The organism is Streptomyces sp. SID12501, assembly GCF_010550245.1.
Classification (GTDB): domain Bacteria; phylum Actinomycetota; class Actinomycetes; order Streptomycetales; family Streptomycetaceae; genus Streptomyces.
This window is the reverse complement of record NZ_JAAGLU010000002.1, coordinates 1-56,745: the sequence shown is the minus strand read 5'-3', so window position 1 is coordinate 56,745 and position 56,745 is coordinate 1. Positions and strand designations below refer to the sequence as shown.

49 protein-coding genes and 1 tRNA gene (1 of these 50 only partly in view) are annotated in these 56,745 nt (G+C 70.5%); 21 read left to right on the top strand and 29 right to left on the bottom strand.

All coding sequences use genetic code 11. The features are described 5' to 3' along the window. Nucleotides 1-1,215: the 5' portion of an aspartate--tRNA ligase gene (gene aspS / locus G3I71_RS01940; protein ID WP_164312122.1), read on the bottom strand. It extends 549 nt beyond the left edge of the window; only the first 1,215 of its 1,764 coding nucleotides appear in the window; the start codon lies at nt 1,213-1,215; its stop codon lies off the left edge, out of view. Between the two features lie 237 nt (nt 1,216-1,452). Here aspS and G3I71_RS01935 point away from each other — a divergent pair, with 237 nt between their 5' ends. The 3 genes from G3I71_RS01935 to G3I71_RS01925 all read left to right on the top strand — a co-directional run bounded on the left by G3I71_RS01935 (nt 1,453) and on the right by G3I71_RS01925 (nt 6,129). Next, nucleotides 1,453-3,660, top strand: coding sequence for a SpoIIE family protein phosphatase (locus tag G3I71_RS01935; protein WP_164312121.1), 2,208 nt, complete (start codon nt 1,453-1,455; stop codon nt 3,658-3,660). 45 nt (nt 3,661-3,705) lie between these two features. Further along, the gene (locus G3I71_RS01930; protein ID WP_164312120.1) at nt 3,706-5,124 is read left to right on the top strand and encodes a cytochrome P450; all 1,419 of its coding nucleotides are present in this window, start codon (nt 3,706-3,708) and stop codon (nt 5,122-5,124) included. A gap of 111 nt (nt 5,125-5,235) precedes the next feature. Further along, on the top strand, nt 5,236-6,129 hold the full coding sequence (locus G3I71_RS01925) for a Bro-N domain-containing protein (protein ID WP_164312119.1): 894 nt from the start codon (nt 5,236-5,238) through the stop codon (nt 6,127-6,129). 88 nt (nt 6,130-6,217) lie between these two features. Here the strand turns inward: G3I71_RS01925 and G3I71_RS01920 are convergent, their stop codons facing one another. The 3 genes from G3I71_RS01920 to G3I71_RS01910 form a co-directional block, all read right to left on the bottom strand. Beyond that, nucleotides 6,218-7,189, bottom strand: coding sequence for a pirin family protein (locus tag G3I71_RS01920; RefSeq protein WP_164312118.1), 972 nt, complete (start codon nt 7,187-7,189; stop codon nt 6,218-6,220). 136 nt (nt 7,190-7,325) lie between these two features. Then, nucleotides 7,326-9,278, bottom strand: a complete 1,953-nt coding sequence (locus tag G3I71_RS01915; protein WP_164312117.1) for an Ig-like domain repeat protein — start codon at nt 9,276-9,278, stop codon at nt 7,326-7,328. A gap of 235 nt (nt 9,279-9,513) precedes the next feature. Continuing rightward, nucleotides 9,514-9,987 carry an SseB family protein gene (locus G3I71_RS01910; protein ID WP_164312116.1) on the bottom strand — a complete coding sequence of 158 codons (474 nt, stop codon included), beginning with the start codon at nt 9,985-9,987 and terminating at the stop codon, nt 9,514-9,516. 208 nt (nt 9,988-10,195) lie between these two features. On the opposite strand from G3I71_RS01910, the gene G3I71_RS01905 reads away from it, so the two are divergent. The 4 genes from G3I71_RS01905 to G3I71_RS01890 all read left to right on the top strand — a co-directional run bounded on the left by G3I71_RS01905 (nt 10,196) and on the right by G3I71_RS01890 (nt 14,951). After that, nucleotides 10,196-11,059 (top strand): intradiol ring-cleavage dioxygenase, encoded by an 864-nt coding sequence (locus tag G3I71_RS01905; RefSeq protein WP_164312115.1) that lies wholly within the window; start codon nt 10,196-10,198, stop codon nt 11,057-11,059. Between the two features lie 161 nt (nt 11,060-11,220). Further along, nucleotides 11,221-13,047: an acyl-CoA dehydrogenase gene (locus G3I71_RS01900; RefSeq protein ID WP_164312114.1), complete on the top strand. Its 1,827-nt coding sequence runs from the start codon at nt 11,221-11,223 to the stop codon at nt 13,045-13,047. A 229-nt stretch (nt 13,048-13,276) separates the two neighbouring features. Further along, on the top strand, nt 13,277-14,611 hold the full coding sequence (locus G3I71_RS01895) for a M18 family aminopeptidase (protein WP_164312113.1): 1,335 nt from the start codon (nt 13,277-13,279) through the stop codon (nt 14,609-14,611). A 121-nt stretch (nt 14,612-14,732) separates the two neighbouring features. Further along, nucleotides 14,733-14,951, top strand: a complete 219-nt coding sequence (locus G3I71_RS01890) for a DUF6458 family protein (protein WP_164312112.1) — start codon at nt 14,733-14,735, stop codon at nt 14,949-14,951. A 39-nt stretch (nt 14,952-14,990) separates the two neighbouring features. Here G3I71_RS01890 and G3I71_RS01885 read toward each other — a convergent pair whose 3' ends face one another. Beyond that, the gene (locus tag G3I71_RS01885; RefSeq protein ID WP_164312111.1) at nt 14,991-15,464 is read right to left on the bottom strand and encodes a cupin domain-containing protein; all 474 of its coding nucleotides are present in this window, start codon (nt 15,462-15,464) and stop codon (nt 14,991-14,993) included. A 52-nt stretch (nt 15,465-15,516) separates the two neighbouring features. Between G3I71_RS01885 and G3I71_RS01880 the strand changes: the two genes are divergently transcribed. Then, complete coding sequence (locus G3I71_RS01880) at nt 15,517-16,524, top strand: helix-turn-helix domain-containing protein (protein ID WP_164312110.1); 1,008 nt, start codon at nt 15,517-15,519, stop codon at nt 16,522-16,524. Then, nucleotides 16,521-17,015, top strand: a complete 495-nt coding sequence (locus G3I71_RS01875) for an LURP-one-related/scramblase family protein (RefSeq protein WP_164312109.1) — start codon at nt 16,521-16,523, stop codon at nt 17,013-17,015. Before G3I71_RS01880 ends, G3I71_RS01875 begins: the two co-directional genes overlap by 4 nt. Nucleotides 17,016-17,127: 112 nt before the next feature. On the opposite strand, the gene G3I71_RS01870 is transcribed toward G3I71_RS01875, so the two are convergent. Further along, nucleotides 17,128-17,925, bottom strand: a complete 798-nt coding sequence (locus tag G3I71_RS01870; protein WP_164312108.1) for a carbon-nitrogen family hydrolase — start codon at nt 17,923-17,925, stop codon at nt 17,128-17,130. A 274-nt stretch (nt 17,926-18,199) separates the two neighbouring features. Between G3I71_RS01870 and G3I71_RS01865 the strand changes: the two genes are divergently transcribed. Further along, nucleotides 18,200-19,024, top strand: a complete 825-nt coding sequence (locus G3I71_RS01865; RefSeq protein ID WP_164312107.1) for a maleylpyruvate isomerase family mycothiol-dependent enzyme — start codon at nt 18,200-18,202, stop codon at nt 19,022-19,024. Between the two features lie 167 nt (nt 19,025-19,191). Here the strand turns inward: G3I71_RS01865 and G3I71_RS01860 are convergent, their stop codons facing one another. After that, complete coding sequence (locus G3I71_RS01860; protein ID WP_164312106.1) at nt 19,192-20,538, bottom strand: nitrate/nitrite transporter; 1,347 nt, start codon at nt 20,536-20,538, stop codon at nt 19,192-19,194. Nucleotides 20,539-20,549: 11 nt separating this feature from the next. After that, nucleotides 20,550-21,212, bottom strand: a complete 663-nt coding sequence (locus tag G3I71_RS01855; protein WP_164312105.1) for a GntR family transcriptional regulator — start codon at nt 21,210-21,212, stop codon at nt 20,550-20,552. A gap of 310 nt (nt 21,213-21,522) precedes the next feature. Between G3I71_RS01855 and G3I71_RS01850 the strand changes: the two genes are divergently transcribed. Beyond that, a complete protein-coding gene (locus G3I71_RS01850; RefSeq protein WP_164312366.1) occupies nt 21,523-22,428 on the top strand; it encodes a D-alanyl-D-alanine carboxypeptidase family protein in 906 nt (301 codons plus the stop codon). 192 nt (nt 22,429-22,620) lie between these two features. After that, nucleotides 22,621-23,625: a Bro-N domain-containing protein gene (locus G3I71_RS01845; protein WP_164312104.1), complete on the top strand. Its 1,005-nt coding sequence runs from the start codon at nt 22,621-22,623 to the stop codon at nt 23,623-23,625. A gap of 146 nt (nt 23,626-23,771) precedes the next feature. On the opposite strand, the gene G3I71_RS01840 is transcribed toward G3I71_RS01845, so the two are convergent. The 3 genes from G3I71_RS01840 to pdhA (G3I71_RS01830) form a co-directional block, all read right to left on the bottom strand. Beyond that, on the bottom strand, nt 23,772-25,232 hold the full coding sequence (locus tag G3I71_RS01840) for a dihydrolipoamide acetyltransferase family protein (protein ID WP_164312103.1): 1,461 nt from the start codon (nt 25,230-25,232) through the stop codon (nt 23,772-23,774). Nucleotides 25,233-25,242: 10 nt separating this feature from the next. Continuing rightward, nucleotides 25,243-26,208, bottom strand: coding sequence for an alpha-ketoacid dehydrogenase subunit beta (locus G3I71_RS01835; protein WP_164312365.1), 966 nt, complete (start codon nt 26,206-26,208; stop codon nt 25,243-25,245). A gap of 62 nt (nt 26,209-26,270) precedes the next feature. Then, nucleotides 26,271-27,557: a pyruvate dehydrogenase (acetyl-transferring) E1 component subunit alpha gene (gene pdhA, locus G3I71_RS01830; protein ID WP_164312102.1), complete on the bottom strand. Its 1,287-nt coding sequence runs from the start codon at nt 27,555-27,557 to the stop codon at nt 26,271-26,273. 321 nt (nt 27,558-27,878) lie between these two features. Here pdhA (G3I71_RS01830) and G3I71_RS01825 point away from each other — a divergent pair, with 321 nt between their 5' ends. The 3 genes from G3I71_RS01825 to G3I71_RS01815 all read left to right on the top strand — a co-directional run bounded on the left by G3I71_RS01825 (nt 27,879) and on the right by G3I71_RS01815 (nt 30,489). Then, nucleotides 27,879-28,589, top strand: a complete 711-nt coding sequence (locus G3I71_RS01825; protein WP_164312101.1) for a response regulator transcription factor — start codon at nt 27,879-27,881, stop codon at nt 28,587-28,589. A gap of 87 nt (nt 28,590-28,676) precedes the next feature. After that, nucleotides 28,677-29,072, top strand: coding sequence for a pyridoxamine 5'-phosphate oxidase family protein (locus G3I71_RS01820; protein ID WP_164312100.1), 396 nt, complete (start codon nt 28,677-28,679; stop codon nt 29,070-29,072). Nucleotides 29,073-29,148: 76 nt separating this feature from the next. Continuing rightward, nucleotides 29,149-30,489, top strand: a complete 1,341-nt coding sequence (locus G3I71_RS01815) for a phosphotransferase (protein ID WP_343242808.1) — start codon at nt 29,149-29,151, stop codon at nt 30,487-30,489. Nucleotides 30,490-30,622: 133 nt separating this feature from the next. Here the strand turns inward: G3I71_RS01815 and G3I71_RS01810 are convergent, their stop codons facing one another. Then, entirely contained in the window at nt 30,623-32,197 is a 1,575-nt protein-coding gene (locus G3I71_RS01810; protein ID WP_203729165.1) for a protein kinase, read from the bottom strand. 347 nt (nt 32,198-32,544) lie between these two features. Between G3I71_RS01810 and G3I71_RS01805 the strand changes: the two genes are divergently transcribed. Continuing rightward, complete coding sequence (locus G3I71_RS01805) at nt 32,545-34,245, top strand: protein kinase (RefSeq protein WP_164312099.1); 1,701 nt, start codon at nt 32,545-32,547, stop codon at nt 34,243-34,245. Nucleotides 34,246-34,344: 99 nt separating this feature from the next. On the opposite strand, the gene G3I71_RS01800 is transcribed toward G3I71_RS01805, so the two are convergent. Then, the gene (locus tag G3I71_RS01800) at nt 34,345-34,887 is read right to left on the bottom strand and encodes a bacterial proteasome activator family protein (RefSeq protein ID WP_164312098.1); all 543 of its coding nucleotides are present in this window, start codon (nt 34,885-34,887) and stop codon (nt 34,345-34,347) included. A 163-nt stretch (nt 34,888-35,050) separates the two neighbouring features. On the opposite strand from G3I71_RS01800, the gene G3I71_RS01795 reads away from it, so the two are divergent. Then, the gene (locus tag G3I71_RS01795; RefSeq protein ID WP_164312097.1) at nt 35,051-35,455 is read left to right on the top strand and encodes a hypothetical protein; all 405 of its coding nucleotides are present in this window, start codon (nt 35,051-35,053) and stop codon (nt 35,453-35,455) included. 16 nt (nt 35,456-35,471) lie between these two features. On the opposite strand, the gene G3I71_RS01790 is transcribed toward G3I71_RS01795, so the two are convergent. The 7 genes from G3I71_RS01790 to pdhA (G3I71_RS01760) all read right to left on the bottom strand — a co-directional run bounded on the left by G3I71_RS01790 (nt 35,472) and on the right by pdhA (G3I71_RS01760) (nt 43,638). Beyond that, complete coding sequence (locus G3I71_RS01790) at nt 35,472-36,452, bottom strand: NAD(P)H-quinone oxidoreductase (RefSeq protein ID WP_164312096.1); 981 nt, start codon at nt 36,450-36,452, stop codon at nt 35,472-35,474. A 173-nt stretch (nt 36,453-36,625) separates the two neighbouring features. Further along, entirely contained in the window at nt 36,626-37,732 is a 1,107-nt protein-coding gene (locus tag G3I71_RS01785) for a TrkA family potassium uptake protein (protein ID WP_203729099.1), read from the bottom strand. Nucleotides 37,733-37,775: 43 nt separating this feature from the next. After that, nucleotides 37,776-39,206 carry a molybdopterin molybdotransferase MoeA gene (locus tag G3I71_RS01780; protein WP_164312094.1) on the bottom strand — a complete coding sequence of 477 codons (1,431 nt, stop codon included), beginning with the start codon at nt 39,204-39,206 and terminating at the stop codon, nt 37,776-37,778. Continuing rightward, nucleotides 39,203-40,129, bottom strand: a complete 927-nt coding sequence (locus G3I71_RS01775) for a molybdenum cofactor guanylyltransferase (protein WP_164312093.1) — start codon at nt 40,127-40,129, stop codon at nt 39,203-39,205. Before G3I71_RS01775 ends, G3I71_RS01780 begins: the two co-directional genes overlap by 4 nt. A gap of 55 nt (nt 40,130-40,184) precedes the next feature. Further along, nucleotides 40,185-41,501, bottom strand: a complete 1,317-nt coding sequence (locus G3I71_RS01770) for a dihydrolipoamide acetyltransferase family protein (RefSeq protein ID WP_164312092.1) — start codon at nt 41,499-41,501, stop codon at nt 40,185-40,187. Beyond that, entirely contained in the window at nt 41,501-42,505 is a 1,005-nt protein-coding gene (locus G3I71_RS01765; RefSeq protein ID WP_164312091.1) for an alpha-ketoacid dehydrogenase subunit beta, read from the bottom strand. Before G3I71_RS01765 ends, G3I71_RS01770 begins: the two co-directional genes overlap by 1 nt. Next, on the bottom strand, nt 42,505-43,638 hold the full coding sequence (gene pdhA, locus G3I71_RS01760) for a pyruvate dehydrogenase (acetyl-transferring) E1 component subunit alpha (protein ID WP_164312090.1): 1,134 nt from the start codon (nt 43,636-43,638) through the stop codon (nt 42,505-42,507). Before pdhA (G3I71_RS01760) ends, G3I71_RS01765 begins: the two co-directional genes overlap by 1 nt. Nucleotides 43,639-43,828: 190 nt before the next feature. Here pdhA (G3I71_RS01760) and G3I71_RS01755 point away from each other — a divergent pair, with 190 nt between their 5' ends. Next, nucleotides 43,829-44,314, top strand: coding sequence for an Lrp/AsnC family transcriptional regulator (locus G3I71_RS01755; protein ID WP_164312362.1), 486 nt, complete (start codon nt 43,829-43,831; stop codon nt 44,312-44,314). 33 nt (nt 44,315-44,347) lie between these two features. On the opposite strand, the gene G3I71_RS01750 is transcribed toward G3I71_RS01755, so the two are convergent. Together G3I71_RS01750 and G3I71_RS01745 are read right to left on the bottom strand one after the other, a co-directional pair. Beyond that, on the bottom strand, nt 44,348-44,938 hold the full coding sequence (locus tag G3I71_RS01750; protein WP_164312089.1) for a TetR/AcrR family transcriptional regulator: 591 nt from the start codon (nt 44,936-44,938) through the stop codon (nt 44,348-44,350). Then, nucleotides 44,935-46,449 (bottom strand): 3-hydroxyacyl-CoA dehydrogenase, encoded by a 1,515-nt coding sequence (locus tag G3I71_RS01745; protein ID WP_164312088.1) that lies wholly within the window; start codon nt 46,447-46,449, stop codon nt 44,935-44,937. Before G3I71_RS01745 ends, G3I71_RS01750 begins: the two co-directional genes overlap by 4 nt. A 184-nt stretch (nt 46,450-46,633) precedes the next feature. Between G3I71_RS01745 and paaN the strand changes: the two genes are divergently transcribed. After that, nucleotides 46,634-48,340 (top strand): phenylacetic acid degradation protein PaaN, encoded by a 1,707-nt coding sequence (gene paaN, locus G3I71_RS01740; protein ID WP_164312087.1) that lies wholly within the window; start codon nt 46,634-46,636, stop codon nt 48,338-48,340. 12 nt (nt 48,341-48,352) lie between these two features. Here the strand turns inward: paaN and G3I71_RS01735 are convergent, their stop codons facing one another. From G3I71_RS01735 to G3I71_RS01725, 3 genes are read right to left on the bottom strand one after another with little or no spacing between them, the layout of a single operon-like run. Continuing rightward, complete coding sequence (locus G3I71_RS01735; RefSeq protein WP_164312086.1) at nt 48,353-49,129, bottom strand: RNA methyltransferase; 777 nt, start codon at nt 49,127-49,129, stop codon at nt 48,353-48,355. After that, nucleotides 49,126-50,397 (bottom strand): HTTM domain-containing protein, encoded by a 1,272-nt coding sequence (locus G3I71_RS01730; RefSeq protein WP_164312085.1) that lies wholly within the window; start codon nt 50,395-50,397, stop codon nt 49,126-49,128. Before G3I71_RS01730 ends, G3I71_RS01735 begins: the two co-directional genes overlap by 4 nt. Further along, entirely contained in the window at nt 50,394-51,164 is a 771-nt protein-coding gene (locus G3I71_RS01725; protein ID WP_164312084.1) for a DUF5819 family protein, read from the bottom strand. The genes G3I71_RS01730 and G3I71_RS01725 overlap by 4 nt, the downstream gene beginning before the upstream one ends. A 313-nt stretch (nt 51,165-51,477) precedes the next feature. On the opposite strand from G3I71_RS01725, the gene G3I71_RS01720 reads away from it, so the two are divergent. Continuing rightward, a complete protein-coding gene (locus tag G3I71_RS01720) occupies nt 51,478-52,626 on the top strand; it encodes an acyl-CoA dehydrogenase family protein (protein ID WP_164312083.1) in 1,149 nt (382 codons plus the stop codon). Nucleotides 52,627-52,665: 39 nt separating this feature from the next. Here G3I71_RS01720 and G3I71_RS01715 read toward each other — a convergent pair whose 3' ends face one another. From G3I71_RS01715 to G3I71_RS01700, 4 genes are all read right to left on the bottom strand, one after another. Continuing rightward, nucleotides 52,666-52,995 (bottom strand): rhodanese-like domain-containing protein, encoded by a 330-nt coding sequence (locus G3I71_RS01715; RefSeq protein ID WP_164312361.1) that lies wholly within the window; start codon nt 52,993-52,995, stop codon nt 52,666-52,668. 36 nt (nt 52,996-53,031) lie between these two features. Continuing rightward, nucleotides 53,032-53,907 (bottom strand): hypothetical protein, encoded by an 876-nt coding sequence (locus tag G3I71_RS01710; RefSeq protein ID WP_164312082.1) that lies wholly within the window; start codon nt 53,905-53,907, stop codon nt 53,032-53,034. A gap of 86 nt (nt 53,908-53,993) precedes the next feature. After that, nucleotides 53,994-55,445, bottom strand: coding sequence for a DUF2252 domain-containing protein (locus G3I71_RS01705; protein ID WP_164312081.1), 1,452 nt, complete (start codon nt 55,443-55,445; stop codon nt 53,994-53,996). Nucleotides 55,446-55,706: 261 nt separating this feature from the next. Continuing rightward, nucleotides 55,707-55,789: transfer RNA gene (locus tag G3I71_RS01700), tRNA-Leu, on the bottom strand. A 472-nt stretch (nt 55,790-56,261) separates the two neighbouring features. Between G3I71_RS01700 and G3I71_RS01695 the strand changes: the two genes are divergently transcribed. Next, nucleotides 56,262-56,745: DUF3662 domain-containing protein (locus G3I71_RS01695; protein WP_164312080.1), on the top strand; the 484-nt coding region annotated here is incomplete at its 3' end.

Genomic DNA, 56,745 nt, shown 5'->3' with positions numbered 1-56,745 from the left:
CGCGCCCATGATCTTCGAGACCTCGTCGAACTCGCCCGCGCCGAAGAACACGGCGTGACCGGGGGCCAGCGAGAGCCGCTTGGTCAGCTCGGCGACGTTCTCCTCGGTGAGGAACTTCGCGATCGGCCCGGACAGCGAACCGTCCTCCGTGACCCGCACCCAGGCCAGGCCCTTCGCGCCCAGCGTGACGGCGAAGTCACCGAGCTGGTCGAAGAACTTCCGGCTCTGCGACGCCACGTCCGGCACCGGCAGGGCACGTACGTGCTGGCCCGCGAAGGCCTTGAACTCCGAGCCCGCGAAGACGTCGGTGATGTCGACCAGCTCCAGCTGGGCGCGCAGGTCCGGCTTGTCGGAGCCGTACTTCAGCATCGCCTCGCGGAACGGGATGCGCGGGAAGGGCGAGGTGACCTCGCGGCCCTTGCCGAACTCGGTGAACAGCTCGGTCATCAGCCGCTCGATCGGCTGGAAGACGTCCTCCTGCTCGACGAAGCTCATCTCGACGTCGAGCTGGTAGAACTCACCCGGCGAACGGTCCGCGCGCGCGTCCTCGTCACGGAAACAGGGCGCGATCTGGAAGTACCGGTCGAACCCGGAGATCATCAGCAGCTGCTTGAACTGCTGCGGGGCCTGCGGCAGCGCGTAGAACCGGCCAGGGTTGAGACGCGACGGCACGACGAAGTCGCGGGCGCCCTCCGGGGAGGTCGCCGTCAGGATCGGCGTGGCCATCTCGTTGAAGCCCAGCGCGGTCATCTTGTGCCGGATCGCCGAGATGACGGCCGTACGCAGCATGATGTTGCGGTGCATGCGCTCGCGGCGCAGGTCAAGGAAGCGGTACTCCAGGCGCCGCTCCTCGTTGACCCCGTCCTCGGTGTTGATCGTGAAGGGCAGCGGCTGGGCGGCGCCGAGCAGCTCCACCTCGCCGACCTCGACCTCGATGTCGCCCGTGGGCAGCTCGGGGTTGATGTTCGCCGCGCCCCGCGAGACGACCTTGCCGTCGACGCGGACCGTCGACTCCTTGGTGACCTTGTCGAGGGTCTCGTAGGCGGGCGTGCCAGGGCGGGCGACGAGCTGCGTGATGCCGTAGTGATCGCGCAGGTCGATGAAGAGGATGCCGCCCAGGTCGCGCCGATTGTGCAGCCAGCCGCTCAGCCGGACGTCACTGCCGACGTCAGAGGCGCGGAGCTCGCCGCAGGTGTGGGACCTGTACCGATGCATCGTCGTTCATCCAGCCTTCGCAGATCGGGGATCGAGGTCTGTGCCGGCGAAGGTTTCACGTGAAACACCGAACCCTCCGAAAGCACAGCCCCAGGGTACCGGCCACCCCGAGACCGCTTCCCCGCAATTGTTCGCGCACGTAGCCTGCTTCGCGCACGTAGCCTGTACAGCTCCTTCACAGGGTGCTCCGTACAGCTTGGGTGGCACGCTGCGATCACCTCTCCATAAAGTAGGTCAATGCGCACTGGTGAGCCCCTGCCCGCCGTGGGGGACGTCCTGGTCGCCCTCGCAACCGGCATGTGGCATTGGGACACAGCCACACAGCTGGTCACGCTCGACGCCGAGGCGGCCCGCCTGCTCGGCCTGCCCGCCGAGCCGACCACCCTCACGGAGGCCGCGACCCGGGCCCGCCTCCACCCGGTCGACTGGAACGAGATCGTCGGCGTCATCCAGCTCGCCGTCGCCGAGGACAGCATCGCCGAGGTCCGGGTCCGCGTCATGGACGAGCAGGGCCGGGTGATCCGTACCGCCCGCAGCCGCGCGAAGCCCACCTTCGACATCGCCCGCAAGGCCTACGACGTGATGGGCATCCTCCAGGAGGTCACCGAGCCTTCGCCTGGCACCGCCGCACGCACCCCCGTCACCGGTGACTGGCGCCGCTCCCGGGAGGCGTTCCTGCTGGACGCGGGCCGGGCGCTGGCCGAGGCGCGGTCCACGGAGGAGGTGCTGCGGGTCGCGGCCGGCCTGTCGATGCCGGGCTTCTCCCCGGACGGCCTGGCGTTGTTCGGCGTCCAGGGCGACCGACTGACCGTCATCGGCCACCACGGCCAGCGCCCCGGCGACGAGCGCCCCTTCTCCCACATGCCCCTGGAGACCGACTACCCGGCCGCCGAGGTGGTCCGCACCGGCCGGGCCGTCTATCTCTCCTCCCCCGAGGCCTACAAGGCCCGCTACCCCACCGCCTGGCCGCTCGCCCAGGTGTTCGACCGGCAGTCCTGGGCGTTCCTGCCGCTGACCGTCGCGGGCCACACGATGGGCGCCTGGATGGCGGGCTTCGCCTACCCGGTCAGCTTCATCCCCGACGAGCGCTCGGTCCTGACGACGGTCGCCCGCATGCTCGCCCAGGCCCTCTCCCGGGCGGGCGTCGCCGAGTCGGAACGCGAACTGACCGACGGCCTGCAACGCTCGATGCTGCCGACGCTCGGCCCCGAGATACCCGGCATGGAGGTCGCCGCCCGCTACATACCCACCGGCGGCGGCCTCCAGGTCGGCGGCGACTGGTACGACATGATCCCGCTGCCCGGCGGCGGACGCTTCGCCCTGGTCATCGGCGACGTCCAGGGCCACGACGTCCGCGCCGCCGGCCTGATGGGCCAGCTCCGCATAGCGCTGCGCGCCTACGCCTCCGAGGGCCACCGCCCCGACGCCGTCCTCTCCCGCGCCTCCCGCTTCCTGCACGGCATCACCGACTCCGCGAACAGCACGGTCAGCGGCGACCTGCGCTTCGCGACCTGCCTGTATGTCGAGGTCGACCCCGCGACCGGCGTCCTGGAGATCGCCCGCGCCGGCCACCCGGACCCGGCGATCCGCATGGCGGACGGCACGGTACTCACCCGCCCGACAGCGGGCGGCCTGCCCCTGGGCATCGACCCGGACGCCGACTACCCCACCACCCTCCTCGCCCTCGAACCCGGCGAGACCATGCTCCTGTGCACCGACGGCCTGATCGAGACCGGCGGCCACGACCTGGACACGGGCTGGCAGCGCATCCGGACGACCCTGGAGGAGCACAAGGGAGACGTCAAGAGCGCCGACCTGGAGCACCTGGCCGACGCCCTCGTCCAGGCCGTGCACGGCCCGTTCTCCCACCACACCACGGGCCCGCTGGCCGACCGCCGCGAGGACGACATAGCCCTGCTGCTCCTGAGCCGCCCGGGCGAGTGCGCCGCCGACGGCACACTGCCGCCGACGGCACGCCCCACCGTTCGGCGCACCATGCTGACGATCGCCCAGGCGGAACCCGAGCGCGTCGCCGTCGCCCGCCAGCAACTCCGCGAACAGCTCCACGACTGGCCCAGCCCCGACCAGGTCGACTCGGCGGTCCTCCTGATCTCCGAGACGGCCACCAACGTCCTGGTCCACACCGACGCCGACGCCCTGGTCGTCGCCGAGGTCACGGGCGACCCCGGCGCACGCCGCATCCGCGTCGAGGTGACGGACGTGAGCGACGACCTCCCGCACAAACGCCGCCCGGGCGAACTGGCCTCGTCGGGCCGGGGGTTGATGCTGATCGAGATGCTCGCGGACGCGTGGGGGGTCGACCCGCGGGGCGAGGGCAAGAGCATCTGGTTCGAGCTGTACGAGAGGGACCCCGAGAAGGAGGAGAAGGAGAAAGAGGCGGAGAAGGAGAGGGAGAAGGAGAGGGCGGCCGAGAAAGAGGTGTAGGACGAAAGGGTGCCCCGGGCGGCCAGAAACGCAGATGATATGACCATGGCTGTCACGCGCACCGCCCGCAGAACCGCCCCCGGAGCCACGCCCACCACCGCTCCCGCTCCCGCTCGCGTCCCCGGCCCCACCGGCCACCCCCTGCTGGGCTCGGCCCTCGACCTCCGCAGGGACCCGCTCGGCACCTTCCTCCGCGCCCAGCGGGAGCACGGCGACGTGGTCCGCGTAACGGCCGGCCCACCCGGTCTTCGTACAGTCATGTACTGCGTCTTCTCCCCCGAGGGCGCCCAGCAGGTCCTGGCCACACAGGCCGCCAACTTCCGCAAGGACAACACCTTCTACGAGGAGATACGCCAGACCGGCGGCAACGGCCTCCTGACCAGCCAGGACGACGACTACCTCCGCCAACGCCGCCTGATACAGCCCCTGTTCACCAAGAAACGGGTCGACAGTTACGCCACCGCGATCACCCGCGAGGCCGAGGCGACAGCGGAACGCTGGCGGAACAGCCCCGAGGTGGACGCCGTACAGGAGATGGACCGCCTGGCGCTGCGTACGGTCTCCCGTGTCCTGTTCGGCGCGGACGTCGAGGCCGCGGTGGACGTCATCCGCGCCAACTTCCCGGTGATCAGCGCGTACATCACGGCGCGGGCCTACGCCCCGATCAGAGTCCCGCGCACCTGGCCCACCCCGTCCAACCGGCGTGCGGAGACGGCGACCCGGGCGGTGTACGGGATCTGCGACCGCCTGATCGCGGCACGCCGGAGCAACGGGAGCGAGGCAGCCGACGAGGCCACCGAGGATCTGCTCTCCCTCCTCTCCCAGGCGCAGAACGACGAGGACGGCAGCCTCGACGCCACCGAACTCCGCGACCAGGTACTGGTGTTCCTCCTGGCGGGCCACGAAACGACGGCGACGTCTCTGGCCTTCGCCCTCCACCTCCTGGGCCGCCACCCCGAAGTCAGGGCCCGGGCCCAGCAGGAGATCGACGCGCTGCCGTCAGGGGAGCCGTACACGGCGGCGACCATGGACCGACTCCCTTACCTGACCAGGGTCCTGCAGGAGACGATGCGCCTGTATCCGGCCGCTCCGCTGGTGGGCAGGCGGTCGGTGGCGGAGACGGAGATCGACGGCCACGTCATCCCGGCAGGCGCGGAAATCCTGATCTCGCCCTGGGTCACCCACCGCCACCCGGCCCACTGGGACACCCCCGACCGCTTCGACCCGGACCGCTTCACCCCCGACCAGGAGACCACCCGCCACCGCTACGCCTGGCTCCCCTTCGGCGGCGGCCCCCGCGCGTGCATCGGCCGCCACTTCTCGATGCTGGAGTCGGTCCTGGTCCTGGCGGTACTGCTGCGCGAGTACGACATCGAGACACCGGACACGGACGTCCCGGTGACGGCAACGGTGACGTTGCAGGCGGTGGGGGAGGCCCGGGTGGGGTTGCGGGCGCGGACGTGAACTGACGCTCGGCAGAATCGATGCGTCTGTCCCCCTAAAGGATGAACAAGCTTGCTATAGGCGCATGTTGGTCCACCGCCTGCCTACGTTCCGAGGCGGAGGTGATGCTCGATGTACGAGCAGAACAACACGCCGTCGGACAAGACGACGGCACAGCGGCAGGACGCGATCGACATCAGTGACTTCGTGTTCGCGGCGACAGGTGCGCGGGTACGGAGGCTGACCCTGCCGGACGGGACGCACTGGTTTCCCGCGGCGGACGTACTCAACAAGCTGGGGTACACGAACCCCAGGAAAACTCTGGCGGACCATGTCCCCACAGAGCACCGAGAGACTCTCGAGACCGTAACTGGAGGGCACTGTCTCAGCATTCCCGCAGGTCGGGAGTGGCGACGAGACATGAACCTCGTCGATCTCCAGGGCCTGATCCGCTTGGTCAACGGCTGCACCAAGCCCTCGGCCCAACCCTTCAAGGCCTGGGTCTCAGAAGTCATCGCCACCGTCCAGCGCGACGGCTCCTACTCCCTCGAACCCGCCGCCCTGCAACCCAACCCGACCACCGTCACCGCCTATGCCGTCCCCCAGCAACTCGCCGACGCCCTCGTCCGACTCGAAGAACGCGTCGACCGGCAGGACGAAACCCTGCGTCAGATCGACACCAAGCAGAACGTGATCGTCGACCTGCTCCGCGACATCACCCAGACCCTCCGCCGCACAGGCGACCGCACCCGCCAGGTCCAGGCCCCGGAGCTGACACCCCAACAGCTCCTGTCCAACTGGAAGTCCAGGAACCTCGTCGTCACCGAGGACGTCCACAAGGTCGCCGCCCACCTGGCCCCGGCCCTGCTGCACGGCGGCGCCAACTACAGCGTGGAGGAGATCTCAGTCCACACCGACCTCTCCCCGGACCGCGTCCGCCACAGCCTCGAGCTGCTGTCGGAGCAGGGATGCGTACGCGAGGCCGGCCGTACTCCGGACGACACTCCGTTCTACGTGCTGCCGTAGCGGCCCCGCCCTGACAGAACGGGCCCGAAGCCGCAAAACGAAGTTGCGGCTTCGGGCCCGTTCGTACAGTACTGAACTTTCCTACGGCCTACAGCCCACCCTCGGACATTCCATGCACCGCCGGCACAGTTCCCAGGCGGCCCTTCTGGAAGTCCTCGAACGCCTGCTCAAGCTCCGCCCTCGTGTTCATCACGAACGGGCCGTAGTGGGCCATCGGCTCACGGATCGGCTGTCCTCCGAGGAGTACGACCTCCATGTCCGGGGAGTTCGCGTCCTGCTCTTCGTCCGCGCGGACCGTCAGGGACGAGCCCGTGCCGAAGACCGCCGTCTGGCCCTTGTGCACAGCGCGCCGGTCCGCACCGACGCTGCCGCGGCCCGCGAGGACGTACGCCAGGCCGTTGAAGTCCTCGCGCCAGGGGATGGTGACCTCCGCGCCAGGGGCCAGCGTGGCGTGGACCAGGCTGATCGGGGTGTGGGTGATACCGGGACCCTGGTGACCGTCCAACTCGCCGGCGATGACGCGCAGGAGCGCGCCGCCGTCGTGGGACGTGAGGAGCTGGACCTGGCCACCGCGGATGTCCTGGTAGCGCGGAGCCATCATCTTGTCCTTGGCCGGCAGGTTCACCCACAGCTGGATGCCGTGGAAGAGGCCGCCGGACATGACCAGGGACTCCGGGGGAGCCTCGATGTGGAGAAGGCCCGAACCGGCCGTCATCCACTGGGTGTCCCCATTGGTGATGGTGCCGCCACCGCCCTGGCTGTCCTGGTGATCGAAAATGCCGTCAATGATGTAGGTGACGGTCTCGAAGCCCCGGTGCGGATGCCAAGGGGTCCCTTTCGGCTCCCCAGGCTGATAGTCCACCTCACCCATCTGATCCATCATGATGAACGGGTCGAGGTGCTTGTAGGCGATCCCGGCGAACGCCCGGCGCACCGGGAATCCCTCGCCCTCGAAACCGCTCGGCGCGGTCGTCACGGTGAGCACGGGACGTGCCACGGCGTCGGCCGGAGCGGCCACACGGGGCAGGGTCAGCGGGTTCTCGACGGTCACTGCAGGCATGTCGGGACCTCCTTGTGCGGCCAGTTTAGTTGATTATTGAACTTCCTGCTACCCCTAACAGAGGAGACCCGGAGGGCATTCCCTCCGGGTCTCCTCGACCGACCGGGGCCGGCCGGTACGCGCGGTACCAGCGGTACTAGTTGCTGAAGTACAGGTACTTCCAGGCCCCGGCCGCCGTCGAGTTCACGTTGTCGCCGGAAGCGCCGTCGGCGTAGACCGACCGGACCCGTGCCTTGATGCCGGACTCGCCCGGCGCGCCGAGCCGGACGGCGGACTTGCCGTTGGCAGCGACCGCGAAGTACTCCGAGTACGTCGCGTACCACGTGCCCTGGTACAGCACCTGGAGCTCGAAGCGCTGCTTACGGCCCGGGTAGTAGTTCATGGTGGTAGTGAGCACCGGATCGGTGTTCTTGTGGAACCAGTAGTACGACAGGGAGCCGATCCTGCCCGTCTTGTAGTGCTTGGAGACGGCGGTGGAGACCCTGGCCTTGCCGTACGCGACGGACTTGACCGTCCGGGGCGAGTAGCGGGCGTCACCCTTGAAGGCCGCGGTGACGACCATGTCCCGGGTCATGTCAACGGTCGCGGAGAGGTTGCCCGCCGAGTTGACCTTCCCGGTCTTCAGCAGCTTCTTGGGCCGGTCGGTGCCGTACGGGTCCACCCAGATCTCGACCGTACGGTTCTTGTACGTCGCCCCGAGGTGCGCGGTGAAGGAGACGTCCTTCCCGTATTCGTACGTCTTCTTGTTGTTGTTCAGGGTCAGCGCCGGGGTCGTACGGGAGACCTCCACCTTGGCGGAGGCGACGGCCGGGGTGTGCTCGGCGTCACCGGCGTAGGAGACCTTGTAGGTGACCGTGCCGCCGGCCGGCGGGGAGTTGGTGAACGAGTACGTGCCGTCCGCGTCGACCGTGACGGAGGGCAGCACGTGGCCGTTCGGGCTGTCCAGGTCGGTGCGGACGACCTGGAGCTCGGTGCCGCTCGGCAGCTCGTCCGCCGTCAGCTTGCCGGTCACGGTGAGCGGCTTGGTGCGCGTCGCCTTCGCCGGGGCGTCGACCGTCAGAGTCGGGGTGTTCACCGTCGGGGCGGTGAACACCTGAAGGGCGTAGTCGTTCTCCGGCCCCGTGATCGCGAAGATCCGTGAGGAGTCCGGGGCCCACGTCAGGTCGAGCGTGTCCTGCGTGCCGGCCGGGCCGGTGGTGTAGGTGCGCAGCGGAGCGGCGGCGCCGGGCCGGTACACGGCCAGGTCGGCGCCGTTGACCTGGGCGACCAGCCCGTTCGGCGCGATGTCCGCACGCCGCCCGGCGGGGTAGGAGCCGGCGGGGGTGAACTTCCCGTTCGCGTAGGCGTCCCGGTCCGTGCCGTTGACCAGCACCTGCCGGGCGCCGGGCACGAGGTCGAAGTCTCTGGTGCCGTTGTTCAGCGCGTAGTCGAGGCCTGACCAGGCGGTGAGCTGCGGCGCGGCGCCCGAGACGTCGACGACGGCCATCGAGTCCGAGCTGATGCCGGTCTGACCGACGGCGAGCACACCCGGCTGATTCGGGTCGGTGTCCAGCAGCGCCGGGCCCCAGAGTCCGGGGGAGGTGCCCTCGGTCGGGAACTGCGCCATCGCCACCGGGTCGGATTCGCCGGTCGGGTCCACCGCCGGGTCCACCGAACCCAGGTCGCCGTCCCACTGGTCGCCGTACGTGAACCACACCTTGCCGCCCGCGAAGGCGACGTAGCGCGGGCCGGTGTTGGTGGGGACGGTGTAGCGGGTCTTGACATCGAGCGTGGCCGCGTTCAGGGCCACGATCTCGTGCAGGTCCTGGACAGCCGCGTACAGGGTGGCGCCGTCGTCGGACACCGCCAGGTCGGAGACCCGGCCGAGACCGCTCACCGAGTCGACGAGGGCGCCCGTGTAGTCGGCGGCCTGGATCTTTCCGGCACTGGCGTCGCCGACGAAGACCCGCTGGAGAGCGGCGTCCGCGACGATGCCGCCGGGTGCGGCCACCAGGACGGTGGCGGCCGAGGCGGGCCCCGCCGCCACGACGCCCAACGCCACCGAGCTGAAGAGAACCGCTAGTGCGGTCGCGGTCGAAGTGCTGCGCATGCGCACAGTGATGAACCCCCCACAAGGAACCCGGAATCACCGGGAGCTGAGAGCGCCGCGCGGCACCCAGGCGCGACCGCCGGAAGCGGTGGCCAGTGGGGCGCGGCTGCCAGAAGGAAGCCTATGGCATGCATGTGACAATCGCGGAGGGGATTTTCGGCGCGGGAGACAACGATTCCGGCGCGGGGACGGGATTTCCGGCACGCGGGAGCGGCGGGAGCGGCGGGAGCGATCCTCAGCCGTACATCCTGCGCATCGCGAACTCCACCATCTGCTCGACCGCCTTCGCGTCGAACACCATGCGGTGCTCGCCCTCCATGTCCACGACGAAGCCGTAGCCCGTGGGCAGCAGGTCGATGACCTCGGCGCCGGTGATCACGAAGTACTTGGACTCCTTGCCGGCGTAGCGGCGCAGTTCCTTCAGCGAGGTGAACATCGGGATCACCGGCTGCTGGGTGTTGTGCAGTGCCAGGAACCCGGGGTTGTCGCCGCGTGGGCAGTACACCTTCGACGTGGCGAAGACCTGCTGGAAGTCCTCGGCCGAGAGCGAGCCCGTGGTGAAAGCGCGCACCGCGTCCGCGAGGGACGGTGGGGACGGCTCGGGGTACAGCGGCTGCTGCTGGCCGTACCCGCCCGGCATCTGCTGCTGCGGCTGGGCGTACTGCTGCTGCGCTGCCCCTCCGTCGCCGTGCTGGCCATATCCATACATGGGCGCAAGAGTACCGAGAGCGCGGCGGAGTGGGGTCGGCCCGGTCCCTGCTTGCGGCCGGCGCGACCTGCCCGTCCCATGGGAAGTCCACAGGTGCGGCCCTGGTTTGCCACAGCGGACGCTCATACCGTCGACTTTGACAAAGAAACGATCAGGCAGCGGCAAAGCCCGGGTAATCCCCGGCGGGCACACGCAGAGGGAGACAGCCATGAGCGGACACGGGCACCACGGCCAGGCGGACCACGGCGACCACGAGGTCCACGAGCACGACAGGGGCCTCTCCTACGACCTCCCCGTCCTCGCCCGCCGCCGGATGATCCGCCTGCTGGCCGGTGCGAGCCTGGTGCCCCTGGTGGGCTGCGGCGCCGACGACTCCACGTCCTCCGCCGCCGCCTCCGACACCTCGTCCAGCGGCACGGCCTCCTCGTCCTCGTCCGCCGAGTGCGCGACCATCCCGAACGAGACCGCCGGCCCCTACCCGGGCGACGGTTCGAACGGGGTGAACGTGCTCAAGGAGAGCGGAGTCGTCCGCAGCGACATCACGTCCAGTTTCGGGAACTCGGCGGGCGGCAAGGCCGAGGGCGTGCCGCTCACGATCACGCTCACCGTCGTCGACGCGGCCTCGGGCTGCGGGACCCCCAAGACGGGTGCCGCCGTCTACCTGTGGCACTGCGACCGCGAGGGCAACTACTCCCTCTACTCGGACGGAGTCACCGACGAGAACTACCTCCGGGGCGTCCAGGAGACGGACGACAAGGGCCAGGTCACCTTCACGAGCATCTTCCCGGCCTGCTACACGGGCCGCTGGCCGCACATCCACTTCGAGGTCTACGGCAGCCTGGAGGACGCGACCGCGGCCACGTCGATAACGAACACCTCGCAGCTGGCGTTCCCGAAGGACGTCTGCGACACGGTGTACGCGACGGACGGCTACAGCCGGAGCGTGCAGAACCTGGGCCAGCTCTCCCTGGAGACCGACAACATCTTCAGCGACGGCTACGACCAGCAGCTGGCGACCGTGGAAGGCAGCGTGGACAAGGGATACACGGCCACCCTCACCGTTCCGGTCTAGACCACCCGTATGACTTCCGGCGCGTAACGCGTCACATACGACCGGTTGGGGTTGCGTCTTATTACCGACGGGTAGCATCATCGTGGCAAGGTAGCTACTAGTCGGTACGAATTAGGCGCGAGGAGCCAGTGCCTCGCCGATCTCTCTACGGAGCAGTCGTCATGGGGCACTACAAGTCGAATCTCCGCGACATCGAGTTCAACCTCTTCGAGGTCCTCGGGCGCGACAAGCTGTACGGCACCGGTCCGTTCGCGGAGATGGACACGGACACCGCCAAGAGCATCCTCGGGGAGATGACGCGCCTCGCGGAGAACGAGCTGGCGGAGTCCTTCACCGACGGCGACCGCACCCCGCCGGTCTTCGACCCCGAGACGAACACCGCGCCCGTACCGGCGTCCTTCAAGAAGAGCTACAAGGCCTTCATGGACTCGGAGTACTGGCGCCTCGGCCTGCCCGAGGAGATCGGCGGCACCACCGCCCCCCGCTCCCTGATCTGGGCGTACGCGGAGCTGCTGCTCGGCTCGAACCCGGCCGTGTGGATGTACGCCTCCGGCCCGGCGTTCGCCGGCATCCTCTTCGACGAGGGCAACGACGTACAGAAGAAGATCGCCCAGATCGCGGTCGACAGGACCTGGGGCTCAACGATGGTCCTCACCGAGCCGGACGCCGGCTCGGACGTGGGCGCCGGCCGCACCAAGGCGGTTCAGCAGGAGGACGGCTCCTGGCACATCGAGGGCGTGAAGCGGTTCATCACCTCCGGTGAGCACGACATGGAGGAGAACATCCTCCACTACGTCCTCGCGCGGCCGGAGGGCCACGGCCCGGGCACCAAGGGCCTGTCCCTCTTCCTCGTACCGAAGTTCCTCTTCGACTTCGAGACCGGCGAGCTGGGCGAGCGCAACGGCGTGTACGCGACGAACGTCGAGCACAAGATGGGCCTCAAGGCCTCCAACACCTGCGAGATGACCTTCGGCGACCGGCACCCGGCCAAGGGCTGGCTGATCGGCGACAAGCACGACGGCATCCGCCAGATGTTCCGGATCATCGAGTTCGCCCGCATGATGGTCGGCACGAAGGCCATCTCGACGCTGTCGACCGGCTACCTCAACGCCCTTGAGTACGCCAAGGAGCGCGTCCAGGGACCGGACCTCGCCAACTTCATGGACAAGACGGCGCCCAAGGTCACCATCACGCACCACCCGGACGTCCGCCGCTCGCTGATCACGCAGAAGGCGTACGCCGAGGGCATGCGCGCGCTGGTGCTGCACACCGCCGCCGTGCAGGACGACATCCAGGTCAAGGAGGCGGCCGGCGAGGACACCGCCGCCCTGGAGGCCATGAACGACCTCCTGCTCCCGATCGTGAAGGGCTACGGCTCCGAGAAGGGTTACGAGCAGCTCGCCCAGTCGCTCCAGACCTTCGGCGGCTCCGGGTTCCTCCAGGAGTACCCGATCGAGCAGTACATCCGCGACGCCAAGATCGACACCCTGTACGAGGGCACGACCGCCATCCAGGGCCAGGACTTCTTCTTCCGGAAGATCGTCCGCAACCAGGGCGCGGCCCTCAACTCCCTTGCCGAGGACATCAAGAAGTTCCTCGCGCCGGGCACGGGCGGCGAGGACCTGGCGGTGGCGCGCGAGCAGCTCGCCAAGGCGGCCGTCGAGCTGGAGGCGATCGTCGGCCTGATGCTGACGGACCTCGCGGCGACCGAGCAGGACGTCAAGAACATCTACAAGGTGGGCCTCAACACCACCCGCCTGCTGATGGCTTCGGGTGACGTCGTCGTGGGCTACCTGCTCCTCAGGGGTGCCGCGGTGGCCGCCGAGAAGCTCCGGACGGCGTCGGCGAAGGACGTCCCGTTCTACACGGGCAAGATCGCGGCGGCGAAGTTCTTCGCGGCCGACGTCCTCCCGGGCGTCACCGGCGCCCGCAAGCTCGCGGCGGGCGTGGACCTCGACCTGATGGAACTGGACGAGGCGGCTTTCTGAGCCGGACAGACACGTACGGCAGGCCAAGCACGGCGGCCCGCACCCGGATCCACTCCCGGGGGCGGGCCGCCGTCCTGCTGAACCAGGACACACACCCCCACGCCCCCACGGTCCGCCCGCGGTCCGGAAACTGACTCGCGGGCCAGTTGTCCGGCCTTCACATCCCCGTTACGAGAGCCCGCTCACCATCCCAGGGAGCGGGCGCTATTACGTCGTTAAGGTGAACCCCATGAGCGCACCCCACCGCTTCGACCGCGGCCACACCGACGACTTGATGTCCTTTCTGGCGGCGAGTCCGTCGCCGTACCACGCCGTGGCGAACACCGCCGAGCGGCTGGAGAAGGCCGGCTTCCGTCAGGTCGCCGAGACGGACGCCTGGGACGCGGAGACCTCGGCGGCCTCTGCGGCGGGGAGCGGCGGCAAGTACGTGCTGCGCGGCGGCGCGATCGTAGCCTGGTTCGTCCCCGAGGGCGCCGCGCCGCACACCCCCTTCCGGATCGTCGGCGCCCACACCGACTCCCCCAACCTGCGCGTCAAGCCGGTGCCGGACCTCGGCGGACACGGCTGGCGCCAGATCGCCGTGGAGATCTACGGCGGACCGCTGCTCAACTCCTGGCTCGACCGCGACCTCGGCCTGGCGGGCCGCCTCACCCTCCGGGACGGCACGTCGCGCCTGGTGAACATCGACCGGCCCCTCATGCGAGTCCCCCAACTCGCCATCCACCTCGACCGTGCCGTGAACACCGACGGGCTGAAGCTCGACAAGCAGCGCCACCTGCAGCCGATCTGGGGCATGTCGGACGACGTCCGCGAGGGCGACCTGATCGACTTCCTCGAACAGGAGTCCGGGCTCGCACCGGGCGAGGTCACCGGCTGGGACCTGATGGTCCACTCCATCGAACCGCCCGCGTACCTGGGCCGCGACCGGGAACTGGTCGCGGGCCCGCGCATGGACAACCTCCTGTCCGTGCACGCCGCCGCGGCGGCTCTCGCGTCCGTGGCGACGAACTCCACCACCAGCCCCGGGTCGCTGCCGTACATCCCGGTCCTCGCGGCCTTCGACCACGAGGAGAACGGCTCGCAGAGCGACACGGGCGCGGACGGCCCGCTGCTCGGCGGCGTGCTGGAGCGTTCGGTGTTCGCGCGCGGAGGAGCGTACGAGGACAGGGCGAGGGCGTTCGCGGGCGCCGTCTGTCTCTCCTCCGACACGGGCCACGCCGTCCACCCCAACTACGCGGAGCGGCACGACCCGACGCACCACCCGCGCGTCAACGGCGGACCGATCCTCAAGGTCAACGTCAACAACCGCTACGCCACGGACGGTTCGGGCCGCGCGGTCTGGGCGGCGGCCTGCGAGAAGGCCGGCGTCCCGTTCCAGAACTTCGTGTCCAACAACTCCATGCCCTGCGGCACGACGATCGGCCCGATCACCGCCGCGAGGCACGGCATCAAGACGGTCGACATCGGTGTGCCGATCCTGTCGATGCACAGTGCGCGGGAGTTGTGCGGCGCCGACGACCCGCATCTGCTCGCCAACGCGCTCGTGGCGTTCCTGGAAGGGTAGTCGGGCAGGGTAGTTGGGCAACCACGCATACCTGTCCCATGTCCGGGCACCCGGAAACTCCGGAACAGCCGGACCGACCGGAACCTCCGGTACGACCGGACCGGGCAGGGAGGCAACACTCATGAGCCTCGGCGGATGCATCATCCTCATCGCCGTGGGAGCCATCCTCACCTTCGCCACCGACTGGGAGATGGAGGGTGTCAACCTCGACCTGGTCGGCGTCATCCTGATGATCGTCGGAGTGATCGGCGCCCTGGCGTTCCGCAGCGTCGCCCGGCGCAGGCGGGTACTGATACCACCCTCGACGACCGTGATCGACGACGACCGGTACCAGGGCTGAGTCCGAGCGGTCGTCCCGCGACTCCTGCCCTAGATCCGACTACAACAGGGCGTGCCCCGTCGTGACGTCCACATGGCCGGGCACGTCGTCGTGCCGGTCGCCCACGCTGAGGGTGCCGGTGGGCTCGATGACGAGGATCTCGGTGCGGACCGGGGCGTACGGCTTGTGCTCCGTGCCACGGGGGACGGTGAAGGCCGAGCCCTTCGGGAGCACGACCGTGCGCTCACCGGCCGACTCCCGCAGGGCGATGTGCAGTTCACCGTCCAGGACCAGGAAGAACTCGTCGGTGCCCTCGTGCACATGCCAGACGTGCTCACCCTCGACCTTCGCGACGCGTACGTCGTAGTCGTTGACGGTGGTGACGATGCGAGGACTCCACACCGCACTGAAGGAGGCCAGGGCGGCGGCGAGGGAGACCGGTTCGCCGCTCTGCTCGACGGACGTACTGGAACTGCCGGAACTGCCGGGATTGTTGGGATTGTTGGGACTGCCGGAACTGTCGACGGATGTCATGTGCTCATCGTCAGACGTGGCCCGATCCCCGCACGAGTGCTAGAAATCGCACATGCCGCAAGGATTCTCTCAACCTCGCCTTCGACCGCACCGTGTCGCCGTGATCGTCGACGAGGGCACCAACCCCTTCGAGGTCGGTGTCGCGACCGAGTTGTTCGGACTGCCGCGACCCGAACTCGGGCTGCCGGGGCCGCTGTACGAGGTGACGGTGTGCGCGCCGACCCCCGAAGTCCGGCTGAACCACGGCTTCCTCACCCTCACCGGGGTGGCCGGCCTGGAGGCCGTGGACGAGGCCGACACCCTCGTCGTCCCGGGCCGCCCGGACAACGTCGTACCGCGCGGCGATGCCGTACTCGAAGCGGTACGGCGCACCCACGCGCGCGGGGCACGCGTCATGAGCCTGTGCACGGGAACTTTCGCGCTCGCGGAGGCGGGGATCCTGGACGGCCGCCGGGCGACAACGCACTGGCTCTGGTCCGACACCTTCAGGCGGTTGCACCCCCGGGTCCTGCTGGAGCCCGACGTGCTGTTCACGGACGAGGGCGACATCCTGACCGCCGCGGGCAGCGCCGCCGCGCTCGATCTCGGGCTGCACATCTGGCGTACGGACCACGGTGCCGAGGTCGCCAACGCGGTGTCCCGGCGCCTGGTGTTCGCCGCCCACCGGGACGGCGGGCAACGCCAGTTCGTGGAGCGGCCGGTGCCCACGACACCTGACGAGTCGCTGGGTCCGCTGCTGGCCTGGGCCCAGGAACGGCTGCCCGAACCGCTGACGGTGGCCGGCCTGGCAGCCCGGGCGGCGGTCTCACCCGCCACGCTCCACCGCCGCTTCCAGGCCCAGCTCGGCACGACACCGCTGGCCTGGCTGACCGGGGAGCGGGTGGCGCTGGCCTGCCGGCTCATCGAACGCGGGGAGGAACGCCTCGACGTGGTCGCGGCGCGCAGCGGCCTCGGAACGGCGGCGAACCTCCGCTCCCGGCTCCGCCGCGAGACGGGTCTCAGCCCATCGGCGTACAGACGGCGTTTCGGACCCCTTCGCGGGGAAGCGGTGAGTACATGAGATTCCTCGTACGCGACCGGCTGCTCGGCTTCGGCGACGACTACTGGATCGAGGACCAGCACGGCAACAAGGTGTACCTGGTCGACGGCAAGGCGATGCGGCTGCGGGACACCTTCGAGCTGAAGGACACGCGGGGGCGGGTGCTGATCGACATCCACAAGAAGATGCTCGCCCTGCGGGACACGATGGTGATCGAACGGGACGGCGACCCGTTGGCGACGATCAGACGCAAACGCCTGTCACTGCTGCGCAACCACTACCGGGTGTCGTTGGTGGACGGCACGGAGCTGGACGTCAGCGGCAAGATCCTGGACCGGGAGTTCGCGGTCGACTACGACGGTGAACTCCTCGCCCAGATCTCCCGCCGCCGGCTGCACGTCCGGGAGACGTACGGGGTGGATGTCGTACGGGACGACGCGGATCCGGCGCTGTTGATCGCGGTGGCGGTCTGCGTGATCCACCTGGCGGAGAAGGAACGGACGGAGGACTGAGGCGACCCCGGCCCGCCTGGGGGTCCCCCTCTGGGGGTTCCCCTCTGGGGGAGGGATGGGACGGGCAGGGGCGGCAGGGACGAAACACCCCGCCCTCAGGCCCCGCGTCGCATCAGTGGCGGCGCGGAACCGCCACCCCCAGCACCCTGTCCTTCAGCGCCGGGAACTGTTCCCGGGTCTCCCCCACCTTCGCGGGATCGAACTCGACGCGCAGAACCTCCTCGCCCCCACCCGCCTCCGCCAGCACCTCACCCCACGGATCGACCACGATCGAGTGACCGGCCTGCGGAACTCCCGCATGCGTACCAGCCGTTCCACACGCGAGGACGTACGCCTGGTTCTCGACCGCCCTCGCCTGAGCCAGCAGCGTCCAGTGGGCGCGCCGCCGCTCCGGCCAGCCCGCCGAGATGACGATCGTCTCGGCACCCGCGTCGACAAGGCCTCGGAAGAGTTCGGGGAAACGGAGGTCGTAGCAGGTGGCGATGCCGACCGTGGTCCCGGGGAGGGAGACGGTCACCAGTTCCGTGCCCGCGCCCATCAGCACGGCCTCGCCCTTGTCGAAGCCGAAGCGATGAATCTTGCGGTAGGCGGCGGCCAGGTCACCGGCGGGGGAGAAGACGAGGGAGGTGTTGTACAGAGGACCCTCAGGGTCCCTCTCCGGGATCGACCCGGCGTGCAGCCATACGCCCGCGTCGCTCGCGGCCTTCGCCATCGCCTCGTACGTCGGACCGTCCAGCGCCTCGGCCTCGGTGGCGAACCGCTCGTACGCGAAGGCCCCCGTCGTCCACAGCTCGGGCAGTACGACGAGATCGGCTCCGGCCTCGTCCCGTACGAGGGAGGCCACGCGCCGCCTGCGCGATTCGACCGATTCGCCCTCTTCTGCACCGATCTGGATGAGCGAGGCGCGCACACTACCACCGTCCTGACATTCGAGCCGTTCACACGGGCCTACGATCGTCACACGAAAGCACTGCCGGGGTGCCGCACAGCAGCGTAACTTAACGTTCCTAGACACCCGCTGACAGCTATCCCGCCCACGCCCTCGCATCCGCCGAAAACGCCACACCGATACCGATACCGATACCGATACCGCCACTGATACCAGCGCCGACAACGCCGTCGACACCCGCCGTCATCCGCCGTCACCACTGCCCGCGTACCGACCGCCCGAGGGGTCCCGTTCCGTGAGTCTGCATCCCACTCTCCAGCCCTACGCCGACGCCTGGACCCACTCCATCGACGCGATATCCGAGCTGGTGTCACCGCTCGTGGAGGGCGAGTGGAACCGCCGGACCCCGTGCCCGGGCTGGTCGGTCCGTGACGTGGTCTCCCATGTCATCGGCATGGAGTGCGAGATGCTCGGCGACCCGCGCCCCATCCACACGCTCCCGCGCGACCTCTACCACGTCACCAACGAGCAGCAGCGGTACATGGAGATGCAGGTCGACGTACGGCGGCACCACACGGCCCCCGAGATGACGTCCGAGCTGGAGTACACGGTCATCCGCCGCAACCGCCAGCTGCGCAACGAGTCACGGGAACCGGGGACGATGATCCGCGGCCTCTACGGCCGGGAGACCGCCCTCGTGGACCTCATGCGCAACCGGGCGTTCGACGTGTGGGTGCACGAGCAGGATCTGCGTGCCGCCCTCGGCCGGCCCGGCAACCTGGACTCGCCCGGCGCGCACATCACGCGGGACATGCTGCTCAGCGCGCTGCCGAGGGTCGTCGCCAAGGACGCGGGGGCGCCGCGCAGTTCGGCGATCGTCTTCGACGTGCACGGTCCCGTCGAGTTCCTGCGCACGATCCGCGTCGACATCAACGGCCGCGGCACCCTGGAAACGTCCCCGGCCCTCGGCCCCGCCGCCAGCTTCGCCCTCGACTGGGAGACCTACTTCCGCCTGGCCTGCGGCCGGGTGACCCCGGAAGCGGTCGCCGACCGCATCAAGACGGAGGGCGACCCGGGCCTCACGGGAGCGATCCTGCGCCACTTCGCGGTGACGCCGTAACGGCACTTCGCGGTGACGCCGTGGCAGCACTTTTCAGCCCCGGGCCGGCCATTCCCAGCCCGTCTGGGGGTCCCCCCTCTGGGGGAGCTTGAGGACGAGGCCGTCCAGGCCGAAGCGGGGGCCTGGGGGCGGCAGCCCCCAGAAACGCCCACACCAACACCCCGCACCTACACGGGAACGTGCACTGTCGACACCCTGCTGACAACCAACCGCTCCCGCTCACGCCGAGCCGCCCGCTTCCGCAAGCGCAGAATCTGGCTGACGCCAACCCCCTGCAGCAGGAACACGAACGAGAACGCGGCGGTGTAGTTGTCGCCGGTCGCGTCGAGCAGCACACCGACCGCGAACAGCGTCGTCATCGAGGCGACGAAACCGCCCATGTTGGTGATCCCGGACGCCGTCCCCTGACGCTCGGGCGGATTCGCGGGCCGGGCGAAGTCGAAGCCGAGCATCGAGGCGGGCCCGCAGGCACCCAGCACCGTGCACAGCAGCACCAGCAGCCACATCGGGTCGTGGTCGGCGCCGGACAGCACCGGACAGGCGAGCGTCACCGCCCACATCACCGCCGTCGCGCCCACCGTGCCCAGCGCCAGCGGCAGCCGCGCCGTGTGGTGCCGGGCGACGATCTGGCCGTACACCAGGCCGATCACCATGTTCGACAGCACGACCAGGGTGAGCAGCTCCCCCGCCGTCGCCCGCGTCAGCCCCTGTGCCTCGACGAGGAACGGCAGGCCCCACAGCAGCAGGAACACCATCGCCGGGAACTGGGTGGTGAAGTGCACCCACAGACCGAGCCGTGTCCCGGGCTCACGCCACGAGGCGGCGATCTGCCGGCGCACGTAAGCGGCCCCCTGATGCGGGAACGGCTCCGGCTCGTGCCCCTCCGGGTGATCCCTGAGGAACACGAGCATCAGCACGAGCACCACCACGCCCGCACCCGCGCTGCCCGCGAAGGCCGCCGTCCACCCGACGCCGTGCAGCAGCCGGGCCAGGACGAGCGTCGAGACGAGGTTGCCCGCCATCCCGGCCAGCCCCGCGAGCTGCGCGATCATCGGCCCGCGCCGCGCCGGGAACCACCGGGAACCCAGCCGCAGCACGCTGATGAACGTCATCGCGTCACCGCACCCGAGCAGCGCGCGGGAGGCGAGGGCGGTGCCGTACGAGGGGGAGAACGCGAAGCCCAGCTGCCCGGCCGTGAACAGGACCGCCCCGATGCCCAGCACCTTCTTGGTGCCGAGCCGGTCGACGAGCAGACCGACCGGTATCTGCATGCCCGCGTAGACGAGGAGCTGAAGGATCGAGAAGGTGGACAGGGCGGACGCGCCCACGTGGAAACGGTCGGCGGCGTCGAGCCCCGCGACCCCCAGCGACGTACGGAAGATGACGGCGACGAAGTACACCGAGACGCCGACGGACCAGATGAGAACGGCGCGGCGCCCACCGGGAGGATCGCCGGGCAGCGAGCCGGAACCAGACCCGGAACCAGACCCGGAACCGGAGCCAGCGGCGGCCATGGGCCCGGGACTCATCGGACCTCGCCCCGCGCCAGGTTGGAGAACCAGCTGACGTGCCGGTGCACGATCGCGACCGCCGCCTCCGGGTCGCCCGAGCGCAGCGCGTCGAGGATCTCCTGGTGCTCGACGAGCGTCTTGGTGATGCGGTCTGGGTGGGCGTGCATGACGGCGACGCCCATCCTCAGCTGCCGGTCGCGCAGTTGGTCGTACAGCCGGGAGAGGATCTCGTTGCCTCCGCTGCGGACGATCTCGGCGTGGAAGCAGCGGTCGGTCACGGCGGCGCCCGCGAGGTCGCCTGCGGCGGCCTGTTCGCGCTGCCGTTCGAGCAGTTCGGTGAGCCGGGCGAGAAGCCGGGGCGAGGCGGGCACCGCCTTGCGGACGGTGTGCTCCTCCACCAGTTGCCGGGTCTCGACGACGTCCGCGATCTCCTGCGCGGAGACGGGCAGGACGAGCGCGCCCTTCTTCGGGTAGAGCTTGATCAGCCCTTCGGCCTCCAGGCGCAGCAGCGCCTCGCGCACCGGCGTGCGGGACACCCCGACGGCCTCGGCCAGTTCGCCTTCGGTGAGCAGGGTCCCGCCCTCGTAACGGCGGTCCAGGACACCCTCTTTGACATGGGCGTAGACGCGTTCGGCGGCGGGAGGTTGCTTCACGTGCTGCACGGCCAGGCTGGTCATGCCCACAGCATAGATACATCACGTACGCATGAGGGTGCCCGTCCGCCATATGGACCGATCGCCCGGACCGATCCCGTTCGGGGCGTGACGTCGCCGCGCGGACAACAGTTCAACTTCCGGAAGGGGCGCGGGAACCACGCACAGTTGTACGACGTCTCTCGGAAAGGGAAAATCGGGGAACCCGCCTCAGCACGCGCACAACCTACTGTGCTAGTTACGAGTCACACGAGAGCGGCGTTCCGCCTATGCGGCCAACTCGGCCGCTCTCCAGGGACATTCGGACGATCCAGACGTAATCGGGGTATTGAAGTTGATAACCGGCATCCAGGGCATCCGTTTTCGTAGAGCCGTAGCCGTGGTGGTCACCACCGGCGCCGTGCTCGCGACCGGAGCGCTCACCGCGGCGCCCGCTCAGGCCGCTGTCGCCGTTCCGACGATCGTCGCCAAGGGCGGCTATCTGATGAACAACGCCAACGGCGCGACCCTGTACGGGAAGCTCCCGGACACCAAGCTCTCCACCGGTTCCACCACGAAGATAATGACGGCGAAGGTCGTGCTGGCGACGGCGAACCTGAACCTCAACACCAAGGTCACGATCCAGAAGGCGTACAGCGACTACATCGTCGCCAACACCGCCTCCTCGGCCGGCCTGATCGTCGGCGACAAGGTCACCGTCCGCCAGCTGCTGTACGGGCTGATGCTGCCGTCGGGCTGCGACGCCGCGTACGCGCTCGCGGACAAGTTCGGCACCGGCTCGACGCGTGCCCTCCGGGTGAAGTCGTTCATCGCCAAGATGAACACCACGGCCCGGAGCCTCGGCATGACGAACACCAAGTTCGACAGCTTCGACGGGATCGGCAACGGCGCGAACTACTCGACGCCGAAGGACCTGACGAAGCTCGCCAGCAACACCATGAAGAGCGGCGCCTTCCGCACGATAGTGAAGACGCAGAACTTCAAGGAGAAGGTCACCACCAAGACCGGTGGCACCCGTTGGATGAGCTGGGAGAACACCAACAAGCCGCTGCTGTCCGGCTACGCCGGCACCATCGGCATCAAGACCGGCTCCGGCCCGCAGGCCAAGTACTGCCTGGTCTTCGCCGCGACCCGCAACGGCAAGACGGTCATCGGTACGGTCCTCGCCTCCACGTCGGTCGCCAACCGCACGGCGGACGCGAAGAAGCTGATGAACTACGGCTTCGCGCGCCTGGGCTGACAGCACAGCTGACATACACGTGAGGGGGCCTGCCGCGCTCGACGCGGCAGGCCCCCTTCGTCGTGCGCCCACCATGTTCCGGGCGCCTGCGCAGGGGATACGGGCTATATGCGCTCGGAGTGATGAACATCCCGGATCCTGTTGGCATATGCGTTGTGTGTCGATCTACGTTCCGCCAAGGAGGTGGTTCGTATGAACGAACACGACACGACATCAACCGCAGCGCCGCAGACCGACGCAATCGACATCAACGACTTCGTGTACGGGGCTACAGGAGCCCGGGTACGGAGGCTGACGATGCCGGACGGGAGTCATTGGTTTCCGGCGGCGGATGTGTGCGAGCAACTCGGTTACACAACGACCCGGAAGGCTCTGCTCGATCATGTGCCAGAGGAGCACCGAGACTTTCTCGAGACTGTGACTGGAAGTCACAGTCTCAGCGTTCCCGCAGGTCGGGGGTGGCGCCGAGACTTGCAAATGGTCGACCTTGCCGGGTTGATCCAGCTTGTGAACGGCTGCACCAAGCCCTCGTGCGGGCCGTTCAAGGAGTGGGTCAGCGAGGTAATCATGTCGGTCCAGCGGGACGGTTCATACGCCCTCCCCAAGGCGGAGGTGCAGCCCCGCGACCCGAGCGCTCCCGTGGCCTACGCGATGCCCGTACAGGTCGCCGACGCGATCGTGCGGCTGGAGGAGCGCAACGCGCGGCTGGACGAGGAGTTCGCCGAGGCGCAGCGCATTTCGCAGGAGACTCGACACGAAGCCCAGCGAACACGTCTGGAGGCCCAGCAGACCCGGCTGGAGATGCTCGACCTCCAACGAACCTCGGTACAGGTGCAGTCCCGCATGGCGGGTGCCATGGACCGGATCGCGGACGCGCTGGAAGCGTTCCGCTCTGTCCGCGCGGTCTCTTCGGCCACCCCGGCGGACATGTACCGGACGAGTACCGAAGCCCTCCTCGCGGACTGGCGGTCACGGATGTCGGTGACCGAGGACGTGTGGGCCGTGGCCGTCACGATCGCACCCGTGCTTGCCGAGCACGGCGAGATCCGAATGTCGCTGGAGGCCCTCGCGGCCCGGACAGGGCTGACCGCCCACCGGGTGAACGAGTGCCTGCGGTTCATGCGGAGACACGCGTGCATCCGGTCCAGGGGCGGCACGGAGAAGGGTGCGGTCGTCTACGCACTGGCTCGGCCGTAACCACAGCAGCAGCAGCCGCCGGAGGAGAGTGGTTGAGAGGCTGGCCGCAATTCGAGTTTGCGGCCAGCCTCTCGGCGCCTGAGCCTACGTGACGGGGGTCCACTTATGCCGGTTTCCGTAAGGGAAACGGCTCCCGGCATCCCGTCTCAGGCCCAGGTGATGAGCTTCTTCGGCTGCTCCAGGATCGCCGCCACGTCCGCCAGGACCTTGGAGCCCAACTCCCCGTCCACCAGCCGGTGGTCGAAGGAGAGGGCCAGGGTCGTCACCTGGCGGGGCTTGACCTTGCCCTTGTGGACCCACGGCTTGAGCTTGATCGAGCCGACCGCGAGGATCGCGGCCTCGCCGGGAGGCAGAATCGGCGTGCCCGTGTCGACGCCGAAGACGCCGACGTTCGTGATCGTCACCGTGCCGCCCTGCATGGCCGCCGGCGACGTCCTGCCCTCCCGCGCCGTGGACACCAACTCGCCGAGCGCCTCCGCCAGTTGCGGGAGCGTCTTGTCGTGGGCGTCCTTGATGTTCGGGACGATCAGGCCGCGCGGGGTGGCCGCCGCGATGCCCAGGTTGACGTAGTGCTTGAGCACGATCTCCTGGTTCGCCTCGTCCCAGGACGCGTTGATGTCCGGGTGGCGCTTGATCGCGACCAGCAGGGCCTTGGCGATCAGGAGCAGCGGGTTCACCCGCAGACCCGCCAACCCGTATGAGTCGGGGGCCCCCTTGAGCTCCTCCACCAGCTTCAGCGTCCGTGTCACGTCCACCGTCACGAACTCCGTGACATGCGGCGCCGTGAACGCCGAGCCGACCATCGCCGCCGCGGTCGCCTTCCGTACGCCCTTGACCGGGACACGCGTCTCCCGCGCGCCGTCGTACGTGACGGCCGGCGCCGGGATCACCGGGGCGGCCGGCGCCGTGCGCACCGGCTCCGGGGCGGTCGGGGCCACCGCGGCGTGCACGTCCTCGCGTGTGATGACGCCGTCGGGGCCCGACGGCGTCACCGTCGTCAGGTCGACGCCGAGATCCTTGGCGAGCTTGCGCACCGGCGGCTTCGCGAGCGGGCGCCCGGCCACCGGGGCCAGGACAGGCTGGCCGGGCAGGCCTGCCAGTCCGGCGAGGGCGCTGTGGCCGCCGTGGCCGTTCGCCTGCGCCCGCCCGCTGTGGCCGTTCAGCTCCTGCTGGACCGCCGCAGCGACCTCCTGGGCCGGGACCTCGGCGCCCTTGCGGGGGCGACGCTTGGTCGAGGAGACGGACACGCCGTAGCCCACGAGGACCGGCTGGCGGGCCGGCGGCTTCGCCTCCTCGGGGGCTTCGGCGGCAACCGGGGTCGCGTCCTCCACCGCGGCCCCGGCCCCGCCGGTCACGTCCACCGCGATGATCGACATACCCACGTCGACCGTCGTGCCTTCGGGGAAGTGGAGTGAGCGCACGATCCCGTCGTACGGGATGGGCAGTTCGACGGCCGCCTTGGCGGTCTCGACCTCGCACACCACCTGCCCGTCGGTGACCGTGTCGCCCGGCTGGACATACCACTTGAGGATCTCGGCCTCGGTGAGTCCCTCGCCCACGTCGGGCATCTTGAACTCGCGAACGGACGCGTCAGTCATCGTCGTCACGTCCCTCTCCTCAGTACGCCAGCGAGCGGTCGACGGCGTCGAGCACCCGGTCCAGGTTCGGTAGGTACTCGTCCTCGAGGCGCGCCGGCGGATACGGGGCGTGGTAGCCGCCGACCCTGAGCACCGGGGCCTCCAGATGGTAGAAACAGCGCTCCGTGATCCGGGCGGCGATCTCCGCGCCCGAGCCGAAGAACACCGGTGCCTCGTGCACCACGACCAGGCGGCGGGTCTTCTCGACCGAGGCCTGGACGGTGTCGAAGTCGAGCGGGGAGACCGACCGGAGGTCGAGGACCTCCAGGGACCGGCCCTCCTCGGCCGCCACGCCCGCGACCTCCAGGCACAGCTTCACCATCGGGCCGTAGGCGGCGAGGGTGAGATCGGTGCCCTCTCGGACCACCTTGGCCTTGTGCAGCGGGCCCGGGATGGCCTCGACATCGACCTCGGCCTTGTCCCAGTAGCGTCGCTTCGGCTCGAAGAAGATCACCGGGTCGTTGCTCTGGATGGCCTGCTGCATCATCCAGTACGCGTCCGACGCGTTGGCCGGGGACACCACCTTGAGGCCCGCCACGTGCGCGAAGAGCGCCTCCGGGGACTCCGAGTGGTGCTCGACCGCGCCGATGCCACCGCCGTACGGGATACGGATGACGATCGGGAGCTTGATCTTGCCCAACGCGCGTGCGTGCATCTTCGCAAGCTGGGTGACGATCTGGTCGTACGCCGGGAAGACGAAGCCGTCGAACTGGATCTCCACCACCGGGCGGTAGCCGCGCAGGGCGAGACCGATGGCCGTGCCGACGATGCCCGACTCGGCGAGCGGGGTGTCGATGACGCGGTCCTCGCCGAAGTCCTTCTGCAGACCGTCGGTGACCCGGAAGACTCCGCCGAGCTTGCCGACGTCCTCACCCATGATCAGGACCTTGGGGTCCGATTCCAGGGCCTTGCGCAGCGATTCGTTGATCGCCTTGGCCAGGGCCATGCTCTTCGACGTCACGGATTTCGAGGCTCCGTTCGTCGAAGCCACTGTCTCGGCCGCCATGGTCATGCCCCCTCCACATCAGCGAACGACGCCTGATAGGCGGCGAACTGGGCCCGTTCCTCGTCCACGAGCGCGTGCCCGTCGGCATAGGTGTGCTCGAACATCGCGAAGGGGTCCGGGTCCGGCATGGCACGGACCACTTCGCGTACTCGCCTGCCCAACGACTCGCTCTCGGCCTCCAGTTCCGCGAAAAATCCCTCATCCGCGTGGTTTGAGGCCTCCAGGTACGTACGCAGACGGGCGATCGGGTCCTTCGCCTCCCAGGCCACCCGCTCGTCGTCGTGGCGGTAGCGGGACGCGTCGTCGGAGGTGGTGTGGTCGCCCATGCGGTACGTGAACGCCTCGACCAGCGTGGGGCCCTCGCCGCGGCGGGCCCGCTCCAGGGCCCACCTCGTCACCGCGAGGACGGCCAGTACGTCGTTGCCGTCCACCCGTACGCCGGGGAAGCCGTAGCCCTGCGCGCGCTGGTAGAGCGGGACGCGGGTCTGGCGCTCGGTCGGCTCGGAGATGGCCCACTGGTTGTTCTGGCAGAAGAACACCACGGGGGCGTTGTAGACCGACGCGAACGTGAACGACTCGGCGACGTCGCCCTGGCTGGAGGCGCCGTCCCCGAAGTACGCGATGACCGCCGAGTCCGCGCCGTCCTTGGCCACGCCCATGGCGTAGCCGGTGGCGTGCAGGGTCTGCGAGCCGATGACGATCGTGTAGAGGTGGAAGTTGTTGGTGTTGGGGTCCCAGCCGCCGTTGTTGACCCCGCGGAACATGCCGAGCAGGTTCGTCGGGTCGATGTCCCGGCACCAGGCGACGCCGTGCTCGCGGTAGGTCGGGAAGACGTAGTCGTCGGGGCGGGTGGCACGGCCGGAGCCGATCTGGGCGGCCTCCTGGCCGAGCAGCGAGGCCCACAGGCCCAGCTCGCCCTGGCGCTGGAGGGCGGTGGCCTCGGCGTCGAATCGGCGGGTCAGCACCATGTCCCGGTACAGGCCACGCAGTTCGCCGGAGGTGACGGCGGCGACGTAGGGGTCGTAGGCGGCGTTCTTGACGCGCCTGCCCTCAGGGGTCAGCAGCTGGACGAGGTCCGGATCGGCGCCCGTCCCGGCCGGCTTCACGGGCGTCTTCTTGGTGGCGGCGCGTTTTGCGGTGACGCGCTTCGCGGCCGTGGCAGGCGCGTCGGCGGCGGCCGGTGTGTCTACGACCGGTGCGTCTGCGCTCTGGGTGGTGGTGCGGGTGGTACCGGTCTTGCTTCCGGCGCTGCGTCGCGGTTTGCGCGCGGCAGTGCTCTCCACGGTCACGTGTACTCCTCCGTCGGTCCGGCCCCGGGGTTGCCGGGTAACCAGTGCGGTCACCTGTACCCGATACCCGTGCACGGGGTGGGTGCGACTCGGCCGGGAACAGGCGTGACAGGCGCCCCGGCGAGCGTCCCGCAAGGATCACGTTACCCAGTGCGTCATATTTCTATGAAACCCCCCTGACCTGCCATTTTGCTTGGAAATCCAAGTAAATTGAGCAAGCCGGGCAGGGGCCCTGGTCACAGCCTTGCAGGGGGCCGGAACAACGGCACGTTATCCCGCTCACCCAGCTCACGGGAAGAGCCGGTGTGTGAGACTGTCCGCGTGCCTGAAGACGGAAAAATCACCGTATTTCTCCTCGATGACCATGAAGTCGTCCGTCGGGGAGTCCGCGAACTGCTCTCGGTCGAGGACGACATCGAGGTGGTCGGCGAGGCCGGTACGGCGGCGGAGGCGCTGGCGCGGATTCCGGCCACCCGCCCGGACGTGGCCGTTCTGGACGTACGGCTCCCGGACGGCAGCGGAGTCGAGGTGTGCCGCGAGATCCGCTCGCAGGACGTGGGCGTCAAGTGCCTGATGCTGACCTCGTTCGCCGACGACGAGGCACTCTTCGACGCCATCATGGCGGGCGCCTCCGGGTACGTCCTGAAGGCCATCCGCGGACATGAACTAATGGCGGCCGTACGGGACGTCGCCGCAGGCCGGTCCCTGCTCGACCCGGTCGCGACCGCCCGCGTCATGGAGCGGCTGCGCGGCGGCGCCGACCCGGCGAGGGGTGACGAGCGCCTCGCGAACCTCACCGAGCAGGAACGCCGGATCCTCGACCTGATCGGCGAGGGGCTCACCAACCGCGAGATCGGCGAACGGCTGCACCTGGCGGAGAAGACGATCAAGAACTACGTGTCCGGGCTGCTGTCCAAACTGGGCATGCAGAGGCGCTCCCAGGCGGCGGCTTACGTGGCACGGACGCAGGTGGAGCGACAGGGGCAGCGGCAGGGTTTCCGAGGGGGGCCCTCCGAAGTTCGAAGTTTTTGAGAGGTCGCCCGAATCGGGACTTAAGGCCTCTCTTCTCGGGGCGAGCGCCCCTGGTGTGCCCGTCCTCCGGGCGCGCACCCTGAGTGCATGCCGACCGACGAACAGCGCGCCGCCGATCTCCTCGGCCGGGTCGAGCACGGCCGGGTCGCGACCAGCATGCGCGCGTTGCCCTTCCTGGCGTCCGCCCGGCACATCGTCGTGGACGGCCGGGTCCTGCTGCGCCTGCACAGGGGGCACGGGTACCACCGGGCGTGCGTGGGCGGTGTCGTCGCGTACGGCGCCGATGTTCCGTCCGCGCGGAGCCGGTCGTGGTCCGTGCAGGTCGTCGGGGAGTGCGCCGCCGTCGAGCCGACCGCCGCCGAGCTCGACCGGTTCGGACCGGCACCGCGCTCCGTGGACGGCGTTCCCTTCGATCCCGTCTACCTCCGGGTCGAACCCCAGTTCGCGACGGTGCACTCCGTGATCGAAACCGACTGCCCGTGACTGCACGCGGTCACCTGTGACTGCCTGTGACAAGCGCCCCGCTCACGCGCCCGGCTCGTGCCCTACCATCTGGCGCGTGCCGCGCTCATCTGTACCACCCCTTGCGTCCCATGCGCCCCCGCTGGGCGCCCTCCTCCGCCAGTACGCCGCCGGGTCCGCGCTGACCTGCGACCCCGTCGACCAAGGGCTGCTGAACCGCGGCTACCGGCTCGCCACCACCCGCGGCGACTACTTCCTCAAGCACCACTTCGACCCCGAGACCGCCGACCCCGCCGCGATCGCCCGTCAGCACCGGGCCACCCAGCGCCTCGCGGACCTCGGCGTCCCGGTGGCCCCGCCCCTGCCCGGCCGCGACGGACGTACGGTCGCCGTCGTCGGCGGCCACGCCTACGCCCTGCACCCCTGGATCGACGGCCGCCACCGCCACGGCGGCCAGCTCAGCACCGTCCAGTGCGGCCGGCTGGGCGCGCTGCTGGGCGTGGTCCACGCGAGCCTTGAACGGGTGATGCCGACGCGGGGCCGGGCACCGGGCGAACAGGGCGGGGACGAGCGTGAGGACGAGGCCGCCGGACAGCCCGCGCCGCAGGCGGTGCCCGCCGGTCGAGGACGGACCCCCGAGCACGGCATCCAGTGGGGACAGGCAGGCCACGAGGAGGCAACCGGCCGGCCGGGCACGGCCGCCCGGCGCCGGGACGCCACCAGGCAGAGCCGATTCACCGACCGGAGCCGGGCCCACACCTTCGCCGAAGCCCTGGTGAAGACCCCTGTACCCCGCACCACCGTCGAGCCCCCACCCCCGGCCGACGCCCGACCCCACGCCCCCCGGACCGCCGCCGAGCCGCTGCAGGCACTCTCTGCCGACCCCGCCGACACCTTCGCGCTCATCGACGACCTCCTGGCCCGCGTACGCCGCCACCGCCCCACCGACGCCTTCGACGAACTGGCCCGCCACCGGCTCCTGGAACGGCGGACGCTGCTGGAGCAGCACGCGGACCGGCGACCCCCGCCGGGCGGCTCGGTGGGCTGGGTGCACGGCGACTTCCACCCGTTCAACCTGCTCTACAAGGGGGACGCCCCGGCCGCGATCGTCGACTGGGACCGGCTGGGCGTGCAGCCCCGCGTGGAGGAGGCCGTACGTGCCGCCGCGATCTTCTTCGTACGGCCCACCGGCACGCTCGACCTGCCCAAGGCACGGGCGTACGCGTGCGCGTACCGGCGTACCGCGGGGGCCACGCCCTCCGAACTGGCCGCCGCGGTGCACCGGGTGTGGTGGGAGCGCCTCAACGACTTCTGGATGCTCCGCTGGCACTACGAACGGGGGGACACCCGCGCCGACTCCCAGTTCCCGGCCGCCTCGGCGCTCGCGGTGTGGTGGACGCGCGAGTACGACGCGGTGCGCGAGGCGTTCGTGGACTGACACCCGCCGGGGCCGGCCGCAGGCCCCCGCAAACGCCGCGCGCGTGAAGCCCTCTTCGGGCCGCACGCGCGCGTGGAGGCTGCTTTCCGTCAACCGGCCGCCGGTTCGTTCCCCCGGCGGGGCGATCAGCGGGTCAGGGGGTGGTGCCGCCGCCCTCCGTACCGCCGTCTTCCTCTCCGGTGTCGCCGGACGTCGCGTCCGACGGAGTCACCGCGTCCGACGGCTGCGACGCCGAGACCGACGGCGCCGCGCTCGTCGCCGGGTTCGACGGGGTGGCCGACGGCGTGGCGGAGGGGGTCGCGGACGGCGTGTACGACGGCGTGGCCGACGGCGTCCACTGGGACCCCGAGTCGGTGCCGGTGCCGTCGTCCGTGGCGGTGTTCGTCGGCTCTTCGGAGACGTCGTCGCTCGGGCTCGCCGTGGAGTCGTCGGTCGTCGCGGACTGCGAGGTGCTCGGCGACTCGGAGGTGTCGTTGTCGCCGGCCGTGCCGGTGCCGTTCTGCAGGGCGAGGGCGACGCCCGCCGCGATGGCGATCACGGCGAAGAACGCCAGTATCCACAGCTTGCCCCGGCCGCCGCCCCGGTTGCCGTGCCCCTCGAAGCCGCCGTCGTCCCCGCCGCCGTACCCGGCGGGCAGGATCTGCTGCGGGATCTGGGTGGTGCCGGACTGGTCGCCCGGGTGGTTCATCACCGCGGTGCCGGCGAAGCCCCCCGAGGGGGTGTGCCGGCCGTCGTGCATGTCCACGGGCCCGGTGTTCCAGGTACCGGTGTGGCCGCCCTGGTCGTACAGCATCTGCAGGCCGTACTGGATCAGCCCGCGCATCTCCTCGGCGGTCTGGAAGCGGTCGTCCGGATCCTTGGCGAGGGAACGCATGACGAGCCCGTCGAGCTCCGGCGGCGCCACGTCCGAGACCTGGGACGGGGGCACCGGAATGTCCTGGACGTGCTGGTAGACCACGGCCAGCGGGGTCTCACCGGTGAACGGGGGCCGCAGCGCGAGGAGTTCGTACAGCAGACAGCCGGTGGCGTACAGGTCGGAGCGGTGGTCGACGGCCTTGCCGAGAGCCTGCTCCGGAGAGAGGTACTGGGGCGTGCCCATGACCATGCCGGTCTGCGTCATCGTCGTCGACGCCCCGTGCAGCGCGCGGGCGATGCCGAAGTCCATGACCTTCACCGCGCCGCCGTGCGTGATGATCACGTTGGCGGGCTTGATGTCCCGGTGCACGATGCCGTGCTGATGCGAATAGGCAAGCGCTTCCAGCACCCCGGAGACGATGATCAGGGCCTGCTCGGGCCCCGGCGCCTCGGCGTTGATGAGGAGGTCGCGGATGGTGCGCCCCTCGACGATCTCCATCACGATGTACGGGACGGACCGGCCGTCGACGGTGTCCTCGCCCGAGTCGTACACGGCGACGATCGAGTGGTGGTTGAGCCCGGCCACCGCCTGGGCCTCGCGCGTGAAGCGGGCCTTGGAGATCGGGTCCTCGGCGAGGTCGGCGCGGAGCAGTTTGACCGCGACGGTCCGCCCGAGGCGCACGTCCTCGGCGGCGAACACCTCAGCCATGCCGCCCCGGCCGAGTCTGTGGGTGAGCCGGTACCGGCCGTCCCCCACCAGTCCGCCGTTGCCCCACAGCTCAGGCGCGTCTGACATACCGCCGCCAGCCGCCTCGGGGTCGTACGGGCCCTGAGCGCGCTGCTGTGCCATCAGTCCTCGCCGTCGTTTCTGCCCGCGGTGCGCGCGGTGTTGTTACGGTCTCCGTCGGCCACGCTACAGCCTCCACGCAAGCCTCCGATCCGGGAGGCGATCCCGGAAGAGCTCCGGGAGAACCCGGGTACGAGTGCCGGGCGGACCGGTTATCAAACCCGTTGCGGGTATGGGCGTGCAAATCCCGTACCTCGTCCGTACAGCCCCTGTAACGCTTCCGCGACGCTTCCTTCCCGTACGGTCACGGAACGGGCACCGCGCTTGACGTGTCGGTGCCCTCCGGCAGACTTGGCCCGGAATCAGCCAATCGATCACGTGTGGCTGTGGAGAAGTTCGGGGGACGCGGAGACATGAGCCAGGACGGCGCACACGGCCGGTACGCGGGGCACGCGCTCGCCGGCGGGCGCTACCAGCTGCGCGATCTGCTCGGCGAGGGCGGCATGGCCTCGGTGCACCTCGCGTACGACTCGGTCCTGGACCGGCAGGTCGCGATCAAGACGCTGCACACCGAACTGGGCCGTGAGCAGGCCTTCCGCGAGCGCTTCCGCCGCGAGGCCCAGGCCGTGGCCAAGCTCACGCACACGAACATCGTCTCGGTCTTCGACACCGGCGAGGACGATGTCGCCGGGACCATGACCCCGTACATCGTCATGGAGTACGTCGAGGGGCAGCCGCTCGGCTCCATTCTCGACGCGGACGTACGGCAGTTCGGGGCGATGCCCGCCGACAAGGCGCTGAAGATCACCGCGGACGTGCTGGCGGCGCTGGAGATCAGCCACGAGATGGGCCTGGTCCACCGGGACATCAAGCCGGGCAACGTGATGACGACCAAGCGCGGTGTCGTCAAGGTCATGGACTTCGGCATCGCCCGCGCCATGCAGTCGGGCGTCACGTCGATGACGCAGACCGGCATGGTCGTCGGCACCCCGCAGTACCTCTCCCCGGAGCAGGCGCTCGGCCGGGCCGTGGACGCCCGCTCCGACCTCTACTCGGTCGGCATCATGCTGTTCCAGCTGGTCACCGGACGGCTGCCGTTCAACGCCGACTCACCGCTCGCGATCGCGTACGCGCATGTCCAGGAGCAGCCGGTCGCCCCTTCGTCGGTCAACAGCGCGCTGCCCCCGGCGGTGGACGCGCTCGTCGCCCGCGCGCTGAAGAAGAACCCGAACGAGCGTTTCCCGAGCGCCGACGCCATGCGCGACGAGTGCCTGCGCGTGGTCGCCTCCCTCCACCCGGCCGCCCCGAACATCGTCGCGGGCGCCCCGGCGCAGAGCGGTACGGGCGTCGCCTCCGCCGTGTTCCCGCCGGTCGACCAGGCGACCCCGGCCCCGCAGGGCTCCGTACAGACCCCCTACCAGCCGCACCCGCAGCACGTGAATCCGTATCGCGACACTCCGCCCCCGGCGTACGGGCCTGTGCACACGCCCCCGCAGCCACCGGCTCCGGCGTACGGCTATCCGCAGCAGGCGGCGTACCGGACGCCCGGTGCGTACGCGCCGCAGCAGCACACGCCCCCGGCCGCGTACTCGCCCTCGACTCCGGCCACGTCCTCCTCCGGAGGAGGACGGAAGAGCAACACCCCGGTGATCCTGGGCTCGGTCCTCGTCTCCCTCGCCGCCGTCGGCGGGCTGATCCTTGCCCTGAACCTGGGCGGGGACGACACCGACAACGGCCGCGGGACCAGCACCGCCAGCACCGCGAGCGCCTCGGCCTCGCGGTCGGTGGAGGCGGAGACGGGGTCGAGAACCGGATCGGGGTACAAGGAACCGGACCCGGACAAGACGATCGACCCGGAGGAGTGCTCGGAGGCGCGGGAGTCGTACACCGACCCGGACAAGATCCAGCTGCCCGACTTCCGCTACAAGAACCTGGCCTCGGTGAAGCTCTGTTTCCAGGCGGCCGGCTGGCGGATGAAGGAAACGCCCTACGCCGAGAACACGTACGGCAAGGACGCGGTCATGGCCCAGTTCCCCTCCGCGGGCGCGGACGTCGACCCGGAGAACATGCCGGAGATCGAACTGAGCGTGTCGACGGGCTACCCGTCGTCCTGAGCGGACAGTTGTCCATGGAACGGGGCCCGGCAGCCGGTCGGTCGGCCACCGGGCCCCACTCCATGAGATCTGGGGCGGACCGACGGGTTGGGGGACTGACTAGAGGTACGGCCCGCCCGTACGTCCGCCTGTACGCGGGTCGTCATCGCCCTCGTTGCCACCGACACCCGGCGGCAACGCGCGGCGCATCTGCTCCAGCTGGGCCCGCGCGGCCATCTGCTGGGCGAACAGGGCGGTCTGGATCCCGTGGAAGAGACCCTCAAGCCAGCCCACCAACTGGGCCTGCGCGATCCGCAGTTCGGCGTCGCTGGGAATCGCCTCGTCCGTGAACGGCAGAGACAGCCGCTCCAGCTCGTCGACCAGCTCCGGCGCGAGACCGTCCTCCAGCTCCTTCACCGAGCTGGCGTGGATCCTCTTGAGCCGGACCCGGCTCGCCTCGTCGAGAGGGGCCGCGCGTACCTCTTCCAGCAGCTGTTTGATCATGCTGCCGATCCTCATGACCTTGGCGGGCTGCTCCACCATGTCCGTCACCGGGATCTCGCGGGAGTCGTCGTCACCGCCGCCGCCGAGAGCCATCCCGTCCTGGCCAACGACCAGGATCTGGGGGTTCTCCGGCGACCTGTCGTTCCTCGGCATCTCCATTCCGTCATTCTCTCGCACCAGGTCGCGGGTGCGGCCGGTGGGTCCGGCCCGGCTCCCTCTGTCCGGGATGCCGGACCGGCGGGCGCGTGTGAGGCTGGTTCCGTCGAACCCCGGGAGGGGTGACCGGCGACCGGCGACTCCGCAGCGGGAGGAGGCCACCGACATGACCCCATGGCTCCACACCCTTCGTACCTGCGGCACGCTGCTGGCCCTGGCGGCCCCCACGCTCGCCGCTTCTCCGCACGGCACGACATCGTCGTACGACAACATCTCCCACGTCGCCCGGCCCGCCCCCGACGCCTCCCGGGCCGGGAGCCAGGCGGGTGAGGGGCGGGAGCGTCCCGGGCGGCGGGAGTCCTCCCCGCCCGACGAGGCGGCGTACGAGGCGGCCGTGCCCTTCCCCGATCCCACCTCGGTGCCGGACGCGCCGCGGGGCGCCGACGCCCGCACCGGCACGGCCTCCGGGCCGGTGCTGCGGATACTGCCGCTCGGCAGCGGGCTGGTCCTGATCGGCCTCGGGCTGGGCCTGGCCCTCCTGACGCTGCGGCTGCGCGTACGGAGGACGTGACCCCGGGGATGTCCCGCTACGGGACGACCAGCAGCACCTTCCCCACGTGCCCGCTCTCCTCCACGATCCGGTGGGCCGCCGCCGCGTCGCTCATCGGGAACTCGCGGTCGACGACCGGCCGGACCTGACCGGCGGCGAGCAGCGGCCAGACGTGCTCGCGTACGGCGGCCACGATCGCCGTCTTCTCGGCGAGCGGCCGGGCGCGCAGCGAGGTCGCGCTGATCGCGGCCCGCTTGGTGAGAAGCGCGCCGATGTTCAGTTCGGCCTTGACGCCGCCCTGCATGCCGATGATCGCGAGCCGTCCGTTGACGGCCAGGGCGCGGACGTTGCGGTCCAGGTACTTGGCGCCCATGTTGTCGAGGATGACGTCGGCGCCGGCACCGTCGGTGGCCTGCTTCAGCTCCTCGACGAAGTCCTGCTCGCGGTAGTTGACGAGGATGTCGGCGCCCAGCTCGGCGCACTGGTCGAGCTTCTCCTTCGTCCCGGCCGTGACGGCGACCCTGGCGCCGACCGCCTTGGCGAGCTGGATGGCCATGGTGCCGATGCCGCTGGAGCCGCCGTGCACGAGGAAGGTCTCGCCGGGGCGGAGGTGGGAGATCATGAAGACGTTCGACCAGACCGTGCAGGCCACCTCGGGCAGCGCCGCGGCCCGCTTCAGGTCGATGCCCTCGGGCACGGGCAGCAGCTGCCCGACCGGAACGGCGACCTTCTCGGCGTAGCCGCCGCCCGCGAGCAGGGCGCACACCTCGTCGCCGACGGACCAGCCGGACACTCCCGGCCCGATCCCGGCGATCCGGCCGGAGCACTCAAGACCGGGGTACGGAGAGGCGCCGGGCGGCGGGTTGTAGAAGCCCTGGCGTTGCAGGATGTCGGCGCGGTTGACGGCGCCGGCCACCACCTCGACCAGCACCTCGCCCTCACCGGGCACGGGATCGGGGACCTCGGCCCACACCAGCGCCTCGGGCCCTCCGGGTTCGGGAATCGTGATCGCATGCATGAGGGGACGCTACTCCCCGTTCCGGCGACATCGACGTGCGGTCCGGGCGCGCCGGAGAGACCGTGGACAGACCTGCGGCCGCACGAGCGACGAGTTCCCGGCCGGCCGGCGGATGACCGGCCGCCGATCGCGACGATACGGCTCTACCACCCCAGGTAGTCGGCGTTACGGGTTCAGTGGTCGCGGATCGGGCGGGCGTCGGGTGCCACATGCGCGCCCGGTGTCGCCCGCACGATGGTGATGAGCCGGTCGGCCACCTGAAGCTGCCCGATGGACGGGTCGTCGTAACCCAGCACGCGATGCCCGCGTACGACGCTCACGACCAGGTCGTCCGTCTCGCGGGGCCCCTTGCCCACCTCGGCCTTTATGACCGGCCGTTCGACGATGTCGAGCCCGCTGCCCTGCTGGATGAGGTCCTCCATGACCATGCCGGCGGCAGGGCTGAGCACCGACAGCCCGAGCAGGCGACCGGCCGCGCTCGCACTCGTGATGACGGCATCGGCGCCGGACTGCTTGAGCAGCGGCGCGTTCTCCTCCTCGCGCACGGCGACCACGATCTTCGCCGTGCGGTTGAGCTGGCGGGCCGTCAGGGTGACCAGCACGGCCGTGTCGTCGCGCTGGGTGGCGATGATGATCTGCCGCGCCTTCTGCACCTCGGCCCGCAGCAGTACGTCACTGCGCGTGGCGTCGCCGACCACTCCGGCGTACCCCTCGGCGGTGGCCGCGTCCACGGCCTTGGAACTGGGGTCGACGACCACGACCTGTTCCTTCTTCAGTCCGGTGACGCAGACGGTCTGCACGGCCGACCGCCCCTTGGTCCCGAACCCGATGACAACGGTGTGCTCTCGCAAGGCCGCCCTCCAGCGGTTCTGGCGCCACTCATCCCGTGTGCGTTCCGTGAGGACTTCGAGAGTCGTGCCGACCAGGATGATCAGGAAGAGCACGCGCAGCGGGGTGATGACGAAGATGTTGGTGAACCGGGCGGCATCGCTGACGGGTGCGATGTCGCCGTATCCGGTGGTGGAGAGGGTGACGGTGGCGTAGTAGAAGGCGTCGAGGAGGCCGACGGAACCGTCGGCGTTGTCGCTGTAGCCGTCATGGTCGGCATAGACGATGAGTGCGGTCCCGACCAGCACCAGCAGGGCCATGGCGACGCGCTTGCCGACCTGCCGGATCGGTCGCTCCACCACGGTCCGGGGAAGTTTCACCCGATAGGTCATCAGGTGCTCGTCCGCCTGGCGGGCGATGGCGTCATGGCCCGGCAGTTTCACGTGAAACATCCTCCATTGCCGCTGAGTCGGGTGCCGTTCCGATCCGAATGTTTCACGTGAAACACTCCCCGGCTTCAGCGGCTGCCGCCCAGGGCAGGTCGAGCAGTTCCAGTTCCTGGCCGGCCCGCGCGCCGCCCGGCGGTACGACAGCGAGGGCTTCGGCCGCCGCGATGCCGCGCAGCATGGCCGGCCCGTTGTAGTGCAGCGGCACGGCCCGGTCGCCGCGCAGGACGACGGGGACCAGCCGGGTGTCGTGCGGGTGCCCGTGCACCTCGTCCTTGAGGGGCAGCGTGTACGGCTCGGGCGCCGCCCGTCCCGCGAGGGTCCGCAGCAGGGGCTCGGCGAGGGTGAGCAGCCCGGAGACGGCGGCCAGCGGGTTGCCTGGCAGCCCGACGAGGTGCTGGTTCTCCTTCAACCGGGCCAGCAGCATGGGGTGGCCGGGGCGCACCTGGACGCCGTGCACGAGCAGTTCGGCACCGAGGCGGCGCAGGGTGGGGTGGACGTGGTCGACGGGTCCGGCGGCGGTGCCTCCGGTGGTGACGACGATCTCGGCGGGGGAGTTCTTCAGGGCTGCGTAGAGCGCCTCGGCGTCGTCCCCGAGCCTGCGTACGGCGATGACGTCGGCGCCGAGCGAGCGCAGCCAGGGCGGCAGCATCGGGCCGAGCGCATCCCGGATCAGACCGTCGTGCGGCAGTCCCTCGGTGAGCAACTCGTCGCCCAGGACGAGGACTTCGGCGCGGGGCCGGGGGATCGCGGCAAGGGTGTCGTACCCGGCGGCTGCCGCGAGTCCGAGCACGGCCGGCGTCACGAAGGTGCCGGTGGGCAGCAGCTGGTCGCCGGAGCGGCACTCCTGGCCGCGCGGCCGGATGTCCTGGCCGTGACTCATTTCGCGGGTGGCGTACAGCCGGCCCTTGTCGTCGGTGCGGCCGTGCTCGCTGCGCAGTACGGCGCTCGTGTCGTGCGGGATACGGGCACCCGTCGCGATCTGTACCGCGTCGCCGTCGGTGAGCGGCTCGGGCTGCGCGTGCCCGGCGAGCACACCGGCCTCGCGCACCTTCCAGGGGCCGGGGCCTGCCACCGCCCAGCCGTCCATCGCGGACGTGTCGAAGGAGGGGAGGTCGGTGAGGGCCGCGAGAGGGGCCGCGAGGACCAGGCCGAGGGCGGCATCGAGGGGGACGGAGACGGGGGCCGAGGCGGTACGGGGGACCTGGCGGGCAGCGCGCTCGGCGATGGCGCGGGCCTGGGGCCAGGGGGTGGCCCGGGGGCTCTCGGGGGCGGGGGCAGGGCTGGCACCCGGGTTGGTGCCGGGGTTGCCGGTGTCGGCGTCCACGTCGTAGACACCTTTCCCGGTGGGGGCCGGTACCGCGGGACCCCCGGGGGTCGGCCCGTCGCCCTGTCTACGGCTGCCACCGCCGTTGCCTTCGTTCACGAGGGCGAGCGCCTCCTCGGCGCCGAGGTCGTCCAGCTCGCTGCGGGCGGTCATCCGGCGTCCGGGCGGCTGTCGGGGGCCTTGCCCGCACCGGGCTCGGCGTCGGCGGCCGCTGCCTCGTCGGCCCAGCGCAGCGCGAGGGCGACCGCCTTGCGGGTGGCCTCGGCGACCGCCTCCGGACCTCCCCCGGCCCGGCCCGCCGCGTACCCGACGAGGAACGTCGTCAGCGGAGCGGCCGGCCTGGCCACTCCGTGCGCGGCGTCACGGGCGAGGTCCAGGAGGAGGTTGGTGTCGACGTCCAGGTCGATGCCCAGTTCGTCCTTGGCTGCGGAAATCCATTCGTCCAACACGTGCCCATGCTCCCTGATGCGTGCTCTGGCGGCGGCGATGTCGTCCCAGGTGTCGCAGTCGAAGGACGCGACAGGGTCGGACACACGGGTGAGTTCGAGCGCGGCGGTCAGCCGGCGCAGCGGCAGGCCGGTCAGGCCGTCGTGTTCGAGGGTGAGCGCGCCCAGCTCCCGGCGCAGCGCGGACGCCCGGTACGCGGCCACGAGCGGCTGGTCCCGGCCCCCGGTGTCGGTGAGCAGCGCGCCCTCGGCGCCGCTCGTCCGCAGGGCACCGAGGAGCCGCCGTACCGTCGCCGGTCCGAGGAACGGGAGATCGGCGGAGAGTACGACGACGTGCTCGGCGCCGGTGTGCCGCAGGCCCGCGTCGAGTGCGGCGACGGGTCCGCCGCCCGGCGGGTCCTCGTGGGCCCAGGTGACGGGCCGTGCGGTGGGCCGGGGGCCGGCCACGACCACGGTGGTGCCGGCGTCGGCGCAGGCGGCGAGCACCCGGTCGAGCAGCGCGCGCCCGCCCACGCGTACGCCGGGCTTGTCGGCGCCGCCGAGCCGCCGGGCGGCCCCGCCCGCGAGCACGACGGCGTCGTAGCCGTCGGCGCCGGGCGTCCCTGAGGGCTGGGGCTCGTAGGCGGTCACCCTCCGAGTATGCGGGCCCCCGCTGATCACAGGGAACGGGCGCGCGGCACCCTGATCACAGCGTGCGCAGCAGCACCGCCGGCTGTTCGACGCAGTCCGCCACATAGCGCAGGAAACCGCCCGCCGTACCGCCGTCGCACACCCGGTGGTCGAAGGTGAACGACAGCTGGACGACCCGGCGGACCGCCAGTTCGCCCTCGTGCACCCACGGCTTGGGGACGATCCGGCCGACGCCGAGCATGGCCGCCTCGGGGTGGTTGAGGATCGGCGTGGAGCCGTCGACGCCGAACACGCCGTAGTTGTTCAGCGTGAAGGTCCCGCCGGTGAGTTCGGCGGGCGTGAGGGTGCCGGCCCGGGCCGCCTCGGTCAGCCGCGCGATCTCCGCGCTCAGCGCCTCGGCGTTCCTGGTGTGGGCGTCCCGTACGACGGGGACGACGAGCCCACGCTCGGTCTGTGCGGCGAAGCCGAGGTGGACCCGGTCGAGCCGGACGATCTCCCGGGCCTCCAGGTCGACCGTGGAGTTCAGCTCGGGGTACCGGGCGAGGGCGGAGGTGCAGATACGGGCGAGCAGCGCGAGGAGGGAGATCTTCGGGCCACCACCCGCGTTCATCTGCACGCGCGCGTGCATCAGTTCCGTCGCGTCGGCGTCCACCCAGCAGGTCGCGTCCGGGATCTCGCGCCGGCTGCGGGAGAGCTTGTCGGCGACGGCACCGCGGATGCCCTTGAGGGGGACGCGCGTGCCCTCGGCGGAGACGGCGACCGGGACCGCGGTCGGGGCCGGGGCTGGAGACGGGGGCCCGGTTCGCGTGGCGGCGGCGCGCAGAGCGAGCTCGACGTCGGCGCGCAGGATCAGTCCGTCGGGCCCGGAGCCCGCCAACTCCCGTAGATCCAGGCCGTTCTCGCGGGCGAGCCTGCGCACGAGCGGCGAGACGACCGCGACGGGACCGTCCACCCGGGCGGGGGCGGAGGGCTGTACGCCCGTGTCCTTGAGGGCGACCGGAGCAACAGGCGCCGCCTGCTCCTGCCGTACCCTCCGGCGCCGGGCGGGCGCCTCGGACGTGCCGTATCCCACGAGCACGTTGCCGGAACCCTCGGCCGCGTCGCCCGCGGGGTCGGGGTGGGCCGGTGTCCCGACGGCCACCGTCACCAGGGGCGACCCGACGGGCAGTTCGGTGCCCTCCTCGCCGAAGCGGGCGGTGACGACACCCCCGTACGGACACGGCACGTCGACCATCGCCTTGGCCGTCTCGACCTCGACGACCGGCTGGTCGACGGCGACGACCTCGCCGACCTCGACCAGCCAGCGCACGATCAGTGCCTCGGTGAGTCCCTCACCGAGGTCGGGGAGCCTGAACTCCAGTACCTGTGCCATCAGCGTTCCGCCTCCCACTGCAACCGTCCGACAGCGTCCAGCACACGATCTACGCCGGGCAGGTGGTGCCGCTCCAGCATCGGCGGCGGGTACGGGATGTCGAACCCGGCGACGCGCAGGACCGGCGCCTCCAGGTGGTGGAAGCAGCGCTCCGTGACGCGGGCCGCGATCTCCCCGCCGGGGCCGCCGAAACCGCCCGACTCGTGCACGACGAGGGCCCGCCCGGTCCGGCGTACCGAGGCGCACACCGTCTCGTCGTCGAACGGGACCAGGGAACGCAGGTCGACGACCTCCAGGTCCCAGCCCTCCTCCTCCGCCGCCTGTGCCACCTCCAGGCAGACGGGCAGGGACGGCCCGTACGTGATGAGCGTGGCGCTGCGGCCCGGGCGCCGCACCACCGCGCGTCCTATCGGTTCAACGGCCGACGGCTCGTCCGGGTTCCAGGAGTCCTTCGACCAGTACAGCCGCTTGGGCTCCAGGAAGACCACGGGGTCGTCCGAGGCGATGGCGGCCCGCAGCAGGCCGTACGCGTCGGCGACCGTGGCGGGCGTGACGACATGGAGTCCCGGGGTCGCCATGTAGTACGCCTCGGAGGAGTCGCTGTGGTGCTCGACGCCGCCGATGCCGCCGCCGTAGGGCACTCGGACGGTGATCGGCAGGGGCATGGCCCCGCGCGTGCGGTTGCGCATCCGGGAGACGTGCGAGATCAACTGCTCGAACGCGGGATAGGCGAACGCGTCGAACTGCATCTCGACGACCGGGCGCAGGCCGTACATGGCCATGCCGACGGCCGCCCCGAGGATGCCCGCCTCGGCCAGCGGGGTGTCCGTGCAGCGGTCCTCACCGAACTCCTCGGCGAGCCCGTCGGTGACCCGGAAGACCCCGCCGAGGGTGCCGACGTCCTCACCCATGACGTGCACGGCGGGGTCGGCGGCCATGGCGTCGCGCATCGCGCGCGTGAGGGCCTGCGCCATCGTGGCGGGTTTGAGGGCGACGGTGGTCATCAGTGCGTCCCCTCCGCCCCGGCCGCGAGCTCGGCCCGCAACTGGGCCCGCTGCTCGCGCAGTTGGGGGGTGGGCTCGGCGTACACCTGCGCGAACAGGTCCATGGGGTCGAGCGCCGGGTCCTGGTTCATACGGGCACGCAGGTCGGCGGCGAGCGTCTCGGCGTCGTCACGCGCGGCCCTGATGACGTCCTCGTCGAGCAGCCCGCGCGCGGTGAGCTCCTGTTCCAGGAGGGCGATCGGGTCGTGCTCCCGCCAGGCGGCGACCTCGGAGTCGGCCCGGTAGCGCTTGTCGTCGTCGGCGTTGGTGTGCGCCTCCACCCGGTAGGTCACCGCCTCGACGAGCGTGGGACCACCCCCCGCGCGCGCGTGGCGTACGGCGTCGCTCAGCACGTCGTACATGGCGACCGCGTCGTTACCGTCGACCAGGCGGCCCGGCATCCCGTAGCCGACGGCCTTGTGGGCCAGCGACGGGGCGGCGGTCTGCTTGGCGAGGGGAACCGAGATCGCGAAGCCGTTGTTCTGGACCAGGAAGACGACCGGAGCCTGCCACACGGCGGCGAAGTTCAGCGCCTCGTGGAAGTCGCCCTCGCTGGTGCCGCCGTCGCCGACCATGGCCAGCGCGACCACGTCGTCGCCCTTGAGGCGGGCGGCGTGCGCGAGCCCCACGGCGTGCGGCAGCTGCGTGGCGAGCGGGGTGCACAGGGGCGCCACCCGGTGCTCACGCGGGTTGTACCCGGTGTGCCAGTCACCGCGCAGCAGCGACAGCACCTGTACGGGGTCCACGCCCCGGGCGACCACGGCGAGCGTGTCCCGGTAGCTGGGGAAGAGCCAGTCGCGGTCCTCCAGGACGAGCGCGGCGGCCACCTCGCAGGCTTCCTGGCCGACACTGGAGGGGTACACGGCGAGCCGGCCCTGCTTGGTGAGGGCGGTGGCCTGCACGTTGTACCGGCGCCCGCGCACCAGCTGCGCGTACAGCCTGCGCAGCAACCCAGGGTCCGCCTGCGCCGCCGCCCCGGTGCCGAGGACGCGGTACGGAGCCGCGTCGGGCAGCAGCGGCGCGGGGTCGGTACGGGGCTGCCAGGCAGGCGGCGGGGTAGGCCGGTAAGCGCCCCGCTGCTCCATGACCGTCATGACGGCACCTCCTCGTGGGAGACGGCTCCGGGCGCGCCACGGATGTGACTCGCCTCACCTACCGATTGTTCGGTCGTCGGCACATTTTGGCTACAGGCACCGTCAGGCTGTGGACAAACGGTTCTCCACAGCCTGAGATGGACGCAGTACGTCCATGGTAGGGAGGCGGGGGGACATGGCACCTGAACAAATGGCCGAACGCGCGGAAGGCGGCGGCAGCCTGCCGGCCCCTCGTCCGCTGGACGCCATTGATCAGGCCATCCTGCAGATGCTCCAGGCGGACGGCCGTGCCTCGATCCGTTCCGTGGCCGAACGCGTGCACGTTTCGCGGGCCAACGCCTACGCGCGTATCAACCGCCTCATCGAGGACGGCGTGATCCGCGGCTTCGGCGCCCGCGTGGACCACGAACGCGCCGGACAGGGCACGTCGGCGTACATCACCCTGAAGATCGTCCAGAACTCCTGGCGCACGGTCCGCGAGCAGCTGAGGCAGCTCCCCGGCGCCGCGCACATCGCCCTGGTGGGCGGCGACTTCGACGTGCTCCTGCTGGTCCACACCCCTGACAACAAGGCGCTGCGCGAGCTGGTGCTGATGCGCCTCCAGGCGATCCCGGAGGTGCTCAGCTCGCGCACACTGCTGGTGTTCGAGGAGGAGGACCTGGGACCGGAGGCCTGAGCCACCTTCCTGGGTCACCCCTGCCGGGAAGGCTCACTCCGGGTTGCGCAGCCCTCCGAAGACCAGCCGCGCCACCGCGTCGGAGACCTCACGCTCGCCCATGCCGCGTCCGTCGGGCCGGTACCACTCCACGACCGAGTTGATCATCCCGAAGACGAGCCGGGTCGCGAGCCGCACCTCCACGTCACCGCGGATGTCCCCCTCGGCGGCGGCGGCCTTGATCAGGTCGGCGACCCGGTGGTCGAAGTCTCGGCGCCGGTCCAGGGCACGGCGCTCGGTGTCGGTGTTGCCGCGCACCCGCAGCAGCAGCGTCACGTACGGCAGCTCGGCGATGAGCACCTCGACCATGCGCCGTACGACGTACTCCAGGCGCCCGGCGGCGGGCCCCACGCGTGCGTGCTCCTCGTCGAGGATCCCGAAGAGGCCGTCCAGCGCCCGGCTGACGGCCAGGCGCAGCAGCTCCTCCTTGCCGGTCACGTGGTGGTAGATCGACGACTTGGAGATGCCCGCGGCCCTGGAGAGGTGCTCCATGGAGGTGCCGTCGTAGCCACGCTCGTTGAACACCTGGACGGCGACCTGGAGCAGCGTCGTCGGGGTGTACGTGTCGCGCTTGGCGGTGGTCATGGGGTGCCCTCCCGCTTGTCGGTGGCGTACGCGTGGCGGTAGAGCGCGAGGGACGGCGCGTACCGTCCGCTCGGGTCGCGCTGGTGCAGTTCGTCGAGGATCTCGTGCGCCCAGCTCCGGCCGAGCCTGCGGCTCCATTCGAAGGGCCCGAGCGGGTAGTTGACGCCGAGGCGCATCGCCGTGTCGACGTCCTCCTCGGTGGCGACGCCCTTGGCGACGGCGTCGTGCGCGAGGTCGACGATCCGGGCCACCGTACGGGCGACGATCATGCCGGGGGTGTCCCCGAGGACGCTGACGTCCTTGCCGAGTGCCTGGAAGAGGCCGATGGCCTCGGAGAGGGTCTGCGGCTGGGTGTCCTGGGAGGCGGACAGGGCGATACGGGTGGCCCGCCGGTAGTCGAGGGCGAGGTCGAAGTAGACGACGTCACGGAACTCGACGCTGGTCTGCCCGTCGGCGAGGACCAGCTGACCGCCCCCGGGCAGCACCAGCCGGGTGCCGTGGTCCTCCTCGTCCTCACGGACGGGAACGCCCGCCTCACGGATCAGTGCGAGGAGGTCGGACGCGGGGCCCAGGTCGCCCTCGGCGACGACGTACGCGGGCGGCTGGGCCTTCTCCGCGGTGTGCGGTTCGGCGCGCTCGGCGTCGTCCCCGTACTCGTACCAGCCCTGCCCGGTCTTGCGGCCGAGGCGGCCCGACTCGACGAGCCGCCGCTGGGCGAGCGAGGGCGTGAACCGCACGTCGTGGAAGAAGGCCTGCCACACGGAGTGGGTGACGGCCTCGTTGACGTCCTGCCCGATCAGGTCGGTCAGCTCGAAGGCGCCCATCCTGAACCCGCCGCACTCGCGCAGCACCGCGTCGATGGTGGCGGGGTCGGCGGACTGGGCCTCGTACGCCGCGAAGGCCTCCGCGTAGAAGGGCCGGGCCAGGCGGTTGACGATGAAGCCGGGGGTGTCGGCGCAGGCGACCGGGGTCTTGCCCCAGGCGCGGGCCATCTCGTACGCGCGTGTGGCCGACGTGACGTCGGTGGCGAACCCGGAGACGACCTCCACGAGGGGCAGCAGCGGCGCCGGGTTGAAGAAGTGCAGGCCCACGAGCCGCCCGGGGTTGCGCAGGACGCCCCCGATGGCGGTGACGGACAGGGAGGAGGTGTTGGTGGCGAGCAGACAGTCGTCGTCGACCACGTCCTCCAGGTCGCGCAGCAGTTGCTGCTTCACGTCGAGCTGTTCGAGGACGGCCTCGATGACGAGGGAACAGTCGGCGAGTTCGGCGAGGCTCCCGGCGGCGTGCAGCCGGCCCCGGGCCGAGTCCCGGTCGGCCGCCGTCATCCGGTCCTTGTCGACGAGCCGGTCGAGGCGCTCGACGATCGCGTCGGCGGCGTCCTGCGCCCGCCCCGGCGCGGCATCGAACAGCCGTACGTCATGACCGGCGACCAGCGCGACCTGGGCGATGCCCTGGCCCATGGTGCCGGTACCGACGACGGCCACGGGGCTGCTGAGGTCGAGTGCTGTCATGTGCGCGATCCTCCCGCACGGCGTTGTCCACAGATGCGGCGGACCCCCTTGTCCCGACCGATCGTTCGGTTACTCTAACTCTGTCGTGTCTTTTCTGCCCAGGTCATGTCCCTGTTCATGCACCGGGTCACGCCCCAGGTCATGAGCTCAACGAAGTGCTCTTGAGACGAGGAGTTGGTCCCTGATGCCCGCCGAACTCACCGCGCACCAGCTGATCGCCCAGCACCGGCCCACCCTCGACCAGGCGCTGGAAGCGATCCGCACGCGCGCGTACTGGTCCCCGCACCCCGAACACCCCAAGGCGTACGGGGAGGACGGCAGCCTGGACCCGGCAGCGGGCAAGGCCGCCTTCGACGCCGTCCTCGACACCCGACTCGACCTCGGCCAGCCCGGCACGGACGACTGGGTGGGCGGCGAGGTGTCCCCGTACGGCGTCGAGCTGGGTGTCACCTACCCGCACGCGGACGTCGACGTGCTGCTGCCCGCCATGAAGACGGGTCAGCGCGCCTGGCGCGACGCGGGGGCGGAGGTCCGCGCGATGGTCTGTCTGGAGATCCTCAGGCGGATCAGCGGCCGGACGCACGAGTTCGCGCACGCGGTCATGCACACCAGCGGCCAGGCCTTCATGATGGCGTTCCAGGCGGGCGGCCCGCACGCCCAGGACCGCGGCCTGGAGGCGGTGGCGTACGCGTACGCGGAGCAGGTCCGCACCCCCGGCACGGCGGAGTGGGCCAAGCCCCAGGGCAAGCGCGACCCGCTGGCCCTCACCAAGGAGTTCACGCCGGTCCCGCGCGGCATCGCCCTCCTCATCGGCTGCAACACCTTCCCCACGTGGAACGGCTACCCGGGCCTGTTCGCGTCCCTGGCCACGGGCAACGCGGTCCTCGTGAAGCCCCACCCGCGCGCGGTACTGCCGCTCGCGCTGACGGTCGGCATCGCACGCGAGGTCCTGGCGGAGACCGGCTTCGACCCGAACCTGGTGGCACTGGCGGCCGAGCGACCCGGCGAGGGCATCGCGAAGACCCTGGCGACCCGCCCCGAGATCCGGATCGTCGACTACACGGGCTCGACAGCGTTCGGAGACTGGCTGGAGGCCAACGCCCGCCAGGCGCAGGTCTACACGGAGAAGGCCGGCGTCAACACGGTGATCGTGGAGTCGACCGACAACTACAAGGGCATGCTGTCGAACCTCGCCTTCGCCCTCTCCCTGTACAGCGGCCAGATGTGCACCACCCCGCAGAACCTCCTCGTCCCGCGCGACGGCATCCGTACGGAGGAGGGCCACAAGTCGTACGACGAGGTCGTCACCGGCCTCGCAGCGGCCGTCGGCGGCCTCCTGGGCGACGACGCGCGTGCGAACGGGCTGCTGGGCGCGATCGTCAACCCCGACGTGAAGGCACGGCTGGAGGCGGCGGCCGGGCTCGGCGAGGTCGCGCTGGCCTCGCGGGAGATCGTGAACCCCGACTTCCCGGACGCGGTGGTCCGTACGCCCGTCATCGTGAAGCTCGACGGCGCGCGGAAATACTGGGACGGGGCGGACTCCGAGGCCGCCTACATGAGCGAGTGCTTCGGCCCGGTCTCCTTCGCCGTCGCGGTCGACTCGGCGGCGGACGCGGTGGACCTGCTGCGGCGGACCGTCCGGGACAAGGGCGCGATGACGGTCGGCGCGTACACCACCGACCCGGAGTTCGAACAGGCCGTCCAGGAGGCCTGCCTGGAGGAGTGCGCCCAGCTGTCCCTGAACCTGACCGGCGGGGTGTACGTCAACCAGACGGCCGCCTTCTCCGACTTCCACGGCTCGGGCGGCAACCCGGCGGCGAACGCGGCACTGTGCGACGGGGCGTTCGTGGCGAACCGCTTCCGGGTGGTGGAAGTGCGCCGCCAGGCCTAGCCGCAGCCGGGCCTAGAAGACGCGTCCCCCGGTGAAGCTCCAGTGGTACAGCGTCATGGCCACGCTGGTCGCGAGGTTGTAGCTGGAGACCTGGGGGCGCATCGGGAGGGACACCAGATGATCGGCACGCGCGCGTAGTTCGGGCGACAGCCCGCTGCGCTCGGAGCCGAAGGCGAGTACGGCGTCGTCCGGGAGCTTCAGCCCCCGGATGTCGTCGCCCTCCGCATCGAGCGCGAACACCGGCCCGGACGGCAGCTCGGCCACCGTCAGCCGCTCCACGGCGGTCGCGAAGTGCAGCCCCGCCCCACCGCGTACGACGGTGGGGTGCCAGGGGTCGAGCGTCCCGGTCATGACGACCCCGGTCGCCCCGAAACCGGCGGCGAGCCGGATCACCGCCCCGGCGTTGCCGAGGTTGCGCGGGTTGTCGAGGACGACGACGGGCGCGGTCCGGGGCGTGCGCGCGAGCGCCTCCAGGTTGGCCGCGCGGGAGGGCCGTACGGCCAGGGCGGCCACCGCGGTGGGGTGCGGGCGCGGCACGAGGGACGTGTACACCGTCTCCGGGACCTCGGTCAGGAGGGCGTCCAGGGTTTCCCGCACGTCCGGTGCCAGCTCGTCGGCGAGCTCCAGCGCCGCCTGCCGGTCGGCGGTCACCGCGACCGGGATCCGCGTGCCGAAGCGGACGGCGTGCTTGAGGGCGTGGAAGCCGTCGAGCAGGACGGAAGTGCCTGCGAGCCGGTGCCAGTCGGCCACCGCCGCGTCGATCGCTGTCCCCGTCGCCACGTCCGTCATGCCGTGAAGCCTACGTGCGGGGGCTGCGCCGTCTCGTCCACCGCGCTCTCGTCGGCCGCCCCGGAGGCTTCCTGGTCCGGCGCGGCACGTGCGTTGCGCGGCAGCCGGGCGAGAAGGCGCACCCGCGCGCGTGCCACCCCGTCGCCGAGGCGGCGCAGGAAGGACGTCGGCAGGAACACGGCGTCCGCGGCGATCATCGCGAGGGAGAAGAAGGGCAGTCCGAGGACGACGGCGATCACGGCGTGCTCGGTCATCATCACGGCGAGCAGGATGTTCTTGACCCGCCGGTTGAAGAGCGTGAAGGGGAAAGCGACCTGCACGGCCACCGTCCCGTACGTCACCAGCATCACCATCGTGCCGCTCGACGACATCAGGTCGGAGAGCGCGGGCCACGGGGAGAAGTAGTCGAGGTGGAGCGGGTAGTAGACGGCGGTGCCGTCCTGCCAGCGCGAGCCCTGGATCTTGTACCAGCCGGCCGTCGCGTAGATCAGACAGGCCTCGGCCATGATCACGAAGAGGGCCGCGTTGTGCACAAGGTTGCCGACGATGTCCAGGAGCGTCCGGGGCTCGCCGCCCTGCCCGGGGCGCGCCACGACCCACCACACGCCCTGCACCAGCCACATGCCCCAGAGGATCACCGGGACCAGCGGGTCGCCGTCGAGCTTACCGGCCGCGATACCGCCCAGCAGGAGCACCCCGAGGACGACCCAGAGCACGGGCCCGACGCGGTCGGGGGCGGGGTCGCCGCCGAGGGCCATGCGTGCGCGTGCCTTTCGGGCCCGCCGGGCATCCAGGGACCACACCTGGCCGCAGCGCGTGAACACCAGGTAGAGGGACATCAGGTGCAGGACGTTGTCGCCGCCGTCGCCCATGAAGATGCTGCGGTTCTGGAGCGAGAGCACGCCGACCATGAAGAGCACGGAAACGGTGCGGGTCCGCCAGCCGAGCAGGAGGAGAAGACCGGCGAGCACCGCGAGCACGTAGACGAGCTCGAACCAGACCTGGCTGCTGGACCACATCAGGACCGTGAAGGCACCGTTGTCCGCGATGAGCTGCTGGGCGAGATCCCAGCTCCAGGGGCCGTCCGGGCCGTACAGCTCCTGCCGGTGCGGGAACTCGCGCAGCAGGAACAGCAGCCAGGTCGCGGAGAAGCCGATACGCACGACAGCGGTCTGATACGGGCCCAGGGCGGTCTCGGTGACGCGGCCGATGCCGCGGGAGACGGACCGGGAGAGCGAACGGGCGGTCTCGGGCACGAGGCGGGTCATGAGCCGCCACCCTTCGCCGCACCGGCCGCGCCCGCCGCCTCGGCGGCCTCCTCGCCGTCGGGGACGGACCACCAGGACAGTACGCGGTACGTGGGCGTCTCGGGCACCTGCTCCTGGCTCCACTCGGGGGGTCGGACGTTCGTGCTGCGGGAGCGGACCTGGACGCGGTCGATCGTGCCGCCGGGTCCGGCCGCGTCCTCGCGGTCGAGACGCAGGACGACGATGCGGCGCAGGTACTTCTCGGCGAGGGCGCCGCGCAGGCCCGAGGGACGGTTCTGGGCGTCGTGTGTGGCGAGGAGGAAGTCCCAGGCCCGGCGGAGCTCGTTCTGCTGGGTGTGACTCGGCAGCGGATTGCCGTCGATGGCCTTGCCGTCCAGCGCGGAGAGGTCGTACCAGCCGGTGGTCCGGGCACCGCCGTCCGCGGTACGGACATCGGCGCGGACCTCGACGGCGACGTTCTGCTGCAGCGGGTTGGGGGCGAAGAGCTTCCAGTTCTGTTCGAACTCCGGGTAGATCCAGTCGTCGATCGTCCGGGAGTGCTCCTTGGTGACCGTGTTCGAGGGCGCGACGTGCAGAAAGACCATGCCGAGATGAACACACGCGGCAACGGCGACAACCGCGACGGCGAGGGCGGCGCCGATCTGGTACGGGAGGGAGAGCGCGGCCAGTGCCGGACGGGGGACTTCCCCGGCGTCGGGGGAGCCCTCTGCCTCACCGGGCTCGTCACGCCCGTGCCCGGCGTCCGGGCCTGCCTCGTACGCGTCCATTCCGCCCCGTCTCCCGATACCCGGTCCCACCGCGCCCATGGCGTGCGCACGGGCACGGTACTCAGAGCCGCCCGCCCGGCACAGCCCCTCCTCGCACACCTGCGCGACCGATGAGCAGCGCCCGGGAGGCCGGACCCGGAAGTTGTCCACAGCCGTTGACACCCTACGGCCCTCCGCCGGACCATCGACTCGAACAGACCGAACGCTCGGTCGTTGCCGCGCACCCTCCGGTCCCGCCCGTTCCCTTCTTCTAGAACCTGTTCTATCTTGACGCCCCGTCAGGTCCCCCGCACCGGCCCGAGAGGACAGCACCATGGACTTCAGGTTCAGTGAGGAGCAGCAGGCGGCGGTCGAGGCGGCCCGGGCGGTGTTCGGCGGGGTCGCGCCGGACGGAGTGCCCAGTCCGTCGCTCGTCCCGGGTGCCGTCGCGGACGACTTCGACCGGGCCCTGTGGGAGAGGCTCGCCGGAGCGGATCTGCTGAGCCTGCTGCTCGACGAGGAGTTCGGCGGGGCCGGCCTCGACGCCATCGCCCTGTGCCTCGTACTGCGCGAGTCCGCGAAGGTGCTGGCCAGGGTTCCCCTGCTGGAGAGCTGCGCCGCAGCGGCGGCCGTACAGGCCTACGGGGACGGGGAGTTGAAGGGCGAGGTGCTGCGCCGGACCGGGACCGGCGAACTCGTCCTCACCGTCGCCGCCCACGGCCGCACCGGCCACGACCCCGCCGAACTCGCCGTGAGCGCGGGCCGGGACGGCGACGACTGGGTCCTCGACGGAGTCCAGACCGCGATCCCCTGGGCGCACAACGCCGACTTCGTCCTCGTCCCCGCGCGCACGAACGCCGACCGGACCGTCCTCGCCCTTGTCCCCCGCGTCCACGAAGGCGCCCCCCTCGACGGCGTCGCACTCGCCGAGCAGATATCCACCGCCGGTGAGCGGCTCGGCGAACTGCGCCTGGAATCCGTGCGGTTGCCCGACCGGTACGTCCTCGACGCAGACGGCGCCTGGCCGTGGCTGCGCGATCTGCTGACCGTCGGAACCTGCGCGCTGACGCTCGGACTTGGTACCGCGGTACTGGGCATGACCAGCGACTACACCGGCAAGCGGGAGCAGTTCGGCTATCCCCTGGCCACCTTCCAGGCCGTCGCCGTACAGGCCGCCGACCGGTACATCGACCTGCGCGCGATGGAGGTCACTCTGTGGCAGGCGGCATGGCGGATCAGCACAGGGGCGGGCGGTGTGCTGCCCGTCTCCGGGGATGTCGCCGTCGCCAAGATCTGGGCCTCGGAGGGGGTACGCAGGGTCGTGCAGACCGCACAGCACCTGCACGGCGGTTTCGGCGCCGACACCGACTACCCGCTGCACCGGTACCACGCCTGGGCCAAGTACCTGGAGCTGTCGCTCGGCCCGGCCCCGGCCCACGAGGAGGCGCTGGGCGACCTGCTCGCGGCACACCAGCTGGGCTGAAGCCGACCGCGGGCCGTCAGATACTCAGATACCCGGTGTTCAGGCGACGAAGCCCGGCACACCCTCGTCGGTGACGACCGGGCGGCCCGCCGCCTCCCACATCTGCATGCCGCCGGCCACGTTCACCGCGTCGATGCCCTGCTGGACCAGGTGGTTCGTCACCTGGGCCGAGCGGGCGCCGGAGCGGCAGATCACGTTGACCCGGCCGTCCTGCGGAGCCGCCCCGGTCAACTCGCCGTAGCGGGCGACGAATTCGCTCATGGGTATGTGCAACGCCCCCGCGGCATGGCCCGCCTGCCACTCCTCGTCCTCACGGACGTCCAGCAGGAAGTCGCCGTCCTTGAGGTCCGCGACCTCGACCGTGGGCACACCAGATCCGAAACTCATGCCCCGACGATACCCAGGTCACCCCCCGAGCAACGCCGCGAGTTCCTCCTCGCGCTGCGAGACCTGGGCCAGCAGCTGTTCGGCGATCTCCTCCAGGAGACGGTCGGGGTCGTCCGGAGCGAGCTTCAGCATCGCCCCGATCGCACCCTCCTCCAGCTCACTGGCGACCAGCGTGAGCAGTTCCTTGCGCTGGGACAGCCATTCGAGGCGGGCGTAGAGCTCCTCGCTGTGGCTCGGCTTCCACTCGGCGGGCACCGGGCCGGCCGCCCACTCCTCGGCCAGCTCCCGCAGCAGCGGCTCGTCACCCCGCCCGTAGGCGCTGTTGACCCGCGAGATGAACTCGTCGCGCCGCGCCCGCTCCTCCTCGTCCTGCGCCAGGTCCGGGTGGGCCTTGCGGACCAGCTCGCGGTAGAGCTTGCGGGCCTCGTCGCTGGGGCGGACCCGCTGCGGAGGCCGTACCGGCTGCTCGGTGAGCATCGCCGCCGCCTCCGGGAACAGCCCCTCCGAGTCCATCCAGCCGTGGAACAGCTCCTCGACACCGGGCATCGGCATGACCTGCGCCCGCGCCTCCCGCGCCGCCCGTACGTCCTCGGGGTCGCCGGTGCGCGCCGCCTTCGCCTCGGCGATCTCGGCGTCCAGTTCGTCGAGGCGGGCGTACATCGGGCCGAGCTTCTGGTGGTGCAGGCGGGAGAAGTTCTCGACCTCGATACGGAAGGTCTCGACCGCGATCTCGTACTCGATGAGCGCCTGCTCGGCGACCCGCACGGCCCGCTCCAACCGCTCCTCGGGCCGGGGCCCCTCCGCCGCGCCGGACGGCGCCTGCGCGTCAGGGCGCTCCCGCGGCCCGTCGGCTTCGGGCACGGACGAGGACTGCTCAGCTTCCGGGGTCGTCACCCGCCCAGCGTAGGCCACGGCCCACGCGCCCACCGAGGGTCACCGGAGAGACCCCTGAGGTGACCCCGGAAGCGACCCCACAGCCGTCACACGCCCATCTCCGCGTCGATCCTCCCCGCCCGCACCGCCGCCACCAGATCCGCGTGGTCCGCCTCCGTGCGGTCGGCGTAGGCCTTGGCGAACCTGGCCACCGCCTCGTCCAGCTCGTCGCCCTTGCCGCAGTAGGCGGCGATCAGACGGGGGTCGGCGCTGTGGGCGTGGGCGCGGGCCAGGAGGGCACCCGTCATCCGGCCGTAGTCGTCGATCTGGTCGGCGGACAGGGCGGCCGGGTCGACGCTGCCCTTGCGGTTGCGGAACTGCCGTACCTGGAAAGGCAGTCCGTCGACCGTGGTCCAGCCGAGGAGGCTGTCGCTGACGACCTGCATGCGCTTCTGCCCGAGCACCACCCGGCGCCCCTCGTGCACCGAGCCCGCCGCCTCCACCGGGTCGAAACCGGCGGTGGCCAGATGCGGGACCAGCGCCGAGGGACGGGCCTCCTTCACCTGGAGGACGAGGGACTCGCCCTTGTGGTCGAGGAGCAGCACGACGTACGACCGCGTGCCCACACTCCCCGTGCCGACGATGCGGAACGCCACGTCGTGCACCGAGTGGCGGGCCAGCAGCGGGAGGCGGTCGTCCGAGAGCGTGCCCACGTACTCGTCCAGGGACGCCGCCACCAGCGCGGCCTCCTCGTCCGGCACCTCCCGCAGCACCGGCGGAGAGTCCACGAAACGCCGCCCGCCGTCCTCGGTGACCTCGGTCGACCTGGCCGCGAAACGCCCGCTGGTGTTGCCCCGCGCCTTCTCGGAGACCCGCTGCAGCGTGCCGGCCAGGTCCTGGGCGTCCGCGTGGGAGACGAGCTCCTCGTCCGCGATGGCGTTCCACGCGTCCAGCACCGAGAGCTTCGCGAGCAGCCGCATCGTACGGCGGTACGCGCCGACCGCGCCGTGCGCCGCCTTGCGGCAGACGTCCTCGTCCCCGCCCACCTCCCGACCCGCGAGCACCAGCGAGGCCGCGAGTCGCTTGAGGTCCCACTCCCAGGGACCCTGGACCGTCTCGTCGAAGTCGTTCAGATCCATGACCAGGCCGCCGCGCGCGTCCCCGTACAGACCGAAGTTGCCCGCGTGGGCGTCGCCGCAGATCTGGGCGCTGATCCTGGTCGTCGGAGTACGGGCCAGGTCGTACGCCATCAGGCCCGCCGAACCGCGCAGGAAGGCGAACGGGGTGGCCGCCATCCTGCCCACCCTTATCGGGGTCAGCTCGGGGATACGGCCGCGGTTGGACTCCCTGACCGCCGTCTCGGCGTCCGGACGGGAGCCGTCCGCGCCGGTGTCGAAGGAGGCGTGCGCGCCGCGCGGAACCTGCCGCCGCAACGCCTTCCCCTCCTCCTTGGGCGAACCCTCCGCCGGCCACTGGGCGAACCCGCGCACCTGGGGAAGCTTGCGCGCCACACTCCGCGCCACTGTGGCCCCCGCCGACTCCGTACCGACCTCGGTCATCGCGACCGCCTCCCCCGCTCCACTCACCACCGCCAACATCAACTGGCGAAGACCGTACAGCCGCACACCGCATCAGGTCAGACCCTGTGGACAAGTCGGGCAACCAGCGGGACACACTTCACAGTGAGAGAGACCTCACATCTGCGCAACGTAAGAGATCCGGCGTACGAGACGACGTACGAGATCCGACGCACGAGACACGACGCAGGCGGACAACGAGAAACGGCCCTCATCGGTATCCCGATGAGGGCCGTTCACTTGTGCGCGAGGGGGGAGTTGAACCCCCACGCCCTTGCGGGCACTGGAACCTGAATCCAGCGCGTCTGCCATTCCGCCACTCGCGCATTCGCTGTGTCCTCGGGTCCTGCTCCCTAAGGGGCTGGGGCCTTCCGACATCGAGAAGATTAGCACGCTGGAGGTGGTGGGTTCACATCCGTTTCCCTCCGTCCCAGGCCCGCCCGACCGGCCCCGACCGAGCCGGGCCGGCTGCGACTTCGTATCAACACGTGCCGGTTCACGTATCAACCTCGTACCGGTCCAGCCCATCTCCCAAGGAGGCGGGCAAGCTGCACAGTCAGGTGCGGGACACTGGTTTGGCGCCGCCTCTACGATCTGGGTACGGCTCAGGGAGTTCGAAGGGGAGCTTCACAGGGAACTCCGTCAGGCGTCGACACCCGTCGACCTGCCTGACAGGGGGAACCAGCCGATTTCCCGGCGCGTGGATACGATCAGTAAGCAGTACCAAGTACGGCAGGCACGGCGAGCACGGCACGCAAGGCTTCGGACAGAGCAGCAGCAACAAGGAGGAGGTGCCCCATGGGAGTCCTGAAGAAGTTCGAGCAGCGTCTCGAAGGTCTGGTCAACGGCACCTTCGCCAAAGTGTTCAAGTCCGAGGTCCAGCCCGTGGAGATCGCGGGTGCGCTGCAGCGCGAGTGCGACAACAACGCGACCATCTGGAACCGCGACCGGACCGTCGTACCCAACGACTTCATCGTCGAGCTGAGCACACCGGACTTCGACCGCCTCAGCCCCTACTCCGGACAGCTCGGCGACGAGCTCGCCGGGATGGTGCGGGACTACGCCAAGCAGCAGCGATACACCTTCATGGGCAACGTCAAGGTGCATCTGGAGAAGGCCGACGACCTGGACACCGGTCTGTACCGCGTGCGCAGCCGTACGCTCGCCTCCTCCACCGACCAGCAGGCCCCCGGCGGCCCCGGCCCTGGCGCCGCCGTACCCGCGGCCCCGCCGAGAGGCCGGCCCGGCGCGGGCGGCGGTTACGGCTATCCGCCCGCCGCCG

What these genes read in the sequence shown, in the direction of transcription:
- G3I71_RS01735 (WP_164312086.1), bottom strand. Translation starts at nt 49,129, where the DNA reads ATGACGGACGTGGCGACGGGGACAGCGATCGACGCGGCGGTGGCCGAC.
- G3I71_RS01890 (WP_164312112.1), top strand. Translation starts at nt 14,733, where the DNA reads ATGAGCCTCGGCGGATGCATCATCCTCATCGCCGTGGGAGCCATCCTC.
- G3I71_RS01860 (WP_164312106.1), bottom strand. Translation starts at nt 20,538, where the DNA reads ATGGCCGCCGCTGGCTCCGGTTCCGGGTCTGGTTCCGGGTCTGGTTCC.
- G3I71_RS01855 (WP_164312105.1), bottom strand. Translation starts at nt 21,212, where the DNA reads ATGACCAGCCTGGCCGTGCAGCACGTGAAGCAACCTCCCGCCGCCGAA.
- G3I71_RS01725 (WP_164312084.1), bottom strand. Translation starts at nt 51,164, where the DNA reads ATGGACGCGTACGAGGCAGGCCCGGACGCCGGGCACGGGCGTGACGAG.
- G3I71_RS01770 (WP_164312092.1), bottom strand. Translation starts at nt 41,501, where the DNA reads ATGGCACAGGTACTGGAGTTCAGGCTCCCCGACCTCGGTGAGGGACTC.
- G3I71_RS01925 (WP_164312119.1), top strand. Translation starts at nt 5,236, where the DNA reads ATGTACGAGCAGAACAACACGCCGTCGGACAAGACGACGGCACAGCGG.
- G3I71_RS01705 (WP_164312081.1), bottom strand. Translation starts at nt 55,445, where the DNA reads ATGACCGAGGTCGGTACGGAGTCGGCGGGGGCCACAGTGGCGCGGAGT.
- G3I71_RS01845 (WP_164312104.1), top strand. Translation starts at nt 22,621, where the DNA reads ATGAACGAACACGACACGACATCAACCGCAGCGCCGCAGACCGACGCA.
- G3I71_RS01910 (WP_164312116.1), bottom strand. Translation starts at nt 9,987, where the DNA reads ATGTATGGATATGGCCAGCACGGCGACGGAGGGGCAGCGCAGCAGCAG.
- G3I71_RS01930 (WP_164312120.1), top strand. Translation starts at nt 3,706, where the DNA reads ATGGCTGTCACGCGCACCGCCCGCAGAACCGCCCCCGGAGCCACGCCC.
- G3I71_RS01885 (WP_164312111.1), bottom strand. Translation starts at nt 15,464, where the DNA reads ATGACATCCGTCGACAGTTCCGGCAGTCCCAACAATCCCAACAATCCC.
- G3I71_RS01835 (WP_164312365.1), bottom strand. Translation starts at nt 26,208, where the DNA reads ATGGCCCTGGCCAAGGCGATCAACGAATCGCTGCGCAAGGCCCTGGAA.
- G3I71_RS01790 (WP_164312096.1), bottom strand. Translation starts at nt 36,452, where the DNA reads ATGCATGCGATCACGATTCCCGAACCCGGAGGGCCCGAGGCGCTGGTG.
- G3I71_RS01820 (WP_164312100.1), top strand. Translation starts at nt 28,677, where the DNA reads ATGCCGACCGACGAACAGCGCGCCGCCGATCTCCTCGGCCGGGTCGAG.
- G3I71_RS01780 (WP_164312094.1), bottom strand. Translation starts at nt 39,206, where the DNA reads ATGACCGCCCGCAGCGAGCTGGACGACCTCGGCGCCGAGGAGGCGCTC.
- G3I71_RS01900 (WP_164312114.1), top strand. Translation starts at nt 11,221, where the DNA reads ATGGGGCACTACAAGTCGAATCTCCGCGACATCGAGTTCAACCTCTTC.
- G3I71_RS01915 (WP_164312117.1), bottom strand. Translation starts at nt 9,278, where the DNA reads ATGCGCAGCACTTCGACCGCGACCGCACTAGCGGTTCTCTTCAGCTCG.
- G3I71_RS01755 (WP_164312362.1), top strand. Translation starts at nt 43,829, where the DNA reads ATGGCCGAACGCGCGGAAGGCGGCGGCAGCCTGCCGGCCCCTCGTCCG.
- G3I71_RS01935 (WP_164312121.1), top strand. Translation starts at nt 1,453, where the DNA reads ATGCGCACTGGTGAGCCCCTGCCCGCCGTGGGGGACGTCCTGGTCGCC.
- G3I71_RS01800 (WP_164312098.1), bottom strand. Translation starts at nt 34,887, where the DNA reads ATGGAGATGCCGAGGAACGACAGGTCGCCGGAGAACCCCCAGATCCTG.
- G3I71_RS01805 (WP_164312099.1), top strand. Translation starts at nt 32,545, where the DNA reads ATGAGCCAGGACGGCGCACACGGCCGGTACGCGGGGCACGCGCTCGCC.
- paaN (WP_164312087.1), top strand. Translation starts at nt 46,634, where the DNA reads ATGCCCGCCGAACTCACCGCGCACCAGCTGATCGCCCAGCACCGGCCC.
- G3I71_RS01745 (WP_164312088.1), bottom strand. Translation starts at nt 46,449, where the DNA reads ATGACAGCACTCGACCTCAGCAGCCCCGTGGCCGTCGTCGGTACCGGC.
- G3I71_RS01880 (WP_164312110.1), top strand. Translation starts at nt 15,517, where the DNA reads ATGCCGCAAGGATTCTCTCAACCTCGCCTTCGACCGCACCGTGTCGCC.
- G3I71_RS01750 (WP_164312089.1), bottom strand. Translation starts at nt 44,938, where the DNA reads ATGACCACCGCCAAGCGCGACACGTACACCCCGACGACGCTGCTCCAG.
- G3I71_RS01785 (WP_203729099.1), bottom strand. Translation starts at nt 37,732, where the DNA reads ATGTTTCACGTGAAACTGCCGGGCCATGACGCCATCGCCCGCCAGGCG.
- G3I71_RS01920 (WP_164312118.1), bottom strand. Translation starts at nt 7,189, where the DNA reads ATGCCTGCAGTGACCGTCGAGAACCCGCTGACCCTGCCCCGTGTGGCC.
- G3I71_RS01765 (WP_164312091.1), bottom strand. Translation starts at nt 42,505, where the DNA reads ATGACCACCGTCGCCCTCAAACCCGCCACGATGGCGCAGGCCCTCACG.
- G3I71_RS01895 (WP_164312113.1), top strand. Translation starts at nt 13,277, where the DNA reads ATGAGCGCACCCCACCGCTTCGACCGCGGCCACACCGACGACTTGATG.
- G3I71_RS01720 (WP_164312083.1), top strand. Translation starts at nt 51,478, where the DNA reads ATGGACTTCAGGTTCAGTGAGGAGCAGCAGGCGGCGGTCGAGGCGGCC.
- G3I71_RS01905 (WP_164312115.1), top strand. Translation starts at nt 10,196, where the DNA reads ATGAGCGGACACGGGCACCACGGCCAGGCGGACCACGGCGACCACGAG.
- pdhA (WP_164312090.1), bottom strand. Translation starts at nt 43,638, where the DNA reads ATGACGGTCATGGAGCAGCGGGGCGCTTACCGGCCTACCCCGCCGCCT.
- G3I71_RS01795 (WP_164312097.1), top strand. Translation starts at nt 35,051, where the DNA reads ATGACCCCATGGCTCCACACCCTTCGTACCTGCGGCACGCTGCTGGCC.
- G3I71_RS01730 (WP_164312085.1), bottom strand. Translation starts at nt 50,397, where the DNA reads ATGACCCGCCTCGTGCCCGAGACCGCCCGTTCGCTCTCCCGGTCCGTC.
- G3I71_RS01875 (WP_164312109.1), top strand. Translation starts at nt 16,521, where the DNA reads ATGAGATTCCTCGTACGCGACCGGCTGCTCGGCTTCGGCGACGACTAC.